54 protein-coding genes, 1 tRNA gene and 1 pseudogene (2 of these 56 running past the window's edge) are annotated in these 56,407 nt (G+C 69.5%); 27 read left to right on the forward strand and 29 right to left on the reverse strand.

The genetic code is table 11. From position 1 onward, the window contains the following. Positions 1–1,327 carry the 5' portion of a response regulator gene (locus IPK71_01455; GenBank protein MBK8212390.1) on the reverse strand. Its footprint begins 935 nt before the window's first position, so the window shows 1,327 of its 2,262 coding nt (coding positions 1–1,327); the start codon lies at positions 1,325–1,327; its stop codon lies off the left edge, out of view. A gap of 118 nt (positions 1,328–1,445) precedes the next feature. Between IPK71_01455 and IPK71_01460 the strand changes: the two genes are divergently transcribed. Then, on the forward strand, positions 1,446–2,381 hold the full coding sequence (locus tag IPK71_01460) for a hypothetical protein (GenBank protein ID MBK8212391.1): 936 nt from the start codon (positions 1,446–1,448) through the stop codon (positions 2,379–2,381). A gap of 40 nt (positions 2,382–2,421) precedes the next feature. Here IPK71_01460 and IPK71_01465 read toward each other — a convergent pair whose 3' ends face one another. Next, entirely contained in the window at positions 2,422–3,834 is a 1,413-nt protein-coding gene (locus IPK71_01465) for a M20/M25/M40 family metallo-hydrolase (GenBank protein MBK8212392.1), read from the reverse strand. A gap of 351 nt (positions 3,835–4,185) precedes the next feature. Between IPK71_01465 and IPK71_01470 the strand changes: the two genes are divergently transcribed. Next, complete coding sequence (locus IPK71_01470; GenBank protein MBK8212393.1) at positions 4,186–4,353, forward strand: hypothetical protein; 168 nt, start codon at positions 4,186–4,188, stop codon at positions 4,351–4,353. A gap of 84 nt (positions 4,354–4,437) precedes the next feature. Here the strand turns inward: IPK71_01470 and IPK71_01475 are convergent, their stop codons facing one another. The 4 genes from IPK71_01475 to pdxH form a co-directional block, all read right to left on the reverse strand. Then, positions 4,438–5,124, reverse strand: a complete 687-nt coding sequence (locus tag IPK71_01475) for an SDR family NAD(P)-dependent oxidoreductase (protein ID MBK8212394.1) — start codon at positions 5,122–5,124, stop codon at positions 4,438–4,440. Positions 5,125–5,230: 106 nt separating this feature from the next. Continuing rightward, positions 5,231–6,763: a Tim44 domain-containing protein gene (locus IPK71_01480; protein ID MBK8212395.1), complete on the reverse strand. Its 1,533-nt coding sequence runs from the start codon at positions 6,761–6,763 to the stop codon at positions 5,231–5,233. Continuing rightward, entirely contained in the window at positions 6,763–7,371 is a 609-nt protein-coding gene (locus IPK71_01485) for a hypothetical protein (GenBank protein MBK8212396.1), read from the reverse strand. Before IPK71_01485 ends, IPK71_01480 begins: the two co-directional genes overlap by 1 nt. A 24-nt stretch (positions 7,372–7,395) precedes the next feature. Then, complete coding sequence (pdxH, locus tag IPK71_01490; GenBank protein MBK8212397.1) at positions 7,396–8,037, reverse strand: pyridoxamine 5'-phosphate oxidase; 642 nt, start codon at positions 8,035–8,037, stop codon at positions 7,396–7,398. Between the two features lie 126 nt (positions 8,038–8,163). On the opposite strand from pdxH, the gene IPK71_01495 reads away from it, so the two are divergent. After that, complete coding sequence (locus IPK71_01495; GenBank protein ID MBK8212398.1) at positions 8,164–10,119, forward strand: GAF domain-containing protein; 1,956 nt, start codon at positions 8,164–8,166, stop codon at positions 10,117–10,119. Positions 10,120–10,144: 25 nt separating this feature from the next. Here IPK71_01495 and IPK71_01500 read toward each other — a convergent pair whose 3' ends face one another. Then, entirely contained in the window at positions 10,145–10,984 is an 840-nt protein-coding gene (locus IPK71_01500) for a hypothetical protein (protein ID MBK8212399.1), read from the reverse strand. A gap of 204 nt (positions 10,985–11,188) precedes the next feature. Between IPK71_01500 and IPK71_01505 the strand changes: the two genes are divergently transcribed. Beyond that, entirely contained in the window at positions 11,189–14,158 is a 2,970-nt protein-coding gene (locus IPK71_01505) for a protein kinase (GenBank protein ID MBK8212400.1), read from the forward strand. A 6-nt stretch (positions 14,159–14,164) separates the two neighbouring features. On the opposite strand, the gene IPK71_01510 is transcribed toward IPK71_01505, so the two are convergent. Further along, entirely contained in the window at positions 14,165–15,313 is a 1,149-nt protein-coding gene (locus IPK71_01510) for a hypothetical protein (GenBank protein ID MBK8212401.1), read from the reverse strand. Between IPK71_01510 and IPK71_01515 the strand changes: the two genes are divergently transcribed. Together IPK71_01515 and IPK71_01520 are read left to right on the forward strand one after the other, a co-directional pair. Then, positions 15,312–16,058 carry a sigma-70 family RNA polymerase sigma factor gene (locus IPK71_01515; protein ID MBK8212402.1) on the forward strand — a complete coding sequence of 249 codons (747 nt, stop codon included), beginning with the start codon at positions 15,312–15,314 and terminating at the stop codon, positions 16,056–16,058. The genes IPK71_01510 and IPK71_01515 overlap by 2 nt on opposite strands. Positions 16,059–16,243: 185 nt before the next feature. Beyond that, complete coding sequence (locus tag IPK71_01520; protein MBK8212403.1) at positions 16,244–17,743, forward strand: ABC-F family ATP-binding cassette domain-containing protein; 1,500 nt, start codon at positions 16,244–16,246, stop codon at positions 17,741–17,743. 11 nt (positions 17,744–17,754) lie between these two features. Here IPK71_01520 and IPK71_01525 read toward each other — a convergent pair whose 3' ends face one another. The 3 genes from IPK71_01525 to IPK71_01535 form a co-directional block, all read right to left on the reverse strand. After that, on the reverse strand, positions 17,755–18,495 hold the full coding sequence (locus IPK71_01525) for a hypothetical protein (protein ID MBK8212404.1): 741 nt from the start codon (positions 18,493–18,495) through the stop codon (positions 17,755–17,757). Between the two features lie 121 nt (positions 18,496–18,616). Further along, positions 18,617–18,913, reverse strand: a complete 297-nt coding sequence (locus IPK71_01530; GenBank protein ID MBK8212405.1) for a hypothetical protein — start codon at positions 18,911–18,913, stop codon at positions 18,617–18,619. Positions 18,914–18,990: 77 nt separating this feature from the next. Continuing rightward, on the reverse strand, positions 18,991–20,064 hold the full coding sequence (locus tag IPK71_01535) for a PHB depolymerase family esterase (protein ID MBK8212406.1): 1,074 nt from the start codon (positions 20,062–20,064) through the stop codon (positions 18,991–18,993). A gap of 147 nt (positions 20,065–20,211) precedes the next feature. Between IPK71_01535 and IPK71_01540 the strand changes: the two genes are divergently transcribed. Both IPK71_01540 and IPK71_01545 read left to right on the forward strand, forming a co-directional pair. After that, positions 20,212–20,937, forward strand: a complete 726-nt coding sequence (locus IPK71_01540) for a hypothetical protein (GenBank protein ID MBK8212407.1) — start codon at positions 20,212–20,214, stop codon at positions 20,935–20,937. A gap of 74 nt (positions 20,938–21,011) precedes the next feature. Further along, positions 21,012–21,887: a hypothetical protein gene (locus IPK71_01545; GenBank protein MBK8212408.1), complete on the forward strand. Its 876-nt coding sequence runs from the start codon at positions 21,012–21,014 to the stop codon at positions 21,885–21,887. 90 nt (positions 21,888–21,977) lie between these two features. Here the strand turns inward: IPK71_01545 and IPK71_01550 are convergent, their stop codons facing one another. The 3 genes from IPK71_01550 to IPK71_01560 form a co-directional block, all read right to left on the reverse strand. Then, the gene (locus IPK71_01550) at positions 21,978–22,478 is read right to left on the reverse strand and encodes a PE family protein (protein MBK8212409.1); all 501 of its coding nucleotides are present in this window, start codon (positions 22,476–22,478) and stop codon (positions 21,978–21,980) included. A 1,439-nt stretch (positions 22,479–23,917) separates the two neighbouring features. After that, positions 23,918–24,688: a hypothetical protein gene (locus tag IPK71_01555; GenBank protein MBK8212410.1), complete on the reverse strand. Its 771-nt coding sequence runs from the start codon at positions 24,686–24,688 to the stop codon at positions 23,918–23,920. A 45-nt stretch (positions 24,689–24,733) separates the two neighbouring features. After that, the gene (locus IPK71_01560; GenBank protein MBK8212411.1) at positions 24,734–25,258 is read right to left on the reverse strand and encodes a TlpA family protein disulfide reductase; all 525 of its coding nucleotides are present in this window, start codon (positions 25,256–25,258) and stop codon (positions 24,734–24,736) included. An 80-nt stretch (positions 25,259–25,338) separates the two neighbouring features. Between IPK71_01560 and IPK71_01565 the strand changes: the two genes are divergently transcribed. Further along, entirely contained in the window at positions 25,339–25,710 is a 372-nt protein-coding gene (locus IPK71_01565; protein MBK8212412.1) for a hypothetical protein, read from the forward strand. Between the two features lie 374 nt (positions 25,711–26,084). Here IPK71_01565 and IPK71_01570 read toward each other — a convergent pair whose 3' ends face one another. The 8 genes from IPK71_01570 to IPK71_01605 form a co-directional block, all read right to left on the reverse strand. Then, entirely contained in the window at positions 26,085–26,498 is a 414-nt protein-coding gene (locus IPK71_01570; protein ID MBK8212413.1) for a hypothetical protein, read from the reverse strand. Beyond that, positions 26,495–26,998 carry a hypothetical protein gene (locus tag IPK71_01575; protein ID MBK8212414.1) on the reverse strand — a complete coding sequence of 168 codons (504 nt, stop codon included), beginning with the start codon at positions 26,996–26,998 and terminating at the stop codon, positions 26,495–26,497. Before IPK71_01575 ends, IPK71_01570 begins: the two co-directional genes overlap by 4 nt. 109 nt (positions 26,999–27,107) lie before the next feature. After that, entirely contained in the window at positions 27,108–29,105 is a 1,998-nt protein-coding gene (locus tag IPK71_01580; protein MBK8212415.1) for a M4 family metallopeptidase, read from the reverse strand. 849 nt (positions 29,106–29,954) lie between these two features. Further along, on the reverse strand, positions 29,955–30,710 hold the full coding sequence (locus IPK71_01585; protein ID MBK8212416.1) for a hypothetical protein: 756 nt from the start codon (positions 30,708–30,710) through the stop codon (positions 29,955–29,957). Between the two features lie 90 nt (positions 30,711–30,800). Beyond that, positions 30,801–31,463, reverse strand: coding sequence for a hypothetical protein (locus IPK71_01590; protein MBK8212417.1), 663 nt, complete (start codon positions 31,461–31,463; stop codon positions 30,801–30,803). Positions 31,464–31,940: 477 nt separating this feature from the next. Further along, on the reverse strand, positions 31,941–32,342 hold the full coding sequence (locus tag IPK71_01595) for a hypothetical protein (protein MBK8212418.1): 402 nt from the start codon (positions 32,340–32,342) through the stop codon (positions 31,941–31,943). 418 nt (positions 32,343–32,760) lie between these two features. Continuing rightward, a complete protein-coding gene (locus IPK71_01600; protein ID MBK8212419.1) occupies positions 32,761–33,198 on the reverse strand; it encodes a hypothetical protein in 438 nt (145 codons plus the stop codon). Between the two features lie 220 nt (positions 33,199–33,418). Continuing rightward, positions 33,419–34,126: a hypothetical protein gene (locus tag IPK71_01605; protein MBK8212420.1), complete on the reverse strand. Its 708-nt coding sequence runs from the start codon at positions 34,124–34,126 to the stop codon at positions 33,419–33,421. A 579-nt stretch (positions 34,127–34,705) separates the two neighbouring features. Between IPK71_01605 and IPK71_01610 the strand changes: the two genes are divergently transcribed. From IPK71_01610 to IPK71_01680, 15 genes and pseudogenes are all read left to right on the forward strand, one after another. Further along, entirely contained in the window at positions 34,706–34,927 is a 222-nt protein-coding gene (locus tag IPK71_01610) for a hypothetical protein (protein MBK8212421.1), read from the forward strand. Positions 34,928–35,095: 168 nt separating this feature from the next. Then, positions 35,096–35,554: a hypothetical protein gene (locus IPK71_01615; GenBank protein ID MBK8212422.1), complete on the forward strand. Its 459-nt coding sequence runs from the start codon at positions 35,096–35,098 to the stop codon at positions 35,552–35,554. Further along, a complete protein-coding gene (locus IPK71_01620) occupies positions 35,551–35,736 on the forward strand; it encodes a hypothetical protein (protein MBK8212423.1) in 186 nt (61 codons plus the stop codon). Before IPK71_01615 ends, IPK71_01620 begins: the two co-directional genes overlap by 4 nt. Continuing rightward, positions 35,733–36,524 carry a hypothetical protein gene (locus IPK71_01625; GenBank protein MBK8212424.1) on the forward strand — a complete coding sequence of 264 codons (792 nt, stop codon included), beginning with the start codon at positions 35,733–35,735 and terminating at the stop codon, positions 36,522–36,524. Before IPK71_01620 ends, IPK71_01625 begins: the two co-directional genes overlap by 4 nt. Positions 36,525–36,535: 11 nt before the next feature. Next, on the forward strand, positions 36,536–37,690 hold the full coding sequence (locus IPK71_01630; GenBank protein ID MBK8212425.1) for a hypothetical protein: 1,155 nt from the start codon (positions 36,536–36,538) through the stop codon (positions 37,688–37,690). A 58-nt stretch (positions 37,691–37,748) separates the two neighbouring features. After that, positions 37,749–37,955 (forward strand): hypothetical protein, encoded by a 207-nt coding sequence (locus tag IPK71_01635; GenBank protein MBK8212426.1) that lies wholly within the window; start codon positions 37,749–37,751, stop codon positions 37,953–37,955. Between the two features lie 70 nt (positions 37,956–38,025). Next, complete coding sequence (locus IPK71_01640) at positions 38,026–38,427, forward strand: hypothetical protein (GenBank protein ID MBK8212427.1); 402 nt, start codon at positions 38,026–38,028, stop codon at positions 38,425–38,427. After that, a complete protein-coding gene (locus IPK71_01645; protein MBK8212428.1) occupies positions 38,424–38,750 on the forward strand; it encodes a hypothetical protein in 327 nt (108 codons plus the stop codon). The genes IPK71_01640 and IPK71_01645 overlap by 4 nt, the downstream gene beginning before the upstream one ends. Next, positions 38,747–39,673 (forward strand): hypothetical protein, encoded by a 927-nt coding sequence (locus IPK71_01650; protein ID MBK8212429.1) that lies wholly within the window; start codon positions 38,747–38,749, stop codon positions 39,671–39,673. Before IPK71_01645 ends, IPK71_01650 begins: the two co-directional genes overlap by 4 nt. Beyond that, a complete protein-coding gene (locus IPK71_01655; protein MBK8212430.1) occupies positions 39,670–41,400 on the forward strand; it encodes a hypothetical protein in 1,731 nt (576 codons plus the stop codon). Before IPK71_01650 ends, IPK71_01655 begins: the two co-directional genes overlap by 4 nt. 841 nt (positions 41,401–42,241) lie before the next feature. Then, entirely contained in the window at positions 42,242–42,733 is a 492-nt protein-coding gene (locus IPK71_01660; GenBank protein ID MBK8212431.1) for a hypothetical protein, read from the forward strand. An 883-nt stretch (positions 42,734–43,616) separates the two neighbouring features. Beyond that, positions 43,617–44,525 (forward strand): hypothetical protein, encoded by a 909-nt coding sequence (locus IPK71_01665; protein ID MBK8212432.1) that lies wholly within the window; start codon positions 43,617–43,619, stop codon positions 44,523–44,525. Further along, positions 44,522–44,836 carry a hypothetical protein gene (locus IPK71_01670; GenBank protein ID MBK8212433.1) on the forward strand — a complete coding sequence of 105 codons (315 nt, stop codon included), beginning with the start codon at positions 44,522–44,524 and terminating at the stop codon, positions 44,834–44,836. The genes IPK71_01665 and IPK71_01670 overlap by 4 nt, the downstream gene beginning before the upstream one ends. Next, complete coding sequence (locus IPK71_01675) at positions 44,833–45,282, forward strand: hypothetical protein (GenBank protein ID MBK8212434.1); 450 nt, start codon at positions 44,833–44,835, stop codon at positions 45,280–45,282. The genes IPK71_01670 and IPK71_01675 overlap by 4 nt, the downstream gene beginning before the upstream one ends. 634 nt (positions 45,283–45,916) lie before the next feature. Further along, a pseudogene (locus tag IPK71_01680) lies at positions 45,917–46,522 on the forward strand (tyrosine-type recombinase/integrase). Between the two features lie 156 nt (positions 46,523–46,678). On the opposite strand, the gene IPK71_01685 reads toward IPK71_01680, so the two are convergent. The 4 genes from IPK71_01685 to IPK71_01700 all read right to left on the reverse strand — a co-directional run bounded on the left by IPK71_01685 (position 46,679) and on the right by IPK71_01700 (position 50,506). Beyond that, positions 46,679–46,759: transfer RNA gene (locus IPK71_01685), tRNA-Leu, on the reverse strand. 56 nt (positions 46,760–46,815) lie between these two features. Further along, positions 46,816–47,358 carry a hypothetical protein gene (locus IPK71_01690; protein ID MBK8212435.1) on the reverse strand — a complete coding sequence of 181 codons (543 nt, stop codon included), beginning with the start codon at positions 47,356–47,358 and terminating at the stop codon, positions 46,816–46,818. Positions 47,359–47,421: 63 nt separating this feature from the next. Continuing rightward, the gene (locus IPK71_01695; protein ID MBK8212436.1) at positions 47,422–49,743 is read right to left on the reverse strand and encodes an RNA-binding transcriptional accessory protein; all 2,322 of its coding nucleotides are present in this window, start codon (positions 49,741–49,743) and stop codon (positions 47,422–47,424) included. A 202-nt stretch (positions 49,744–49,945) separates the two neighbouring features. Continuing rightward, positions 49,946–50,506 carry a TetR family transcriptional regulator gene (locus tag IPK71_01700; GenBank protein MBK8212437.1) on the reverse strand — a complete coding sequence of 187 codons (561 nt, stop codon included), beginning with the start codon at positions 50,504–50,506 and terminating at the stop codon, positions 49,946–49,948. Between the two features lie 262 nt (positions 50,507–50,768). Between IPK71_01700 and IPK71_01705 the strand changes: the two genes are divergently transcribed. Continuing rightward, positions 50,769–51,335: a hypothetical protein gene (locus IPK71_01705; GenBank protein ID MBK8212438.1), complete on the forward strand. Its 567-nt coding sequence runs from the start codon at positions 50,769–50,771 to the stop codon at positions 51,333–51,335. A gap of 315 nt (positions 51,336–51,650) precedes the next feature. On the opposite strand, the gene htpG is transcribed toward IPK71_01705, so the two are convergent. From htpG to IPK71_01720, 3 genes are all read right to left on the reverse strand, one after another. Further along, entirely contained in the window at positions 51,651–53,525 is a 1,875-nt protein-coding gene (htpG, locus tag IPK71_01710) for a molecular chaperone HtpG (GenBank protein ID MBK8212439.1), read from the reverse strand. 321 nt (positions 53,526–53,846) lie between these two features. Further along, on the reverse strand, positions 53,847–54,437 hold the full coding sequence (locus tag IPK71_01715; GenBank protein ID MBK8212440.1) for a sterol desaturase family protein: 591 nt from the start codon (positions 54,435–54,437) through the stop codon (positions 53,847–53,849). Beyond that, positions 54,434–55,225, reverse strand: coding sequence for a FadR family transcriptional regulator (locus IPK71_01720; protein MBK8212441.1), 792 nt, complete (start codon positions 55,223–55,225; stop codon positions 54,434–54,436). Before IPK71_01720 ends, IPK71_01715 begins: the two co-directional genes overlap by 4 nt. A 129-nt stretch (positions 55,226–55,354) precedes the next feature. Between IPK71_01720 and IPK71_01725 the strand changes: the two genes are divergently transcribed. Further along, positions 55,355–56,272 (forward strand): hypothetical protein, encoded by a 918-nt coding sequence (locus tag IPK71_01725; GenBank protein MBK8212442.1) that lies wholly within the window; start codon positions 55,355–55,357, stop codon positions 56,270–56,272. Between the two features lie 8 nt (positions 56,273–56,280). After that, positions 56,281–56,407: the beginning of a serine/threonine protein kinase gene (locus tag IPK71_01730; protein MBK8212443.1), read on the forward strand. 1,400 nt of this gene lie beyond the right edge of the window; only the first 127 of its 1,527 coding nucleotides appear in the window; the start codon lies at positions 56,281–56,283; its stop codon lies off the right edge, out of view.

Below are 56,407 nucleotides of genomic sequence, written 5' to 3' on the forward strand. Positions count from 1 at the left end.
TCGGCGCGGCGCTTTCGGCGTCGGCGAGCGCTTCGGCGCCCTGACGCTCGAGCTCGGCCGTCTTGGCGGCGTGGTCGGCGCGGGCCTTGGCGAGCGCCTCCTCGTGAGCCTTCTTCGCGGCCTCGGTCGCCTCCTCGTGGGCCTTCTTCGCGGCCTCGGCGGCCTCCCCCTTGGCGACGAGGGCGGCGTCGCGCTCGGCGATCGTGGCCGTCTTCGCGGCGATCGTCGCTTCGGCGGCGGCGACCGCGCCTTCGAGCCTCGTGCGCGTCGCGTCCCCGTCGGCCTTGGCCTTGTCGAGGTCGGCCGAGAGCGCGTCGATTTTGTCGCGCAGATCGGCGGCGTCGCGCTCACCCGCGATGATTTTGTCTTCGAGGTCGGCGCTCTGCCGTTCGAGCGAGAGCGCGCGATCCTTGCCCTCGACGATCTCGCGATCTTTCTTGGAGAGCTGCTCCTTGAGAGACAGGATCTCCTTGTCCTTTTTGTTGAGGGCCTCGCGAAGGTCGAGGAACTCACGGCTCGTGGCGCTGCCCGTAGGCTTCGCGGCCGGCGGCGGCGCAGAGAGCTTCTTCTTGAGCTCTTCGTTCTCGGCCTGGAGCCTCGACACCTCGGCCGCCAACCCGTCGTTCGCGCCACCCGCGGGAGGCATCGTGGCGGGAGTCGCCACCTTCGGCAGCTCCTTGGCGGGCGTCGGCGTGGCCTCGGGCGGGAGCTCCGCGGCCGCGGGTCGCGCCGTGACCGGAGGCACGGTGATCGGCTTCGGCATGTGCACCGGCGCCGGCGGCACGGAGGGAGCCTCGGGCTTGGCCGTGGTGGGCTCGGGCTGCTCCAGCGCGTCGAGCAGGGCGTCGGTCTCGTCGGCGGCGGGGGCGGGGATGCTGCTGAGCGAGTCGACCGCGATCTCGTCGTCGTCGATCTCGACGAGCACGCTCGCCGGAGGGGCCTCGGTCGCGTCCCCGAAGTTGACGAAAGGCCGAATCTTTTCGAGGAGATCCGCGAACGATACGGGTTTGTGCACGTACTCTTCGGCGCGCGTGCGGAGCTTCTTGTGCTGCTCGAAGGTCTCCTCGCTCGACTCGCTCGAGAGGATGACGAGCGGCACCTCGCGGAGCACCGGATCCTTCTTGAGCTTGTTGCAGACCGAGAAGCCGTTCATGCGCGGCAGCTCGATCGCCAAGAGCACGAGGTCGGGGCGATCCTCGGCGGCCTGCGCGAGCCCGGTGTTGCCGTCCTCCACGATCCGTACGTGGCAGCCGAGGGCTTCGAGACCCGACCGAACTTCACCGGCGAAGGCGGGGTCGCCCTCGAACACGAGCACGTTGAGCGGCATGGGACAGCTACGATACGGGGCCCTGCAAACGGGTGTCAAACCTCCACACGCATGACCATGCACGCGAAGTCGTCGCAATCGGTCGGGTTTTTCGGGTCGAGTGTGGCATGGTCTCCCCGTGCCCACCCCCACCCTGGCCTTCGCGACCCCCCGAAAGCTCCCCAAACCGAGCGAGCTCCACGGGCGCGTGGTCGTCCTCGACGTGGCCTTCGCGTCCGAGGCCTCGGGCGGGGGATTCCAGAAGCTCACGCTCCCGCTCATCACGGGGCTCGGGCCGCGCCTCGTGGCGTGGGTCGATCACCACGACCACGTGGAGCACGCGACGTACGCGTCCGACCCACGTTTCGTGCTCGCGCGAAAGGCGGAGCACGGCGCGTGCCCCGAGATGGTCACCGAGGAGCTCGTCGCGCGGGTGGGCCCCGTCGACACCATCGTCTGCCACACCGATTTCGACGGCCTCGCCAGCGCCGCGAAGTGGATCCTGGGCGGAAAAGAGCCCTACCCCGGCGCCGACGACGACGCCCGCGCGATCGACACGCGCATCGGAAAACCGAGCTCGACGGCCGAGCGCATCGACCGCGCCATCCGCGCACGTGGCCGCGACTACGGCCTCCTCGGCGCGATCGTGCGCCTGCTCGTGTCGAAGCTCGGGGACGTGGCGCTCTGGGAGCCCATCGATCGCGCCGCCGCCGAGCTCCGCGAGATCGAGCGCGCGACCCGCAAGCTCGCCGAGGGCTACGTGCGCTACGACCTCGGAAAATCAGCCTTCCCGGCCGCGAAGACGCTGGCGTACGTCGACGTGACGGGCAAAGACGTCCGCTACGACAAGACCCTCTTGCTGCTCGCGGGGCAGGAGCGCGCGAGCCTCGCCGTGCTCGTCGATCGCGACACGCTCACCCTCGCCGCTCCGTTCGACAGCGGCATCAACTTCCTCGAGCTGCTCGGCCTGTCGGGTGGCATGCCGACCCTCGTCTCCGTGCCGAAGGCGCGCCTCGCGGACGCCCTCCGTGGCCTCGGAGTCACCACCTGGGACCGCGACGGCATCGTCGGCTGAGACGCGCGCCCCGTTTTTTCCGGAGCGCGCGAGCCTTCGTTCAGCCTACGAGCGTCTCGCCGAGCGCACCGAGCTCGTCGTAAAGGTGCACGTTGGCGACCGCGGTCTTCACGTACACGCCGATGTCCATCGACTCGTTCGGTCCGTGCGCGCCCGTCTCCGGATCGATGACGCCGTTCAGCATGAGCGGGAGCCTGGAGAAGCGCTTGCCGAAGAGCGAGACGAACGGGATCGAGCCGCCGATGCCGACCCGAATCGGCGCTCGGCCCCAAGCCTTCGTGTAGGCGCGATCCGCAGCCTCGAACGCGGGCCCCTTGGCCTCGTAGTCCCACGACGACGACGCGGCCGACTGCTCCGTGATGGTGACGGTCAAACCGCCGGGGACGTCGCGACGGAGCTCGGCCGACACGAGCTCGAGCAGCTCTCCCTTGGTCTGCCCCGGCGCGATGCGCATGCTGAGCTTCGCCGAGGCCGCCTTTCGGATCGCGTTCTTCTCGGTGCCGGGCGCAGGGAAGGTCGTCGACAAGATCGTGACCGCCGGCTGGCGCCAAGCCCACGCGGCAGGGGTGAGCCCACGATCGGGGAGCGGCGCGACCTCGTCGCGGAGGCGCGCGCCAACACGAATGACCTCGGGGGTGAGCGGCACGTCGCGCGAGCTCGCGAGCCACACGGGATCGATCGGCCTCCGCCCGAGCTTCATGCGCCCATCGCCGTCGACCAGCCGAGAGATCAACGAAATCAACGTGATCGCCGGGTCGGGCACCACATTTCCCCACAGGCCCGAGTGCACGTCGCTCTTGGCGCTCGCGACCTCGACCTCGACCTCGAGGAGGCCGCGGAGGCTCACCGTGAGGCCCGGGATCTCGGTGCTCGGGTTCTCGCAATCCGTGAGCACCATCGCGTCGGCGGCGAACGCGTCGGGGTACGCGTCCATGAACGCCTCGAGGTTCGGGCTCCCGATCTCTTCCTCGCCTTCGAGGAGGAGCTTCACGTTGCACGGGAGAGAGCCGGCCTCCGAGAACCACGACTCGATCGCGATGAGGTGCGAGAGCCAGCCGCCCATGTCGTCGGCGGCGCCACGGCCGTAGAGCCTCCCGCCCTTCTCGACGATCTCGTGGGGCGGCGTATCCCACGCCTCTCCTGCGACGGGTTGCACGTCGAAGTGCCCGTAGATGAGCACCGTGGGCTTCGAGGGGCCTGCGCCCAGCCACTCCGCGGCGACACACGGGTGCGCCCCGGGGACGTTCGGCAGATCGAGCACACGCGCGCGGGAGAGCCCGGCCGACGTGAGATCCTTCGCGAGGGTCTCGGCGAGCTCACGCACGCTCGAAGCTCGGGACGGATCACTCGAGATCGGAGCGAACGCCAGATAACGACCGAGGCGGGCGAACGAGGCTCGCGCCGACGCTTCGGCTTTTTCGGCGACACGGGACGCAGGGGTCGAAGTCGACATAAGGGCTCCGCTAGCACGTCCGGGCTCCCCGAGGGAGCCGGCACGTGGCGAGCCGACGCATGCTCGAAAACCAGGTCCGGCCGATGAAAATTAGGGCGCCGCGTCGACCGAGTTGGGGGGGGGACGCTCGGCCAACGCGACGCTACGGCCCTCTATGCGAGCGCCGTACCAACGTCACGATCTCGGGGATCGGGCCGAAATCTCCACGCTCGCGCCGCCGCCCCCTTTCGAGCCTTTCATCTTTGCATGCTCGAGGTTTCGAGTTTGCGAGTCATCGAAGTTTTCACGCAACGTCCGCGGGACCCCAGCCGATGCCTCACACGCGAGCCACGAAGGCTCCGAGGAGGCCCCATGAACGCCTGCATGTTCGATCCTGCCGATCCGTACGAAGACACCGTCGCCGTCGCCGACGAGCCTTACCCGCACGACGCACCGACGGTCCCCAACCTGCTCGCCGCCGATCCGTCGACCGAGGATCTCGAGCCCGAGCTCGCCCACGAAGGAGGTGACGACGCGTGAGGCTCGCTCCCGCGCTCACGCACGACAGAGGCGCCCACGCGAGCACCGCGGGGCGCCTTCGCCGCTCCTCCCACGCGAAGTGCGTCAGCCGAAGTTGACCGAGAGCTCGTTGCGGGCGCCGTGCATCTCCCAGAATTTGGCGGCGATGTCGTTCGCGTCGAGCGTCGCGTGGCCGGAGTCGAACGCCGTGCCCTTGACCATCCCGAGCACCACCACTTCGCCCACGTAGACGCCGTCGGCGCCGAGCTTGGCCGCGAGCAGACCGACGGTCTTGTGCTGCGCGGCCTTCGACACCGCGAGCCCCATGGCGCCCCACTGCGTGGCCATCGCGTCGACCTTCGGGTCGTAGTAGGCGAAGCCGCCGCCCGTCACGAGCAGCGCGCCCTTCGCGGCGACGAGGTCGGCGTGGGCCGCCTGGACGGCCGCGACGAGCCCACCGACGCTGACGTCGAACGGCGCGTGCAGATCGGCGGCCGAAGCCTCGAGCAGGTTCCCCGCGCCACCCGCGTACGCGTTGTAGTGCACGACCCCGATGGGGCCGAGCGCCTCGCGCGCCTTGCCGATCATGGCCTTCACCGCGCCGAAATCGGCGAGGTCCGTGGGGAACGCGGCGGCCCGTACACCGGCGTCCCCGAGGGCCTTCGCGGCCTTCTCGAGCCTCTCCGCGTTCCTCGCGACGAGCGCGACCGCGTAGCCCTCTTTTCCGAACTTCCTCGCCACGGCATCCGAGATCCCCGGCCCATGACCGCACACGACGATGGTCTTCGACATGCGCACCAGGGAACGGCGCACATGCCGAAGTGTCAAGAGAGCCGGGGTAGGACGTAGACCTACCGCCCGATATTTTCCGCCTTTTCGTCCTGGATTCGGCCCTTCCCTACCCGGCGTAGACCTCGTCCTGCTCGATGCGCGAGAGCACCCAGTCGAAGCTGCCGCTCGTGACGTGGGCCTCGCAATGCGTGCACTTTCCAGCCATGTTGATGGCGAGGGGAGCGCCGCAGCGCGGGCAGGTGCGGTCGGTCCGTGCGGCGCCCTTCGCCTCACGCGCGCGGACGAACGTCCAGTACTCGGTGTAGAGCCGCGGGTTCGCCCGATCGCCGCCCACGACCTGGCCGGTGTCGTCGGACAGGGTGTAGTCGAGCGAGCTGCCGTAGACGCGCACGGTGATCGCGTCGAAGTAGGCGTCGCTCGTGACACGCGCGAGCTCCACGTGCCGAACCGCGGCGTTCTCGGTCACGTTGCGGAGGCGCTGGCGCTGGTACTCGGACACCCAGAACGTCTGCGTGGCGAAGAGCGCGTCGCTCAGGTAGGGCCGCATCGACGCGAGATCACGGGCCGACCATGCCGTCTGAAATGTGTAGAACACATGCGTCACGCGCGCGACGAACCCGGGGTACGAGAACGCCGGGTCCTTCCGTGAGAGCTCGTCCACGCGCGCGCGGGCACGAGGGTCGACGACGGTGGGCATCTCGTTGCCTTGCTCCACGGTGGTGCCCGTGAGCATGGGGCCTCGGGCCTCGTTCTCGAGCACCTCGATCGCCACGACGACCCAATCGAACGCGCCCGTGCTCACGTCGTTCTGGCAGTACCTGCAGCGGCCGGCGAGGACCTGCTCGAGCGGCGCCGAGCAGGAGGGGCACCCGAGCACGCGGGCCTTGTCGGGGGCGCGAGATTTCGCGTCTTTCTTGCGGCGGAGCGACCACCGCTCCACGGAGTAGAGGGCCTCTTCCCGGCCCGAACGTGGGTCGCGGCGCGAGAGGTTCGTGTCGAGCACGAGGTGCGCGGTGACGTGGGTCGAGCCGGGCTCGAGCCCCTCGACCTCGTCGATGCGCATGGCCCCGACGAGGGCCGTCGTGAGCCCTTGGAGGGGCCTCGCCGAGAGCGTGCGCTTCGCGGCGTCGCCGAGGTAGGGAGAGAAGACCTCGAGCCGACCGTTGCCCGCGGCGAGCATCACGTCGACGTAGAGCGCCTGCGCGAAGTCTTCGAACACGATCACCGAGAAGTGCGGATCGGTGGACTCGAGCCCGCGCAGCCGCGTGCGCGCGGGGACCCCCGCGGGCCGACGAGGTGGCGGGGGGGGAGGAGGCACCCAGGGGCCGCGGGCAAGGCCCGTGGAGTACCCGTTGCCCGTCGGGCCGGACATCGCGCGCACCAGCGCGACGATCCCGAACACGATGATGAGCACGACGAGGCCGCCGACGGACATGCCTCCACCGCCGCCACCGCCCGAGCTCCGAGACCCGCCGCCGCCGAAGCCGGAGCCCCCCGAGCTGCGAGAGCCTCCACCCGAGCTCTTCGAGCCTCCTCCGAAGCTCTGGCCACCGCCCGGGCGCGCGAAGGCCGACGCGGCCACGACGAGCACGAACGCGAGCACCACGAGAGCCACGAGACTACGAAGGTGTTTGCGCATCAGGACACCTCGTCCGGGAGCTCGTTCACGTCGTCGGCCTCGCGCGGCAGGGCTTTCGCCAGGCCCTCCCCGAGCTTCTCGAGCGCCGCGGTGAACGCGCCGACGTCGCCCGCGACGAACGCCGCCTCGCACGACGCGCGCGCCGAGTCGAGGTAGGGCCCGAGGGCCTCGCGCGAGATGCCGATGTCGCTCACGATCTCGACCATGCGCTCGGCCGCCGACGCGTACACGAGCACGCCGACGCGCCTTCGTGTCGCGGTGACATTTTGCGTGACGAGCTCCACCTTCGCACCTTTCTCTACCTCGGCGCGCCGACGCGCTCGCGACGCGAGCCGAGGGCCGACGAGCGCGCGCGACACGAACGCCCCCACCGCGAACGCGACGAGCACGTCGATGGGGAAGTGCCGCTCGTCGAGCTCGATGGGATCGAACAAGAGCGCGAGCAGCACCACGAACGCGAGCCCTGCGCCCACGAGGACGTCGACGTCGCGGTAGAGCGAGGAGCGCGCGCGAACGCACACGACGAGCTCGGCGGCGGTCTGGCTCTCGACCTTCTTGACGGCCTCGACGAGGCGCGATTTCGCCTCTTCGGCGAGGAACGGTGTCATGGTGCTATCCCCTTCCCAGTAGCCTCACGGGGAGAGGCGCTCGCGAGCCCACCCGTCGCCCATTCGTGTATAGCGCACGCGATCGTGGAGGCGGTTCCTGCGCCCCTGCCACAGCTCGAGCACGTCGGGGACGACACGGTAGCCGCCCCAGGCCGGCGGGAGCGGGACATCCTTTCCCTCGAAGCGGGCGGTCACCTCGGCCATGGCCGCCTCGAGCACGGCGCGCGACGCGAGCACCGAGCTCTGCTTCGACGCCCACGCCCCGAGCTGGCTCTCTCTCGGGCGCACGCGAAAATAAGCCTCGGACTCCTCCCGCGGGACCTTCTCGGATCGGCCGCGCACACGCACCTGGCGGTGGATCTCGACCCACGAGAAGACGAGCGCGCACACCGGGCTCGCCGCGAGCTCGTGCGCCTTGTCGCTCTCGTAGTTCGTATAAAACGAGAAGCCCCGCTCGTCGGCGCCCTTCAAGAGCACGACGCGCGCGGCCGGCCCGTCGGGCGTGGTCGTGGCGAGCGTCATCGCGTTCGGCTCGGGCAACCCCGAGGCGACGGCCGAGTCGAAGAAGAGACGAAAGGCGCTCATCGGATCGGCCGGGAGGTCTTCGGGGTCGAGGGGAGCGTCACCGTACTCTTGGCGCAGCCGCGCGATCTTCTCGTCGATCATGCGAAAGGAGCCTACCAGCCCGATCGGCGCTTTCGCGACCGAAAGGCCCGTCCGCGCCGAGCGCACGGATTGCGTGTACCGACGAGCCTCGCGAAGGGAGCCGGTTCGGGTAGGATCGGGGGGCTCATGAGCCTCCCCACCTCGGCGAACGGAAGCCTCTCCACCCACGGCCCTCTGGCGGAGCGCATGGACGCGCTCGCGGCACACCTCGCCCAGCTCGCGCCGAAGGTGCACGCGCGTGTCGGCAGGCCGCACCCGCTCCTCGCGTCGCTCCTCCGAGACGGCTGCATGGTGGTCTTCGTCCCGGCGCGCGTGTGGGACAAGGGGCGCACGATCCTCGCGCCGTTCGCGCCCCTCTGCGCCGAGGGCAAGGCCCTGCTCCTGCTCGTCGGCAGGCCCACTTCCCGCGATTTCACCCGTGCCGGAGGCCTCGGCGTCGCCACCGTGCTCGCCGACGACGCGACGGCCGAAGAGCTCGAGGTCGCCACCGATCGCGCGTTCGAGCTGCTCGAGGCCAAAGGCCACGCCGAGAGCCGCGCGGCCTCGCTCTCGCGCTACCGGTACGAGATCGGCGAGCTCGTCGACATCGCGCGCGCCATGACCACCGAGCGCGACGTCAGCAAGCTTCTCGGGCTCATCCTCGAGAAGAGCCGGTTCGTCACGGGCGCGGACGCCGGCAGCATCTACGTGGTCGAGAACGAGGGGAGCACCCTGAGGTTCAAGCTCTCGCAGAACGACAGCGTCTCGTTCGACTCGCGCGAGTTCACGATGCCGCTCTCGAACCGCTCGATCGCCGGCGCCGCCGCGGTAGACAAGCGCGCCATCAAGATCGACGACGTGTACGCCTTGCCGGTCGACTCCACCTTCGCCTTCGATCGCAGGTTCGACGAGAAGATCGGCTACCGCACGAAGAGCATGATCACGGTGCCGCTCATCTCGCAGCGGGACGAGGTCATCGGCGTCATCCAGCTCATCAACAAAAAGCGCGACCCCCGCGCGAAGCTCGCCGACGCCGACGACGTCGCGCTCCAGGTGGTCCCCTTCGACGACCGGAGCGAAGAGCTCTTGCGCATGGTCGCCGCGCAGGCCGGCATCTCGCTCGAGACGGCGATGCTCTATCAAGAGATCCAGGCGCTCTTCGAGGGCTTCGTGCGCGCGAGCGTCGAGGCGATCGAGTCGCGCGACCCGACCACGAGCGGTCACTCGCGCCGCGTGGCCGATCTGACCGTTTCCCTCGCCAAGGCCGTCGACACCATCTCGAGCGGCCCCTACCAGGGGGCGAGCTTCACGAAGGAGGACCTGAAGGAGCTCGAATACGCGAGTCTTCTCCATGACTTCGGAAAAATCGGGGTCCGCGAGAACGTGCTCGTGAAGGCCAAGAAGCTCTACGACGAGCGGCTCGTCCTCGTGAAGGCCCGGTTCGATTTCGTCTCGCGATCGATCGAGGCCGACATCTTGCGGCGCAAGCTCAAGGCGGTCGAAGCCCACGCGCCGCTCAGCGAGCTGCGGGCCCTCGACGAAGAGATGGCGCGCCGCTTGAAGGAGCTCGACGACGCCTTCCAGACGGTGCTCGCCGCCAACGAGCCCTCGGTGCTCGCGGCCGGTGATTTCGCCAAGATCGAGGCCCTCGCCAAGGAGTGGTACTTCGACGTCGGGGGCGAAACGAAGCTCCTGCTCGAGCCCGACGAGGTCGTCGCCCTGTCGGTCAAGAAGGGCTCGCTGACCCCCGCGGAGTACGAGGAGATCACCGGCCACGTCTCTCACACGTTCAAGTTCCTCTCGCAGATCCCCTGGGGAAAGGCGCTGCGCAGGGTGCCGCATATCGCGGGAGCCCACCACGAGCGCCTGAACGGCACGGGCTACCCGAACCGCCTCCGCGCCGAAGAGATCCCCGTCCAGTCGAAGATGATGAGCATCACCGACATCTTCGACGCGCTCACCGCGAGCGACCGCCCCTACAAAAAGGCCGTGCCGCTCGAGCGCGCGATCGACATCCTCGAGTACGCCGTGAAGGACGGCCACGTCGACGGGGACCTCGTGCGGATCTTCAAAGAGGCGCGTTGCTGGGAGCCCCCGCGCTGAACGGGGGCCCACGCGGCAGCGCTCGTCACTCGGAGATCCAGTTGTCGCACCCCCCGAACGCGCGCACGGTGGCGCCCGCGGGCGCGTGGGGGAAGCTCTTGCCCTGGAAGGGGATCTTCGTCCCTGCGGCGACCGACTTCTGGAAGTGATCGTCGAGCGCGTTCTTGTGCGGGCTCACGAGCGCGACGAGCCTCTCCCCCTCGTAGAAGCCGAAGAACGCCTTGGGCGAGCGGCACGGCGACGCGCCGACGACGAACGTCCCCTTCAGCGTGACCTCGTCGAAGCCGCCCTCGACCTTCTGCGTGGTAGGCCCGTCGATCCGCGCCGTAGGGGGCCGAGAGCCGCCGGGCAGCGCGCTCACCGTGAGCGTGTGCCGGGCGTATTTCCCCTTCATTTTCGCCGGATCGCGGATGTAGTGGTACGGCGTGCTCTCACCGGGCAAGAGGTAGTAGACCTCGCCGCGCGCGTGCTCCTTGTCGCCGGCGTGGGCCTCTTGCTGGGCGACCTTGTGCCACCCCGAGACGTCGATGGGTGCCCCGCTCGCGTCGAAGAGATCGAGCGTGACCTTGACCGACTCGACCGGCGATCCGGTCTCGTTCGTGACCGTCCCGAGGATGTGAAGGTAGCCGGTCTCCGGGTCGAGCCCCGCCTTCCCCTCGGCGACGCGGAGCTTGGACGCGTCGACCGAAGGAGCCTGTCCGCGGCCCGCCTTCGGAGCCGAGTGCGAAGGGGCCGACACCTCGGCGGAGGTGACCGTGGTCGACGACGCCGCGACCTCGGACCGAGAGTCTTCTTTCGTGATGCCACGCGCGCCCTGGCAACCAACGAGCGCGAGGACGACGAAGGGCACGAAGATCGTTTTCATGGTCTATCTCCTTCACGGAAGCGACGCGGGGCCGGGCGGGCCGTGTGCCCGTCGCGCCTCGCTCTCGATGGGGAAGACAGGCCGTCGCGCGGCGGGTCGCACGAAATCGAACGGGATCACCGAATTCCGAAACCCCCAATAAGGACGGGCAGATAGGGGTCGTGCTCGACCTCGACGCAGGGCGGTTCGTGATAGAGTCTTGCCATGGGTGGCGAACGCGGGTGCGTCGACGACGATGAGCTCGTGGCCCTCGCCGACGCGCGGCTCTCGCCCGAGGACCGCGCGTCGCTCGTGAGCCACGCCGAGCGATGTGCTTCATGCCAAGCGCTCGTGGGTGCCATCCTCACCGAGGCCGATAGAGCGTCCGATCCGAACGCCACGGTGGACGAGCGGGACCGACACGAGCCACGGAGCCCCGTCGAACGGGCACGCTACGAGCTGGGCCGCACGCTCGGCGAAGGGGCCATGGGGCGCGTGGTGCTCGCGCGGGACACCCGGCTCGATCGCCCCGTGGCGCTCAAGCTCTTGGTGGACGAGTCGTCCGGGAGCGTGGCCCTCGAAGCCAGGCTCACGCGCGAGGCTCGAGCGATGGCGAAGCTCCTCCATCCGAACGTGGTGGCGGTGTTCGACGCGGGTCGCCTCGGCGACGGGCGCCTCTTCGTGGCCATGGAGTACGTCGACGGAGAGACCTTGCGTCAGCACGTCGCGCGCGCGAAGCCCTCCCGCGAAGCCATCGTGCGCCTCTACCTCGCCGCGGCTCGAGGCCTCGTGGCCGCCCACGATCTCGGGCTCGTGCACCGCGATTTCAAGGCGGACAACGTGCTCGTCTCCGCTTCGGGGGAGGTCAAGGTCGGCGATTTCGGCCTCGTGAGGAACGCGCTCGGCGGCGCGGTGCGAGAAGAGGCACACGACGACGAGGGCCCGGCCTCTCACGGCCTCACGCGGGACGGCACCATCCTGGGCACCCCGGCGTACATGGCTCCGGAGCAGCACGAAGGTCGACCGGCGGACGCGCGAGCCGACGAGTTCGCGTTCATGGCGAGCCTCTACGAGAGCCTCTCGGGAAAGCGGCCGTACGCGGGCTCGAGCCTCGCGGGCCTCCATGACGCGAAGAAGACCCTGCCGCCACCACCGACCGGAGACGAAACGCTCGACACGATCGTGCTGCGGGGACTCTCACCACGGCCCGACGATCGGTATCCGGACATGCGGGAGGTGGCGCTCGCGCTCGAGTCCGCCCTCGCGCGCGCCGAAGCGCCGACCCCGCCGCGCGCTCGTTCCCCGCGCGCCGCGGTGATCGCGGTGCTCCTGGCGATCGCCAGCGTCTCGGCTTACGTGGTCTCACGCGTCGACCACGAGGCCCCCCGAGACGCCCCCCAAACACCCTCCGCAGCGGCCTCTCGGCCAAGACCGGCCCGGGGCCTCGTGGCGATGCTCGAGTCGGCCGAGACCCGCGCGCGGATCGAGGCCGCGTACGCCTCCGGGAAGGCCCCGAGAGGGTCGGCTGCGGCCACCCTCACGAACCTGCTCGCCGCCGCGAAGGACCTCGAGGCCGCCGACGCGGTGGGGCCGACACCGGGCGAATCCGAGTGCCTCGACCTGCTCGCCGGAGACGTTCATCAGCTCGCGGACGAGGCGCTCAAGGTGAGCGACCGTTCGACCGCGGAGGGCCTCGTGCGCGCGACCGTCGCCCTCGAGCGCGCGACCTTCTGCCGCGGGGCCTCGCCCGACCCCGGGGACGCCACCGCGCCGAGGGAGCCCGGCCCCACGTTCCTCCGCATGCGCCTCGGTGCGCCTATTGGAGTATCTCCCCCTACACCGGGGCGCTTCGACGTCCCCTCCAAGCGCGGCGTGCTCACCTCGCTCGCGGTGCTCGACGTGCTCCACGACGATCCCGACGCCTTCCCGGACGACGGAGATTTTCGCGCGTTCGACGACGTCCTCGGCGTCGTCATGGACAAGGTGGAGCAACAAGTGGAGCTGCAACGAAAGGGCGCGGACGACATCGCGCAGAGAGCGCTCTCCGACACCTTCATGCGGCTCGATGGGGGAGGAGCGAGGGCGCTGCCCGAGATCGATCGCGCGGTCGCCGCAGCCGAGACGGTCGCGCTCGACGTCGCGCGGGCGAGGCTCGAGATCCTCCGCGCCGAGAAGGCCACCCCGGACGAGCGCGCGCGCCGGCTCGGCGATCTGATGCCCCTCGTGAGGCGCATCGCCGACGCCCGGACGAGCGAAAAATACGCCACGGCGCGCCTCTGGCTCGACGCGCTCCGCGGGCTCTCGCCCGTGTCCGGCACTCTCTCGACCTGCGCCGAGACGAAGGTCGGCGAGCGGCAAGGCTGCGCTTCCCTCTTGCTCGTCTACGGCGATCTCGCCGTCGACAGGAGCGCGCGCGAGGTCGATCTCGAGACGGCCACGGCGCGCGAGCTCTTCGGCGAAGGGCACCCCGTGTACGCCGAGAGCGTCGTGCACGCCGCCGAGCACGCTCTCCACCACGGCGACACCGACGCGGCGCTCGCCCGGGCAAAAGAGGCCCGCGCCATCCTCGAGGCCTCCCTGCAGGACGACGCGCACGTCATCCACGCGCTCTCCAGCTGGAAGCGACCGAGCCAAGAGGCCCTCCCGAGCACCCGCGCGCCGTTCGAGCCGCCGCTCTGGACCGGAATCGAGGCCTTCCGCAAATACGTGCATCTTGCACGCGCCATCGCCGTAGAGGTCCGCGCGCTACCGAAGGCAGCGGCACAAGCGGCGCTCGTCGAAGGGAGGGACCTGCGAGGCAGAGGGCGCGACGACGCCGTGCTGCTCCCGATCGAGCTCGCGGCCGTGGCGCGCTTCGGCGGGCCGCGCCCTGGCTTCGATCTCGCAAAAGCCGAACGTGGCCTCGGTCACCCGGCGGCTTCGGCGCGCACCTTCGCGTGGCTCGCGAGGTCCGAGCCCGACGAGAAGAAGGCGCGGGGGCTCTTCGCGAAGGCCCTCGAGGGGGTCGCGCTGCTCCCGCCCCACGAGCGGGCACAGCTCAGGTTCGAGGCGGCCGCACACGTGCAAGACAAGACCGTCGCGCGCGCCCTCCTCGAGCGAGCGCTGGTCGACGCGAGCCCCACCGACAAGCCGCGCATCGAGGCCAAGCTCCGGACGGTGCCCGACACCCCGAGCGTGCACGGCTCGCGGCCGTGACGCCCTTCAGGGAGACACGACCGTCGGCGTGAGCGCCACGCGGAAGTGCTCGACGACGAGGCTCGCCAAGGGGTCCCGCGCGAGCTTCTCGAGCATGCGCTCGACCTGCCGATCCGAGGTGCCCATGACGAGGTATTGGCGCAGCCCGAGCGTCTGCACGCTGTAGAAGAGCCCCGCGATCGCGTACGGCCCGAACGGCGTCTCCGGCAGATCGAGCGCGCTCCCGCTGATGGCGAAGACGGTGTTCGGCTCGTAGGCGACGATGGGCTTCTGGTGGAGCTCGGCGTACTTCGCGAGGGCGCGCGCGCGGGAGCCGCGGATCTCGCTCATGGCGAAGAGCCCGACGAGCGGCATCTGCCCCTCGGACTGCCGCGCGCGATCGATGCTGTAGGGCGGCAGCTCGGCGAGGTAGGCGTTGATGCGGCGCTGGCCCTCGTCCCAGAGCTTGCCGTCGGGCTCGCCCCCGTCCACGCGCACGTAGGCGTTGCGGCGGTAGTCTTGGATCCCGGCCGTGACATGGAACCGGAGGCGGCGCAGGTTCGGGTCGGAGGAGAGCGCGCGCTCGGTCCGCGCCTTTTGTAGGCGCGTGTGCGTCCGCAGGTCGTCGACGCTTCGGACCCAGTCCCCCGCGAGGTGGCCATCGTACCCGTAGTGGCTCGCGAGCAGGGCCCGCACCGAGTCTTCGTCGTGCACGACCAGCTTCGAGCCGTCGTGCCGCGTCACCTCGGGGCGCACGCCCAACAAGAAGCGCTCGAGATCGACGGCGACCCGGGTGGCCGCGAGCATGCCGCAGTTGAAGAGCGACCCTTGCTCGACGGTCAAATCGTGCAGAGTACACCTGAATTTGTCGTCCCCCTCGATCGACAGCTCGCCGTGGGAGAGGATGTGCACGAAGTACTCGGCGTGCTCGCCCTCCGCGAGGTCGCGCTGGGTGGCCTCGACGATGCGGCGAATGTCCGTGAGCACGTCCTCGGTCACGAACGTGCCGGGTGTGCGGAGCACGTAGAGCTCCGAGCGAATGCCGCGCGCGAGGTGCTCCGCGCGCACCTTCTCGACGACCTCGAGGTGCACTTGCCCCACGTCGCGCGCATCCGAGCAGCCCACGAGCACGTGGATCTGCGAAGGTTCCCGGTCCTGACGGCTCGCCTCTCCCATGCCCACAGAGTGGCCCGACCTCGGTGCGTCATACAACCTCGGATCCCACGACGCGGCGCGAAAGAAGGCCTACGATGAGCTCATGAGCCCCGAGGACCAAACCCTCGTCGAAGGCTGCCTCCGCGGCGACGCCGAGGCCCAGCGTACGTTCGTCACGCGATTCGGCCCCGTGATCGACGCCGTCGCCCGGAGGTTCTCGCGCAAGATCTCCGCCGACGACGCGCGGCAGCTCGTGCTCGCGCGGCTGCTCGTCGGTGAGGCCGGGGCGACCTCGCGGCTCGCGGCGTTCCGCGGAGAGGGCTCGCTCGCGGGCTTCGTGCGGGTCGTGGCCGCACGGGTGCTCGTCAACGCCCTCGAGAAGAAGACGGAGGACGTGCTCGCCGAGTCGATGGTCGAGCTCGCGGCGAGCTCGGGCTCCCCCGAAGATGCGCTCCGCGACGCCGAAGGGCGCACGCGCATGAAGCGAGCGTTCGAAGACGCCGTGGCCGAGCTCGACGAGAGGGACCGCGCGCTCCTCCGGTACACGCTGATCGACGGCGCGAGCATCGACACCATCGGCTCCCTCTACGGAGTGCACCGCGCCACGGCCGCGCGGTGGCTCGAGGCCGCGAAAGAGAGCCTCGGGCGTGCGATGCGACGCGCGCTCGATCGGTCAGGCACCGTCCCTCGTGATCGCGCCGACGCGATCCATTCGTCGGTCGTGAGCCGCGTCGATCTCTCGCTCGCTCGCGTGCTCGAGGGCTGAACGACCATCTCTCTGGCGCGCGACGATCGACGTGCTAGACCCGGTAGCGCTCGCGGAGCCGCGAGCTCGCATGACCTCCCTCGCCTGACACAGAGCCCGTTCGCCGACCGGTGGACGCTTCGTGAAACCCGGCCCGCGCCGCCCTCGAGGGCGTGCGTGTCGGCCGCTAAAAGGCGAGTCATTTCATGCATATTCACCTCTCCAAGGTGGCGATCGAGCGCGCGCGTCCGCTGATCGCCGAAGTGACCCTCACGCTAGGCCGCGGCCTCTACGGCCTCGTCGGCGAGAACGGCGCGGGCAAGACCTCGTTGCTCCGTGTGCTCGGCGGTCTCGACTCCCCCACCTCGGGACACGTCGCGTTCGTGCCCGGAGATATGCGTGTCCACCTCGTCGACCAGACGACCCACGTGGACGAGGCGCGGACGACCGAGCTCGCCGCGAGCACCACACGCGACGCGGCCCGGCTTCGTGCCGCGCTTCGGCTCGAGCCTCGAGGGCTCGGAGCGCCTCTCTCCCCAGGAGAACGGCGACGCTGGCAGATCGGCGTCGCTCTCTACGACGCCCCCGACGTGCTCTTGCTCGACGAGCCGGGGAACCACCTCGACGCCGACGGCGCCCGGGAGCTCTGCGCGGCGCTCGCGTCGTTCCGCGGGATCGCCGTCATCGTGTCGCACGATCGTGCCCTGCTCGACGCAATCACGCACACGACCCTCCGCATCGACGGCACGACGCTCACGCGCTGGGACGCTCCGTTTTCGTCGGCGAAAACCGAGTGGGAACGCGAGCTTGCGAGCCTCCGTGAGAGACGCGATCGAGAGCGCACCGAGCGCGATCGTCGGCGCGCGGCCGAGACCGTGGCCAAGGCCGCTCACGCCGGCGCCGTGGCCGAGACCAGCCGACGCGCGAGGATGAAATCTCCACGCGACGCGGACGGGCGCTCGGTCGGTGCGCAGTTCCGAGCCGACCGCGCGGCGAGCTCTCTGGGGCGCGCCACCGCGCGGGCGAGGGTGAGCGTCGAGCGCGCCGAGGCCAGCGTCGCTGCCGTCCGCGTACGGGAGCCCCTCGGGCGATCGATCTTCGTGCCGCACACGAGGTTCGAGCGGCCCCGCGTGCTCGCCCGTGAGCCCTTCACGCTGCGGCTCGGCCCACGCGAGCTCCACGTGCCGGCCCTGATCATGGCGCGCGGCGACAAGGTGCGCCTCGCGGGCGCGAACGGCGCCGGGAAGACGTCGCTCCTGACCGCGCTCTTCGGGGAGGCCGTGCGCCGGCCGAGGCTCGTCGAGGCCGACGTCACCTGCGTCCCGCAAGATCTCGGACCGAACGACGGCACGGCGGCCCTCCGGCACCTCGCGGGAGCCACGCGCGACCTGCGAGGCCGCATCTCGTCGTTGCTCGCGGCGCTCGGGGTTGTGCCCGAGCACGTGACCGCCCACGCGACCGGTGCGACGCTCTCCCCGGGCGAGCTCCGCAAGCTATGGCTCGCGCTCGCCCTCGTACGAAGCTCCTCGGTGCTCGTGCTGGACGAGCCGCAGAACGACCTCGATCTGCCGTCGGTGGAGCGGCTCGAGGAGGCGCTCGTGGCCTACCCCGGCGCGCTCGTGCTGGTCACGCACGACGCGACGCTCGCCGCGCGCACGACCCACGCCCGTTGGACCATCGAGGGAAACCGTGTAGAGCTCACGTAATGCGGCTCACGTCAGAATGCGCCGCCGAAGCCGAACGTCGCGCCCTGGGTCGAGGGGGCGAAGCTCGGCGCGAGGACGGGTTTTCCGTCCCAGCGTTTGGCCGTGAGCTTCGGCTCGCGAGGCTCCTTCGAAAGCACGGCCGCGTCCACGGCGACGGCGGCGAGCATACCTCCCACGACGCCCACGAACGCGGTGACGAGCGGCGCTCCGCAGAAGGAATCGCCTCCCCCGCGACAACCGTCGGCCAGCGCGCCGAGGCCGAGCCCGGTGAAGCCCCCGAGCACGGGCCCCACGGTGCGCATGCCGAGGCTCGCGCCGAACGCCCCGTAGTTGCCATGCGCGAGGTGTACGATCGGCGCTCCCAGGAAGTACGTCGACACCGAGGCGACGCCACCGACGGGCCCGGTCGCCGCGGCCGAGAAGCCCAAGAGCACCGCCGCCGTATCGGTGAGCAAGGTCTGGTAGCCGTACCAACGGCTGCCCGACGACGCGCGCGCACCCTCGGCCCCACACCCCGAAGGAGACTCCGTGCATCCTGCACCGAGCGTGAGCGTGGGCTGCTGCGCGCGCGGCGCCTCTTGCGGGGCCACGGTGGGCGAGGGAGCGGGAGCGAGGACGGGCGCGGGCACCGCCGAGGGATCCGGCGAGGCCGGGGGCGCGACCTCGACCTCCTCATCGGCGTGGGCAGCGCTCGACACGAGGACCGCCGCGAGGACCATCGACCCAGAGAGGAACGTGGTGAGATTCTTCATGCCTCGACGTATTGCAACCGTCGATCCATCGAAAAGTCCCGAGAAAACTGCCGCATCCTACATTCTCGCCCCCGGGGTCTCTCCCCCACGGCGCGGCACAGACTGGCACACGAATCGGGGATCAGCCTAGGGCCAGGTCGAACGCGCGCCCCTCACGGGCCGAGTCCACCGGGACCTCGAGGGCCGCGCCGGCGCCGGCCGCACGAACCGTGAGGGATACACGCTCCGAGTCGGCGATCCACGGCAGGATGCAGAGCCCTTGGGCGTGTCTCGCGCGGTACGCCCGGCGGAGCCCCGAGGGGTGCCAGACGGCATCGACCTCGACGAGAGCGGGGAGCTCGGCGCCTTTGCGCGCTCGGACGACGACCGGAGGCACGGGCGCACGGCTGCGAAAGAGCTGTCGCAGAAATTCGAGCATGCCGGTTCCGATGCGTAGGCCACCGAACGCATTCACGATTTCGCGACGCTGCGCCGACGCTCAGGTGCGCGCGAGACTCAGAGCTTCGTGAGGCCGAAGAACCGGGCGGCGCCTCGCGCGGCGCAAGCGCCCACGTCGAGCGCGTAGGCGGCGGGGCTGCCGCACGGCGCGTCGGTGCCGCGCGTCGCCATCGGGGTGCCGTGGCCCATGCCGGCCACGACGTCGAGCTCGACCCGGGTCTTCCCCGCTCCGTCGTGGAAGGCCTTCGTGCTCACGGCGCCGTCGCGCGTCTCCGCGTCGGGGGTCGCGTCGATGCCGGCGACGTTGGTCCACTGGAGCACGAGCGAGTCGGCGTTCTGCGGCTTCACGACCGGGTCGACGTCACCTTGCCAGATTTGAACGCGCACGTTGGCGCCGGGCGTGGCCGCGGCTCGGACGAGATCTCCCCACGCTTGCGCCGAGAGTGTCTTCGGTGTGCTCGAGCACGAGTACCCTTCGAGCGCGCTCGTGGCGCATCCGTACGGGATGCCTGCCTGGAGGCTCGCGGCGTCGAACACCTCGGGGTACGCGGACAGGGCCGCGGCCGCCATCGCGCCACCGGCCGAGAGCCCCGCGACGAACACCTGCGTCGCTCCGAAGCGGGCCTTTGCGTCGTTCGCGAGCGCGGCGATCGAGGCGAGCTCACCCTTGCCGCGCGCGGCGTGGTCTCTCGTGTACCAGCGGAAGCAGGTCGTCGCGTCGTTCGTGGTCGATTGCTCGGGGTACACCGCCACGAACCCGTACGCCTTCGCGGCGTCCGAGAAGCCCGCGCGCGCCATGTCGGCGGCGCGCTGCGTGCACCCGTGCAGCACGACGACCACGGCCTTCGCGGGGTTGCCCGCCGGGGCCTCGACGAACGCCGAGAGGCCACCCGGGTTCTCGGAGGGCATCGGGTACGTGCGGTACGAGAAGGCCTCGAGCGCGCCCCCGTCGGTCGTGGGGAGCGGGCCCGCGTCGCCAGGCGGAGGGACCACCACGGCGCCATCGGGGAGCACGATCGCCCCGCCGTCCGCCGCAGGGGTGCTCGCGTCGTCTTCGACGCGCGGCGTGGACGTGCTGCCGCAGGCCACGAGGGTTGCCACCACGGCGAAGAAAGGAAGGGCACGCTTCATGGGCGCACACCATGCCACCCGCCCCACGATGGTGCAATGCACCACGCCAAAATGAGCGCGTTCTGGCTCGATTCACTGGGTTACAGGCACCCACATGGTGCAGCGCAAGATATCCCATGAGCCCCGGCCACGAGGTACGGTGACACCATGCCCCCGACCTTCGCCCGCGCTGTCGCGATCTCGGTCACCGTCGCTGCCCTGACCGCGGCTCCCTGCGCGCGTGCCGACGAGCCCGAGACGAAGTGGCGCGGCGCCGTGGCCGCGGGCACCGAGCTCCCGATGTCGGTCGGCGTCCGAGGGCAGGTCGAGGCGCCGTTCCGCGTGCGCCTCTCGACGACGCTCGGCGTGCTCCCGGGGCCGTACGTCTCGGCGATCAACGGGTTCCTCGTGGGCATCGGCGCGTATGGCGACGACACCGCGACGCTCGTGAAGTCGACCTTGTCGTCGTCCCTCATTTGGCGCACGCACGTCGGGTATCGGCCCTTCGCGAAGCACGGCTTCACCGTGGAGGGAGGCTACGGCCTCGTCACGCTCGGAGGCGGCGCCACGCAGGCGACGCTCGTCACGGCCCTGACCGGGAGAGAGGCGCCGAACGCGAACGACGAGAAGACCTACTCGGCGCGCTCGACGCTCCACATGCTCGACGTCGAGCTCGGGTGGGAGTGGGAGGTCGTGCGCCACCTCTTCGCGAGGGTCGCGCTCGGAGGCGCGTTCACCGTGGGCTCGTCGACCACGATCACCCCGGATTTCCAGCCTCGCGCGCCGCGCCTCACGACGGCGTTCGCGAGCTACGGCGAGGCCTACCTGGACGACGTCTACACGTCGTACGTCTTCACACCCGTCGCCTCCGTGTGGGCCGGGTACGCGTTCTAGATCTCCGTTGACGGGGCGTAGCCTTCGAGAAACGATGAGAGGTTCGTCGGTCGAGCCGACTCAGGGAGGACACCATGCGGGGTAGGTTCGTGTTCGTTGGGGCAACGTGCGCCATCGCGGTCGCGGCGGCGTGCACGGGTGACGACGCCATCTTCACCGGAGGGCCGGACGCGGGCACGGGCGACGTCCCGGTCGTACCCACGACCACGCCCACCACGCCGCCCCGGCCAGACGCCGCGCTCCCCATGGACGCGACCCCGCAGGAGGACGCCACGGCCGACGCGTGGTCGGACGCACAGAGCGACGCCGCGGGAGATGCCGCGCCTCCCCTCGGCCTCGGCCCCGACGGCGTCATCCGAGGCCTTATCACGCTCCGCCTGAGCTACGTGGGGCGTCTCCCCGAGGCGAGCACGCTGTGCCCCGCCTACGCGACGGTCGTCAATGGGTGCTGCGTCTGGTCGGGGAATATCCTCAGTCCCTCCGTCATCTACGCGGCCACACTCAGCCCTCCAAATGCAGCGGGGACATACAGGAGCGTCGCCATCAGCATCGACGGCATCCGAAGTGGAGCGTTCACCTCCATCGGCCTGACCGTGCTCGCTCCACCAGGGGTTTATGAAGCGCAGGTCTCGGGCGGTCCCGCGGTGCGGGCCTACCTCGAGCTCATGCACCAGATTGCCCAAAGGTACGCGACGGCGACAGAAGCCCAAGGGCTCCGTCACATCATCGACAATTCCATCTTTTCGATGCAGGTTGGAGGCAGCTTCCACCAGACCTCCCATCGTTTCAGGTCGATCGAACGCGACGGTGGCCCCAATTCCATCCAGCACTCCCTCTCTCTTTCGGGGCAGGGGCTTTTTGCGAACCCGACCCTTCACTCCCCGACCTGCCAATCGACCATTTCGCCCAACTTCAACACCGATAATTTCAACTACTCGATGTCCTATTGAGGGGCGTATCTCCGCGGCGCCGGGCCTGCTTTGCGCGCCGAGCCCGGCGACGCGCGGCAGGGCCCGGCTTCCAGCCGCCGGACACGCGCGTCACGGAGCTTGTGAGACGCGGAGATCCACCTTGCCCGGGGCGCCGTTCGCGCCGTTCGCGCCGCGCGCTCCGGGGCTGCCGTTCGAGCCTGACGATCCGGACATGCCACCCGAGAGGTACGTGGAGCGCTTGGTGACCGAGTCGTAACACGAGGTCCCCGAGCCGCCCGAGCCGCCCGCGCCCCCCGCGCCTCCGCGGCCTCCATCGCCACCCGCGCCGCCGTGCCCACCCTCGCTCCGCACGATGTTTCGCACGAGCTGCGCGACCGCGTCGCAGTTGCCCGTGACACACGCGAGCTGGGCGTACACGTCTCCCCCGGGCCCTCCGGGGCCTCCGGGGCCACCCGCGGTGCCATTTCCGCCGTTCCCGCCGCGACCGCCGTTCGTGCCGGGGCTCCCGGGGCACGACGCGTTGGAGCCCGCGCTCCCCGCCCCGCCGGCCGCGCCATCGGTGCCTCGTGTGCCGGGTTTTCCCGCTCCGCCGCGCGAGACGATAGCCATCTTCGAGAGATCGTCGTTCTCGATCACGCCGCGCCATTTGCCATTCGGGCCCTCGACGGCGAAGAGCAAACGAGGCGAATAGCGGCGCTCGATGGATACCCGAATATCGGGCCCCCGCGACGACATCGGCCCCTCGAGGACGATGGGCTCGGGGGCGTCGAAGTGGATGGGCCACTCGAGCGTGATCACCGGCTTTCCGGCCACGTCGACCGGGATCGGCAGGTTCTCTGTATTGTACACGAGCTTGAGGGCGTCGGCCGTGGCGATGCGCTCGACCACGTGCATGAGGCCCTGCTCGTCGACCGTGAGAATGGGCACACGCGGGCGCACCGTGTGAGCGTCGATGCAGGGGGTGACGTCGAGCGCCTCGGGGTGAGCGCACACGGTGAGCGGATCGGAGTAGCCCGGGACACGCACGAACAGCGCGCCGCGCAGCGTGACCGACGGAATGACCGTCTTGGTTTTGTCGAGCGGGAGCAGGTCCGACACTTGTTTCCACAAGTCTTGCCGGACGCGAATGCCACGAAAGCCGACCTTGGCGTCGTCGATCCAACCCGACGAGGGTGGGGTCTTCTCGAGATCGACCGTGTTGCGCCCCGTGGCCATAACACGCGCCTCGACCTCGCCGGCCTGCGCCGCCACCTCGGGAGACTTGGACGCCCGCACGTGCAGCTTCACGATCGCGAGGCGCGCGCCGCGCCGGAGCTCTTCGCTCTTGGCGTGGTTCGCGATGCGAAAGAGCATGGTCTCGTCGCCCTTGGCAAAGAGCGCGTCGACCACGGCGGCGGTCATGGGCTTCCCTTCGTACGTGCCGGCGACGAGGTCGACCTCGGAGAGCATGTCTTTGCCGAGCTGCGTGGCGGTGGGCCCGAGCTTCTGGCTCGCGAGCACCTTGCGGAGCGCGGCGATGTCTTCGGCGATGGCAGCGTCGCGCGGCTCGGCCCCGCGGGGGCGCAAGAGCAACGTGCGATGGAGGGCCTCGAGCCGGGCTTTTTCGGCGGCGTCGGTCTCGACGGCGCTCTTTCCGAGGTAGGCGCGGTACTCGTGCACGAGGGCCTCGAGGATGCGCGAGCGCGCCTCGGGGGACGACGACTCGAGCATGAGCGCGACGCACCTCTGGAACACGATCGGGCTCACCTCGCCGACGCCGTGCACCAGCGTGTCGACGTCGCGGAGCGTGTCGCCCGAGACGTGCGCCGAGCTCGCGCGAGCGTCGCACACGGCGGCCGTGGCGCCCGGCTGCTTCAGGTAGTGCACGAGGGCCGACGACGTGCCCACCTGCGCCATCGACTCGGCCGAGAACGGCGTAGGGTACCTCGGCCCGCAGGACGAGGCGGCAGACACGAGCCCCGCCACCGAGGCCACCACCGTCACCGCGCGCAGGACCCCGCGCGCACGTCGCGCCAGGGTGGGAGCTTTCGCCGCCGACATCGCGTGCATCAGCCCTTCTCTTCGGGCACGGGCGTGAGCGTGTTCAGCGGCACCGACCGGCGGATCGGCGTGAGGAAGATCTGGATGGGCGACTTGCATGCCTCGTCCGGAGACTCTTTCGTGGCGTGCTCGCAGCTCGTGGGATCCCCCGCCGAACGAAGCACCGATTTGCTCTGCGCGGCCGAGCCTTTGCCGCCCATGCCGGCCACCTCGACGCCTGCGTTGCCCGCGACGTTGCCGCCCGAGACGAGCTTGAACGCGCCCACGCTGAGCGCGGTGACGAGGTGGGTCGCCCTCGCACACTCGGCGCCCGTGGTGGCGTCTTGGGCCGCCTTTCCGACGAGCTGCATCTGGCCGGCGACGGTCGTCTCCACGTGGAGCGAGCCCGACATCTTGAGCTGCCCCGAGAGCGTCACCGCGCCGAGCGGGAGCTTCGTGTAGAGGTCGTCCTCGTCTTGGATGTCGGTCGTGTCGCGCGAGAGGGTGGTGCGCTTCCACGCGTACGCTCCGGGTACTTTGCACCTATCGACGATGCGCAGCTCGCAGCCCGAGTACTCGACGGCGACGGCGCCCTCGGCGAGCAGGGCCTCGAGGCGCGCCTTGTAGGGCGCGGGCCACTCGGTCACGAGGGGTTGCTCGCGGCTCGCGGCGACGCTGCATCGCGCGAGCTGCGTGGTGTCGTGACCTTGGTTCGGCATGACGGCCTCGGCCACGGGTGCGCCATGGCACGCGGCGAGCGCCAACGACGAGACGACCACGAGCCCCACGAGCTTCCTCATGGGGCCAGTCTTTGCACAGATTTCGAGCGAGCCAAAGGGGCGACGTCAGGGCCCCTTGGCCGAGGCCGCCACGGCGTTGTCGAACGCCTCTTCGGTGTGGAGCGGGCCGCCCACCCAGCGGATCTTGCCCTGCCCGTCGGCCACGAACACCATGGGCAGCTCGCCCACCCGAAAGCGGCCCGAGACCGCGTGGCCTCCGTCTTGAACGACCGGGAACGTGAGCCCGTACTGCGCGACGAGCTCTTTCACGTCGGCGTCGGACTCGTCCTCGGAGACGCCCACGACGGCCACCTCGGGGTGGGACTTGGCGAACGCCTCGACGAACGGGAGCGTCTTTTTGCAGGGCTCGCAGAACTTGGCGAAGAACTTCACCACGACGACCTTGCCGCGGAGCGTGTCGGTGTCGACCTCGCGCCCGTCGATGGCAGCGCGTTTCACGCGTGGGAGCGCCTTCGGGCCGCTCGCGTCGGGCGAGAGCGAGCTCCCCCGGTACGAGATGGGCATGGGAGGCGTGCAGGCAGCGAGGCCCGAGAGCGCAAAGACGACGGCCACGAGGCGAGAGGCGCGCATGGCGTTCGCGTAGCACGGGATCGCGGGTTCCCCGAGAAAAAGGGGCTCCTCGCGGGCTCGAGCGGCCTTATCGTCCGGGCATGAGCGTGGGTTTTTGGGTCGCCGTGATCCTCGCCGTGATGCACGGTGCGGCGATGTTCGCCGTGTGGCTCGTCACGCGGAAGAAGAAGGAGGCCGACGCCGCGACCCTCGAAACGGCGCGGATCACGGCGGTCGAGCGGCAGGTCCCGGACGTCGCTTCGGGCACGGTGAAGGTCGTGCTGCGCCTCGCGCTCCCGTCCGGCGCGGAAGAGGGCGTCGTGTGGGAGATCCGCGAGGGTCACCTCGGGGACGTCGCGGAGGGCTGCGAGATCCCCGTGCGGCGCGCGTCTCCGAGTGGCTTCGTCGCGCCGGCCGTGCCCTTCGCCGAGCTGTCGGAGATGCACACGAGGCTGTGGGTGCGGGGGACGTGACGGTTGGGGGGTGGCGCGGAATGGCACGGGGGTGAGCCATGGGGGTGAAGGGCAAACCCACCGCAGGACAGGCCCCGGGGGCCTCGGGGAAGGAGATCCGGAAGGAGATCCAGGAGATCCGACCGACGTTGACGCCAAACCCACGAGATCATTCGGTTCACGTGATGACGCTCGGTCCGTCGGCGCCAACGACGCGCGGTGGCATAATGTCGTACGCCCCGGCGACCATTTCGCCCCGGCAGACGCGGAAGAACCGACCGACGTTCGCGCCAACCACATGAAATCATTCACATATCGCGTTCAGTGGCCCAGAGCGCGTCAGCTCGGCCCGGTCCGGCCCACGTGGCACGTGGCGCTCCCAACCAAAGCGCCCTCTACCTCGCGTCCGAGCACGGCGCCACGAAGCAGCGCTTGATCTGGACGGAGGCGTAGCCGCGGAAGGGCTCGGGGGAACGAAGTTCGACCACCGTCGCGAGCGCGAGCGCGAGGCAGACGACGTCGGTCCCGAGCGACAGCGCCCGCCCCGATGGCGCGCTCACGGAGTCCACGGGTGGTGTCGGGGAGCGGTACGGGCTTCCGGCCGGGTCCTTCGCGGTGGGCTTTTTTCGTAGCGCGCGCACGCCACGCTCGAGCCACGGCAAGCACCCCAAGAGCACGATCGCACAAGCACCGACGACCCCCATGGCCCCCGGCTCCAGGTAGCGCCCGCTCGCCCGCATGAGGAGGAGAACGGCCGAAAGCACGAGCAGAACGAACGTGCGGAGGTAGCTCGGATCGTGATCCTTCATCGGCCCACCTCACACGCCGCGTCGACGGTCAGATTGAGCCCGATGGGCACGGGCCGGCACGGGCGGGAAGCGCACTCGAGCACGCGCACCGTGTAACCGTCCTCGCAGACGTACCCGGCCGTTCGCACGATACCGCTGCACACCACCATGTCTTCTCCGCGTTCGCATGGATCGTAGACGTGAGCGAGCACACCGAACGTGGCTCCTTCGGGCCGCGGTCCCGCGAACTTCTCCGGACGATAGGTGGTCATTAGCTTTCCCAGGATGGCGATCACGATCAGGGCACCGTCCACTCCGTAGGCGAGCCGATCGCCCGGAGCCCGCAATGTCGCGGGGCGGCCCGCCCGGAGAGCGATACGCACGGTCGCCACCGCGATGACCGCGAGCAGGACGAGAGGAACCGTGTCCACCTCGTCCCGGCCGAGAGCACGAGGCCACAGGAGCAGAGCCGAGAGAATCAGGGCGGCGAGCGCGACGTGTATACGAGAGGGGAGCTGCATGGGCGCTACCTCGAAAGAATAGGGATCGACGACCGCGACCACGAAGGCCGCGCCGAGAAGGGGGCGGAGCGCAGTACAAGAGAGTAGCGTGGATGGGTTCGAGAGCGCCTCACGGCTCGTCGCATACGAGCTCCCCGTTCGTGCCTACGGTTGCGCGAGGGTCCGAGGGCGAAAGAGGGCGGCAGCGCTGGCTCGTACTTCTGCAGTTGATTCCTCCGGCGATGGCTCCTTTGCGGCAGACATACGCCGCGTACGGAGCCGATTCGTGGCAAGCGTAGCCCTCTTCGATGCCCGCGCAGCCCCGGGGCGGAGTCGACTTACCGAGCTCGAGGGTCTCTTGGCAAACCTGCTTCCCACCAACGATACGGCCCTCGGGCAGCACGCCCACGGCGATCCATGCGCACGCGGTGGCGAGGAAGGCGTCCGTTCCGAACCTTCGCGCCTCGTTGACCTGAGCCTCGGCCGCCTGAAGGTAGGTGGCTTTCGGAGGAAGGTGCGAAACCGCGCGGTACCAAATCTTTCGCGCGGATTCCCATGAAGTCGCCTTCGGGATCCCGTAGCGCATATGTTTTCCGCCCTTGACCATGAGGGCGAATGCCTTGTTGCCGATTCCCGAGTTGACGTGGACCCAGCACATATCGTTCTTCTTCGAAGGCGCCTCTCCCGAATCACACCGGAACATGCGAGAGGCATGGTCGGGGTCCAAGAATTCGCCCGGCTCTTCCATGTTTCGCACGGCGCCCATTCCCCCGATCACGAGCTTCTCCCCGAGCCGCAGGCTCACGGGATGCCCCGGGAGGCGAGACCATTCGCGCGCCGACACGCCGACGACGTCTGCGAACGACTCGTCGATCGCCCCCGACTCTCCTTGGTAGAGGAGCTTCGACGAGTACGCGACGATCCCATGGCCGAGCTCGTGCGCGAGCAGGTCGTACCCTGCGGAGTACGGGAGCCTATCGGCGCTGCCGTCGCCAATGTGAACCTCGGGGAGCACGACCGACCCACCCAGAAAGCCAAGCGGGAGGAAGAGCCCTTTTCCGGTGTTTCGAAAACACGCGTTTCGCCCGAAGTCGTTGGCCGCGCTGTTGTCGTGAACGACGATTCGAACGCCGAGGCCGCGATCGTCAAGACCGTTTCGCCCGAGCCCCTCACGGAAGAATCGGAGCGACTCCATCGCGTAGAAGTAGCCGTCGACCGCCGCTCCCTTGCCGTCGTCCCACTGACCGGGAGAGCTCGACGTCAACGCCACTCCGAGACCTCCGTAGCTCGAGCAAGTCACGATGGGCACCGACGGGGATACCATCGTGTTCAGCCCGAGCGCGCCCGTCACGATGAGCTTCTTCTTGTCGTTCGGATCGAGACCACGGGCGAAACGCACCCCGCCAGCGACGTCCTCGGCGCCTCGCGTACCAGAGACCGCGAGCACCGAGCCCGTCGCGGCGTCGATGTCGAACTGAGCCGCGGCGCAGTCCGTTTCGAGGCCGCCGACCTGTAGGCGGTACGCGAGTCGGAGGCCTCCCTGGTTCGTTGCGGCGCCGAGCACCGGCTCGGAGGCGACGACCTCCTTCACGGGCCCTTCGCACGTCTTCGACCAAACCTGCTTGGCGACTTCTTGCGCGGCGGCCGCGGAGAGCGTCGGCGTGGTGCCGAGACCTTCCGTCCCTTCGCTGAAGCTCGGGAGGATCGCCTCGACCCGGCCCTCGGCATCGAACGACATCGTCGTCACTGCGTCGAAGACCACGATCTCCGTTCCTGGGAGGGTCTGCGCGAGGCGTACGTAGTCGACCCCGTCGGCCGTGGCTGCGCGGGGCTCGACCTTCACGCCCGCGCTCCCGAGGTGGAGGTCCTTCCCGTAGGCCCTGACGAACGCCTTGGCTTGCTCGTCTGCAGAGCCCGGCGAGAGGCGCACGGGCGCTCTGGGCACGAGCGCCTCGGCGCCCTTCGCACCCACGCCGACCTGCCACTGCACGCCGGTCGCAGCCTCCAGGCGAGCGGCGAGGTCTTGCGCTCCAACCTCGAGCGGGGGCGGGGCCTCCGTGCCGCCCGAACAGGCCACCCCCAACACCGAAAGCCCAACCATCCCGAGGCCAAGGACCGCTCTCTTCATCGTGCACCGAACCTTTCGACGGGCCTATCGGCCGCCGAGGAGGTTTCGTTGCGCAGAAAGTGTCAGGCTCCTCTCGGGGCGAACAGATCCGACCGACGTTCGCGCTAAGGCTTCGACAGATCCTCGACAGATCCCGACGCGACAGATCCCGACGCGATGGATACGACCGACGTTCGCGCTAAGGCTTCGAAACCATTCGCTTCGCGTGGTTGCTCCGAGGTCCGTGCCCACCAGCCCGGAGGTTGGCACAGGGTCGCACAATACGCGGCCCATTCGCGCCAACGAGCCCCCGAGAACCCGGCCTGGAGCCCCGAAAAACCGACCGACGTTCGCGCCAACACCACGAAATGATTCGGATCACGCGAACACTGGCCCAGCGCGCGTCAGCTCGGCCCGGTCCGGCTCACGTGGCACACGAGCCCGCCCAACCAACGCCACTCTCGAGGTGCACGGGAAGGGACTCGAACCCCCACGCCTTGCGGCGGCGGAACCTAAAGAATTCGGAGCCGCCGACGATCGCGGATTCTCGCGGGTTTTTGGGGTCTCCCGAGGACCTAGGCCGCCTCTCGGGCCCCTTGCCGCCGTTTGCCGCCGCCGTTTTGGAACCCGCCGAGGGCGCCCCTCTCGGGCCTCTCGGGCCCCTGGCGACCGACCCGCTCCCCCTCCCGGCCCCGCCGACTCACGCCTGGGCCGTCGAGATGGGGCTGTACGACGTCCTCGACCGGGAGGAGCTTGCGGGGATGGGTTGAAGATCAGGCGGCGATGCCCGCCCTCCCTCGTCGAGCGCAAGGGCGGGCGCTGGCCGGCGGCTTGAGGAGATTGAGGCGCACTGCGAGGAACAGGTGACCGCTAGCTCTTGGGCTGCTTTGGCTTTTTGGGAAGCCACCACTCGAGGGGCCGGGTCGAGCGACCTGGCTCCTTGTCGGCTTCGTCGGCTTTCCGCGCGATCGTCTTGGCGACGTCCACGAGCCACGGCATGTGAAAGTGGATACGCCTTACGACGTGGCGCGATCGAACATTTTTCTCGATGCCATCGGAGCCCGCGACGGGCTGCTCCGACTTCGCCAGCTCGTTCACGTAGCTGACGGTTGCGTCGTGCCGGGTTGTCATTGCCACGCCGGCCGCCCAGCCGCCAGAGGCGAAGCCGTACTCATGAACGAGCTGAGACCTCACGTACCTGTAGAAGACGTTGGGGTAGGTGTGGCTACGGATCTCGTACAGGGTCAAGCCCGGGCACGCCTTGATTGCCTCCTGCTCGTCGACGTCGATCTCGCCGGTGACCACGCGACAATCGTGGCCCGGACGGAAGAAGTCGGGACGCAGCGCTTCAAGGGCTTTCGCCTCCTCGAAGCGACGGCTCTCCACGAGCGTGCGCCTGAGTAGGGGCAGGCTCACCCATGATGCTTCCGGCGAGCCCGCGAAGCGAACCCACGCCTCCACGAAGCGCTGCTGATCGATGCCCGTACCAGGCCACTGGTCGGCTGCGATCGCACTAATCACGCCCGAGACGAGTATGCAGGCCTCGACGTAGGAACCTCCGCACTCTCCACGGTCGAGCGCGACAGCGACGCCGAGCGGGCGCGACGCCCAGTTCGAATACGTCATGATCAAAACCTGCTACGCAAAAAGGGAACCGCATCCCCGCTGCACGTTTGACAGCGGGGATGCTCGAGGAACGCAGAGACCCGATGCCTATTACCGACCCGCGGATCGCACCACGTCAGCCATTTCGCCCCGAAACGCCGGATCGACTATTCCGTCGTGAACGAACGACACGAGGTGCATAGCGATGCGAAAAGCGTCGTCCTTGGAAATACCGCCCTTCGGCAGACGGAACTCGAAAAGACGCGTTTCCTCGGCATCGAGCGGGAAAGAGCGGAGCGTGCTTGTCGCTGCGCTTGCGGAGGCGAGCACTTGGGCGCCCACAGCCGGGGCGGCCGCAGGCGCTGCGCAAGGAGGATCTGACGGCGAGCTCTCGTCGTTCTTTGGCCCCTTCTGAGCCTTCGCTGGGCGCTGCCCCAGGACTCGAGCGTCGTACTTCCATCCGGTCTTGTCCGCGTCCCATGCGAAGTAGTTTGTGAGCAGCGAACGGACGCGGGACTTGTAGCTCTTCGCCGTCTCCCCCTTCGCCAGCTTCTTGACGCAGTATCGGTCGGTCAGGCGGTCGAGTTGGTCGAGGAACAACTTCGGCTCCGTCGGGTCGTCGTCGTCGAGAATCTCGACAAACTGGTCGAGCGCGGTGAGCCATAGGCGCGCCGTAATTTGCGGGATGTCTCCCCGCTTCTCGCGGGCTTTCGCCCACTCGACGACAGGCGCAAGTCCGCCGTTGACACTGGTTGCACGATGAGTAGCTTCCATGAGGAAGATCCTTTGAAACGAGGGTTTTCACTTGGTGCCCGGGTTGCCCCCCGGGCATCGTCTTTTCGAACGACTCCGCTAACCTAATCCCCACGGGACGGATGGCAAGTGCTTCTGCCGATGGATTATTCCAATCCATTGGGGCACGCCGAAAACCAAAGCGATTCCAGAACTTTACACAGAGGGCCGATCAGGCGAATCGGGCGCCAGGCCGTTCAGGGATGAACCTTTGAAGGCTGTACCCGAGCCCGCAGGCGTCTTGAACGGCCGGGCCGCAGGCGTCGGCTCCCGAGCTCGCAGCGTGCTCGAAGAGGTGCGCCGAGCTTCGCCTACGCACGCGCTTTGCTGCGACGGGAGCCGCTCGCCGTCGTGCACGAACGGATCTTTCGGCCGGGGGTGCGGCTCTCACCACGGCGGGGGATGCCTCGAGCCCCAGCCCCCGAGCGAGTGAGTTACGTGCGGGAACGACGCCACCACCTACCAATCGTCGAGATCGATGGGGCTGGCATCCGACCATCGATAGTCCTGGTCCAGCTCGATTACCGTCAGTTCGGCCCCGGCTTGCTGGAGGATGGGGTGGTCGGCGAGGAAGCTGCGCGCCTGGCGACACGTCGTCAGGATCGTGAACTTCGAGCATGTCACTCTCGGCCAGACGAGCTCAGCGACATCAAGGCGCACGAGCCGCCCCTCCTCGACAGCTTCGTCGACCGCCTCTTTCCAAAGATCTTCCTGAAGTTGGCGATCGCGTGCCGCGGCCTCGGGCGACTGGCCGCGTACCAATGGGGGGGGCTTGCGCGGCTCGTCGTCGAACTCGAGCACCAGCGTCTTCGCGGCGATGCACACCTCGAGAGCCGATGGCTCCGCCAGCGGGTGGTGCACGTGAGCGAAGACTGGGGGCGCCTTCCGAGCTCGAACAAGCGCGGCAGCAAGGGACGACTTCCCGGCCCCGGTAGGGCCCGAAATGACGATCAGAGGCTGCGCGTTTGCTCGAATGGCCTCATCTACGGCGGTGGCCGGGTGCACACGCGAGCGCAGCTCTGGGCTATCTAACGTCGACCATGCGTAGCGGGCAGGTACTCCGGGGTGAACGCTGAAGGGCATCATCGTGAGGCGGACGCGTGGACGTTGAAGGGAGGAGGCCGACAGCGCGTTGTTCCCGGCTGGGCTTCCTTGAATCGTAGCGCTCAGAGTTCATCTTCATGAGCACCAGATAGAACTACCACCACAAGGCCTTCGTGTTGGGGTCGTTCCCCGGGCCTCCGAGCTAGCCCGCGGGGCGCCCCTCTGGCGTACCCCGTTACCCCTCCGGGGCAGAGGCATCTTGCCCGAGCTCCGCTTGCAAGTCGGCCACCTCGGCCTCGAGGTCTTCGACGCGGCGGGCGAGCCGGTAGAGCATGAAGAGCGCGACTCCGAGGCCGACCGACGACGCCCCCGGAAAGGCGAGGAACACGAGGACCGCCGCCGCCGCGACGACGGCCACGATCGCGAGCCACACGCCGCCGCCGCGACGAGCGGTCACCTTCCCGCGGCGCTTCTCGCCCCGCGACTTCTTCCCCAAGGCCTTCGGGTTCGCCGTGAAGTAGTGCCCGCACACGCATCGCGCACGGTCAGCCGCGACCGTCGCGCCGCACGCGGGACAGTCTTTGAAGCCGCCCGCCATGCCTAGCCCGGTCCCCGACACGCGCACGTGGGCGATACCGTCCCGTCGCAGCACGTCGACCGCCCTGACGAGCACCCGCACACGCCTTGGTGGTGAGAGCAGCACCCGCGCTTCTCGGGCCCGTCGCTCGCGGCCGCGGGCGACGACGGGGAAAGGGCCACCGCGACGAGCGCGAGGAGCACGACGGACGCGAGCTTGCGCATGGCGAAACCCTCCACGGTGAGCGTCGCATCGGCCTCACGGCAGCGCAAGGGGCTCGTGGCCTACGTTCCCCTCGCGAGCTGGCATCGGTCAACTACCGGAAAGGTTGCGAGAGCGGGATGTCGGCTAGCTTCAAGCCGACCGTCCCGCCATCCTGCAACAAGATCCCCGTCGCCGGAATCCCTTCGTCGTCGAGCTGCACCCACTTGATCCCCTTCGCGAGGTGCGCTGCTGGGGGGTACTGGTGGTGCGGGTTGAAGAGCGAGACGCGGGCAAAGTAGTGACCGGGGGTGTGTCTGGCGCCCCGCTCCAGAACTACCGTTCGCAGCCAGTGGCCGTCGAATGCCGCGTACTGCGAGTAGAGGTGCTGGAGAATCTCGCCGACCATTCCGTCGAGGTCCGCAGCCCTCTGCGGCTGGAGATTGAAGTGAAGGTGCGTCACCTCGCCCGCCATCCCTCCCGGCGCCGTCTCAATCGCCTCAACCACGCTACCGTCCTCAATCTGACGGGGCACGACCCGTCCGCGCAAGAGGATCCCGGTCGTCACACGGCACTGACCGCGCAGCGTCTCGAGGCAGTAGATACGTTCCTGAAGCTCGACGATGTCACGCTCGACGAGGGTGACCGGAGCCTCTGGGCCCAGGGGCTTTTGTTGCGCCCCGAGGATTCCCGGCGCGGATCGTGTCGCCTGGCCCGTATTGTCTGCTGCGTTGCCCGCATCTGCTGCGTCCGGCGCCCTGGAGCACGCCGTGGCGGCGGCCACCAAGAGGCCAATCGCCCGAACCCTCCCACGATGCTTCATGCTCAGAGCATAGCGCGGGTCACCGGTCACCCCGCTTCATCCCGGTCGGTACCTCGCATCCGCGCGCCGCCGCCGCACCGTGCCCCCGGGCTCGTACCGCTCCCGTCCACGGTCCCCGTGGCGCCGAACTCGAGGCCGCTCCGACGCGATGGGACCGGGCGCCCGTTCCCCGTCCAGCCCGGATGCGAGTACCCTTCCCGTTCGCCCGCCCCGCTCGGATCCATCGCCCCTTCGCCGGGCTCGGCCTCGGTTCGGCACGCTTCCTCGCGACGCCGAGGCCGTCGGCGCTCGCACCGGGCCCGGGTTCCAACCATCGCCCCACCGTGGGGCGCAGGCATTCGGCCCGACCTCGGCCCCTTGGTCACCGCCTCGCCGCGAGCTCCCACGCCGTGGCCTTCCGAGGCGCCCCGCTCGAAGGCTCGCGTCGATTTTGTTCGCGCCGAAATCCCCAACGATTCCGACGTGTGCGCCACCGTGGCGCGCACGGGTCGGGCCGTGACGTCGCCGGGCGCCCTTGCATGAGGGCCGATTGTGGGCACAATAGGCCACGTGCTCGATTGTGGGCACAACGGAGGCACGATGCGCGCTACCATCGCGGGCATGTCGAAGGACCAGGTCTTTCGTTTTCGGCTGGACGACGAGGACCGACTTCGCCTCGACGCGCTCGCGAAGCACTACTCCGCGCCGGCCGCGACGGTCGTGCGGATCCTCGTGAACGAGAAGGTACGGGAGCTCGGGCTCGACGTGGCGGGTGAGGCGAAGCCACCGCCCCGGAAGCGGCCCCCGAAGTCGAAGAAGTGAAGGAAGTGCGCTCCGCGACGGCTGGACCCCGTCCGGAGCGCTTGGCCAACCCCTGAAGGACAGGAGCTGACACATGAACGGTAGCAACGGAGCCGCGGACGCGGCAGGGATTCGTACGTCCATCGTGGACCGGGCCGAGGCCGCCCGGGGTGCAGTCGGGGGTGCGCGATGATCGCCCCGCACCCTTCTGCCGCGCCGATCTTCCTCGGCTTTGCCGTCCTGATCGTCGCGATTCAAGCGACCATCGACCGCGCATCGTGGCTTGCCTCATGGCGCCTTGCCCGGATGATCGTGCGGCGCGGCTCGGATGACGTGGCGGTGCCCGACTGGGCCGGCGAGACGGTCGCAACGGGCATCGCGATCCTTCGCGCCGTCCCGAAGGCGGACCGGCTCGAGCGCAGGCTTCGGGTGGGCCGATTCTTCGGCGTCGCCGCCTCGTCCCCGCCCCCCGAAGACCACGAAGCCGAGGACGCCCCGAGGCGCGATGCCGGTGCGTCGATCCCCTTCTGGCCGACGAGCATGGTGGACGCGTTGGACGAACCGATCCGGTTCGTGCCGACCGGGCGGGCGGAGCCGCGCGAGGGGGCCTTCGTGGCCGAGCTCACGGTGATCGGGGGTGCGCGATGAAGCCGCTCGACGCACTCCACGCGGCCGGGAAGGCCCTCGGCGCATCGCCGCAAGAGATCCTCGCCGCGATGGCGATCCTTCGACTCGACAAGCCCGAGACCATCTCGCCGGCGGCGGCGGAGCGGCTCCTTGTGGGCGTGCTTCAACTCCGTGCGACGCTCGCGAAGGACGGTGCGGCGTGACCCGCCCCCGCATGGACGTGTCGCCCAACGGCGCCGAGGCGGAGCGGAGTGACGAGAGGGTGGGCCAGGCGGGGGGGCCTTGTCGGGGGCCGGTTGAGGCCGGGGCGGAGATCGGCGCGGCGCTCTGGCGAGACCGGCCGCTGGTGGACGCCCGGCGCGCGGCCGAGGCACTGGCCTACTTCCGTGGCTCTCGCCGGACCGCTCGGGCGGCGATTTCCAGCACCGTGCCCCCCGAGGAGCTCCTCGGGTCGCTCTCGGCCGACCAGTCGGCTACGAGCCCGATCGCGGGCGTGCTTGAGCGAACGGGGAGGGAACTCCGGCTCGCGTTGGCCCACCTCTCGCGGTGCACCATCCAGCGGCCGAAAGAAGGGTACGAGCCCGAGGACGACGACGCGATCGCGGCGCTGGGCCATGTGGAGCGCACCCTTCGTTCGGTGACGAAGGCGGTCTACCTGGAGGACGACGCGCGCACGCTGGCGCTTCATGCCGCGGCGTGCGGGAGGCTCCCCGAGGCGCAAGGCGACCCTGGAGCCCTCGAACCGGGACCGGCGCCAGCGATGGTTGACGCGGCGCGGGCCGTTGGTGCGTCCGAACGCGAAATTGCGCTCGCGTGGACGGTGGTCCGCACGTGGGGGCTTGAGCTCGACGCGCGGCGGGTGCGGGTGCTCTTGGAGGGGCTCGACGCCTTGCGCGCGGAGCTGACGTCGCAAGAGGCTCCAAAGCCTTCGCCCGGCGGCGGGGGTGGCAACTCGTGGGGCCTGCGGCGTGCTGGGGCGGTGCAGTCGTGAGGGGCACTCGCATGGTTCCGACGGAGCCGCGACTCTGGCGGCGCGCGTGTGTGGTCCTCGTGACCGCCGTGACCGCCGTGGCCTTCGTGCTCCTCGTGGCGCCTCCGCTCGCGTACGCTGGCGCCTCGAAGACGTGCGCCCCCGGGACGGCAATCCCGGAGGCGCGAGACCAGCGCGAGGGACGCGACATGGCCGAGGACGACGATACCGCGAAGGCCGCGGGGGGCAAGAAGCGCGCACCCTCCAAGGAGCACGCCGAGGAGATCGAGCGATGGGCCGACGAGCTACGGGCGGCGGCTCGCGCTGGGGACCTCGAGACGATGCGGCGGACGTTCGGCGCGCTGGTGGGCACAGTGCGCGAGGCGTTCCCGCAACCGACCTGGGAGGAACGGCAGAAGGCCGACGCGGCGAGGTGGGCGGCGTTCTACGAGAGTGAGCCCGACCGAGACGAGCGGCGGAAGCTGGATCGGTACCTCGCGACCGTGACCGGCACGATCGATACGTACACGGAGCTCGAGACATACGAGCCCGAGGGCGCTGGCGTGCTCGCGGCGCGCATTCACGACGGACAAGCGCGCGTTCCGTGGGAGCCTCCGCACCCTGACATCGCCCCGGACGACTTCGACGCCGGGCGCGACCTCGTGCGTGCGGTCGTCGAAGCGTTCGGGACGGGCGATCGCGAGACTCTGGACCAGCTACGGCCCGCCCACGCACTCCTAGCGAACCTGCCCACGACAGAGGGTGCACGCCTCGCGCGCTACGTGGCGTCGGTGGAACGGGCCCTCCACGAGGCCCATGAGCTGGAGCTTGCTGCGCGCGCGACCTTTGCGCGTCACGACGCACTTCCCAACGACACCCACGCGGATCGCATGGCGTCGTGGAAGATCCGCGCCATGACCGACTTCCACAAGCTCATGGCGAAGTCGCTGCGGCATCACGATCCGGCCTTCGCGCGACTCGATGCGGAGCGCCTACGGGACGTGCTCTTGAGCGTGGCCGTGGACCCCAACCCGGAGCGCAACGTGCTTGGTAGGCGCAAGGGGGGGCGGGGGAAGAAGGGGGCCGTGGCCGTCGCGGCGGCTCTGGCGGTCGAAGTCGGGGCGTTCGGTGCAAAGGACGTGGCGACGTTCACCAAGGCGCTCACCGCAGCGCGCGCGAAGAAATAAACTACTTCAGCCCCGCAGTAGTTTTGAGACTGGCGCACGAGGCATCAGGGTGCGGTGCATGGCACACCGAACGCCCCCGCCCTCGCCCCTGACCGACGACGACGTGAACGCGATCGCGCTCGAAGCTGCGGCGGACCCGCGCACGGTGCTCCGCGTTCTCGTCGGGCTTCCCGTGCGAGGCCGACCCGGCGAGCGGATCGCCGGTGTCCTCGCGGACCGCGGCGTCACCGTGGCCCGCACCTTCTCGCGGCCCACGGCCGCCTAGCCAACAAAAGAGGCGCGCGGCCCGGGGGGAGGACCCGAGCCGCGCAAGCCCTCGACGGCACCGAGGACCCATGAAGACTACACGCACAAAAACGACCCCGCAACCCGAGCGCTGCAGCTGCGCCATGTCGGCGCCGCTCATCGTCGGTGGCGTGCTCGTCTGCGCAAACTGCCGGCGAACACCCGACCTAGGACATGGGGCGGCCGCGCCGATGGCTGCGCCATACACGCAAAGGGCGCTTCCGCCCGGTGCGGGGCGGACGAAGTTCCTTCGAGTCGCCCGCTTGCTCCGCGCCGAGGGGGACGTGGGCTCGTGGCGCGAGGGGAGGACGGTGCTCGTGTCGGCCGACGCGTGGCCGCGCGGCTTGGCCCTCCTCGGGCAGGGGCGCGAACCGCCGCCATCGGTGCCGGTGCCTCTCCCCGCGGCGGAAGACGACGTCCTCGACGCGCTCGGGCTGCGGAGGGTCTCTTGAACCCCATCGGCTCCCTCCCCCGCGCCGAGCGGCGGCGGCTCGTGCGGCAGGCTGACCAGCTCGTCTCGAGCTTCCGGGGCCGCGCAGTCGACCCCGGCGATCTTGTTTTTCTCGCACCAAACGCGCCCGGAGGGTTCGTGATCCCTGTCGCCAACCGGGCCGCGTTCTTGGCTCGGCTCGGGCTTGACGATCTTGAGCTGACGATCGTCTCGACATGTCCGCGGGCGGGCGGCTTCGTCGCGCCGGTGCTCGTCGTGATCCGGGACTGGGCGCGGCTGTCGTTCCTCGACGCTCACCCTCTCGTGAGAGGAGGCGCAGCATGATCCGTCCGCCGGTGAGGGTCGAACGCTGGATCAAGGCGACTTGGTTTCGCGGGCTGCGCGAACCCGCGGGGCTCCGCGTCGGGCTGGAGCTCGGGCACTTCGTGGGCGACGTCGATCGCTGGCCGTACCAGGGCGAAAAGCACGCGCTTCCGTTGGTCAGCGTCGCGACCTTTGCGGGTGAGCGGCGAGCGCTGGCCCACGTCGAGCACGTCACGGCGCTGGCCTTCGACGTCGACGAGCCCCTCTCGACGCGTACGGACATCGAGGCCCGGCTCGCGGCGTCGATGGACCTCGCGTGGAGCTTCCACACCTCCTACAGCTCGACCGCCGACGCGCTCCGGTTCCGAGTGCTCGCGCCCCTCTCTCGCCCGATGCGCTCCGACGAGCACCGAGCGACGTGGCCACTTCTCGCCGCGGCGCTCGCGCGAGGTGGCGTGCGGGTAGATGCGGTCTGCAAGGACCCGAGCCGCGCCTTCTTCGTGCCGGTGCGACCGCCGTCCAACATCTTCGAAGCGGGCTCTCTCGAAGGCCACGAACTGGACGTCGACGCGTGGCTTGAAGTTGCACGCGCGGTGCGCGAGGCCGACCACGCCGAGCGCGACGCCGAGGCCGCGCGAAGGGCGCCGAACCGCTCGATGACGGGCCCGGCACTCTCGCCGTTCGAGCGTGCTCGGCGCTATGTGGCTCGATTGCCGCACGCGATCGCGGGCTCCCGCGGGCACGATGCGACCTTTCGCGCCGCCCTCGTGGCCGCGGTTGGCTTCAAGCTCGACGACGCGGCGGCGCTCGAGGTGCTTCGCGACTGGAACCGCGGGTGCAAGCCGGCGTGGACCGAGGCCGAGCTCGCGCGAAAGGTCGCCCAAGCGCGCGCCAACGGTCGGGTACCCGAGGGCTTCTTGCTCGATGCGAGGCGGGCCTCATGACCGTTCGGCAGAGCGACGAGGTGGTGCTCCAGATTGGCGAGGCGCGCGCCCGGAAGGCGACGGCGAACCGGAAGGCAAACGCACGGCCGACGGCACAACCGGACAAGGGCGACGATCCGCGCCCTTGGGTTGTCTACTCCCCGCACGATCTTCACGTGGCGGTTGCGAACGCGATCGACGTGCTTTCCCGCACGCCCAACGTCTTCGCGCGCGTCGGTCAGCTCGTGCACGTCGCGGACGGTGGGGTATCCGAGCCCGTGCTCGAGCGACACGCGCAAGATGATCGTGCCGTCGCGACCCTCCGGCGAGAAGCGCGCATTGTTCCCTTCACGGTCGCCACTTTGCGTTCGTTTCTTACGTCGTGCCTGCGCGTGGGGAAGCTGGTGCAGGATCGCGAGACGGGCGAGTGGGGCAACGCTCCGATGAGCCCGCCAGGAAACCTTGTGAAGGCGATCGCCGAAGCGGGGGCCTGGCCCGCAATCCCTCCGCTCGTTGGGGTCTCCGGGACACCGTTCTTGCGTCCTGACGGCACGGTGGCGACGTCGGCAGGCTACGACCACGCGACCGGCTACGTGCTCGCCCCAAGCGCCCCATGCCTCCCCGTACCAAGTGCGCCGACGCAGGCTGCCGCGGCGGCCGCCCTGGCCGAGCTGGAAGAGCCCTTCCTCGACTTCCCCCACGTGAGCCGCGCCCATCGGCTCGTGGGTGTCGCGGCGATCCTTACCCTGTTGGCTCGCCCGGCGATCCGAGGGAGCGTTCCCGCGTTCCTCCTCGACGCGAGCACGCGTGGAAGCGGAAAGAGCCTTCAGGCCGACGTCATCGCGCTCATTGCTACGGGGCATACGTCGTCCAAGATGGGGTGGCCGCCGGACCCAGAGGAACTCGAGAAGGTGCTTGGCGCCTACGCGCTCCGCGGCGCAGCGCTGGTCAACTTCGACAATGTGGCGTCGAGCTTCGGTGGTGCGGCCCTGGACCGGTGCCTGACGGCCGGCGAGAGCGGCGTCGATCTTCGCGTGCTCGGAAAGAGCGAGATTCCGGCCCTCCCGTGGCCCGCCGTCGTGCTCGCGACCGGAAACAACATGGCCATCCATGGCGACACGACACGCCGAGTGCTCGTGTCACGCGTGGAGAGCCCACTGGAGAACCCCGAGGATCGAACGGAGTTTCGCCACCCCGACCTCTTGGCGTGGGTGCGGGATAATCGCGCACGTCTCGTCAGCGCCGCGCTGACGCTCTTGCGTGCCTTCGTTGTCGCTGGGCGTCCGTCGCAAGGGCTCCGCGCGTGGGGCAGCTTCGAGGCCTGGGCAGCCCTCATTCCCCAGGCGCTCGTTTGGGCCGGCGGCTCCGACATCATGACGTGTCGGCCCGAGGTCGAAGGCGTAGCCGACCCGGAGAAGGCCGCGCTTCTCGCCGTCATCGATCACTGGCCGCGGCTCGCGCCGCAGGGGGAGCTCACGGCGAAGCGCGCCGTGGATCTGCTCTACCCGCCGGACCGGTTTCGGGGCCCCACGCCGCCCGACGGGTTCGACGACTTGCGCGAAGCCCTCGAGTCGGGGACGAACGCTAAGCAGGGGATGGCACCGAGCGTGAAGGCAGTGGGCTGGTTCCTCAAGCGCATGAACGGCCGCGTGATGGGCGACTCGAAGCTCGTGGGACACCAGAACCGCAAGGGCGTTCTCACGTGGCGCGTCGTTCCTGCCAGGGCTGCGGCCCGGGAGGCGTCGTGAAAGTGGGTGCCGGCTTTGCCGGCTTCGCCGCCTTGTTTCCCACCCCTAAAAACGCGAGGGTACAGAGACATTCACATACGCATTTTGTAGGGGCTGGAAAGAACCGGGCGAAGCCGGCAAAGCCGGCGCGGCGCTCGGGTGTGTCCGTGTCGTATGCCAGCGACCCGACGCCGATTGCCGCCCCTGTGGCCCACCTGTCGGCCTCCGCCGGCCTCCCGTCGCTCGCCATTCGGTCGGAGCGGGGCGATCGCCGGACGCTCGACGTCTCGGGGCGTCCCGGTTCGTCGACGCGCCTGCGTGCCTCCCAGGGCCCCGGGCCGGGCGATGACGACGGGGCGGAGGACCTGGGCGAGCTCGACCCCAACGCCCCGTCCACGGTGAGCCTGTACGACGCACCGCTCAACCCGTACCGCGGGGGCCTTCTGGACCCACCAGAGACCGACGAGGCCGAGGCCTTGGCCCGCGGTCACGCCGGCCCCGAGCGAAGGCGCGACGTAACCGCGGCGGTGACACGGCAACCTCCGCTTCGTCGTGCGCGTAACCCGCGTTTTCGTCCGGGCGCAACGGGTCCCCCCCCAACAGTGGGGGAGGTTCCGTGGCGCGCGGGGTGCGTTTTTTCACGCAAACGACTGCGAAATCCGAATTCGTAACCCGAATTCGTAACCCAAGGAGCAACGACCATGAACGAAGAGAAGAAGACTCCCGATCCCATCGAGCGTAACGGCGCCGCGTTCCCGCCCTGTTACGGCGGCCGGCACGCACGGGAGGGGGAGGATCCCAAGGCGCGGCCCTCTCCGCTCGCGCCGCCAGCACCGTTTCCGGGGTCTGGGCGGGTGGTCAAATGAGCCCCCGCCGCATCGCGGAAGAGCGCGAGCGCGCGGAACTGCTCCGGAAGCTCGGGCCCAGCATGGCGAAGGCGCTCGAGCGCGCCCCCCTCCAGGTCCTTCGCGCCGCCGCCACGATGGCCCGCCCTCCGAAGCCGTCCCGTGACACCGTGATCGGGACGCCTCGCGAGCTCGCCGCGCCGAAGGTTGGACGCCCCGACGCGCGGGTCCGAGCGACGGCCGGCCCGTCGGCGCAAGCGGCCGAGTTCGACCGACGGATGGGGATCCGTACCCCGGGCCGAGCGATCGTCGACAACGGCTCGAGCCTGGTGTTCGGAACGATGCGCCCGGCCGAGGCGCGAGCCTCCATCGCGGCGCGCGCCGGTGCGGAGCGCTCCGCCCAGCGCGCGCCCCGCGTGCGTGACGAGGGAGACCGGCTGGTCTTCCCGACGATGAAACCCGCCGACGTCCGCGCGGCCGAGCGCGAGCGCGCCTCGGAGGAAGGCTGAGCCATGGGAACCTCGAGAACCGTGTTCGCGCATGCCCTCTTCACGCCGGACGAGGAGCAGATCGACCAGCGGCGGGTGGACGTCGTCAACGGCCGTCGAGCCCCCTCGGTGGCCAGCGCTCCGCGTCCGGCTCAGGTCCGTGCGGCAACCCTGCCCCGTCGGGGGGGCTCGTTGCCGCTGCCCCCGCCGCCGCCACCACCCCCGACCCTGGGGCAGGTCAGCGCCGCGCTGGCGGTCCTTGCGGCGCGTATCGAGCGCCTGAGCGGAACCCGAGGTGCAGCGTGAGCGGCTCACGTCGCCCCGTGGTCTTCGTTGCGGGCTGCCCGGGCGCGGGCAAATCTGCCGTCTGTCGAGCGCTCCTCGGCGTCCAGGGCAAACCCGTCGGCCGCTGGTCGGTTGGCTCGCGGTTCTGCGCGCTCGGGCCGTACTTGGGAGCGACGCACGACGGGGCGGACGCGTTGCCTGTCGCCAGTGCGGTCTTTGCCAAGGCCTTCGGTCAGCTCGACGATCCGACTCTCGCGCCCCTCGTCGCCCTGCTCGATGGTGTGAGGTTTGGGCGTTGGGTGCTCCCCTATCTCGAAAGGAGCGCACGGCCTCGGATCTCCGTGCTGCTCACGGCTCCGCCCGAAGTCCTCGCGGCGCGCCGTCAGGGGCGAGGAAGCAAGCCCGTCTCGCGGGCGTGGCTTGAGAGTGAGATAGCGAAGGCTCGCCGCGCGGCGAGCGAATTTGGCCGCGTGGTCCATGTGGACGCCAATCGCTCGCTTCAGGCTGTTGTGGAGTCCGTTCTCGGGGCGACCTCGTGAGAGGCGCCCCCTTCACGCTCCCGTCCATGACGGGGAACCAGACGCGCGACAACCTCGCGCAAAAGAAAGCAGGATGAATCATGGAAACCGATACCAATCTCGAGACCCGCCTCGCGCGCGCCACCGCCGACCACGACGCGGCCGCAGAAACGGCGAGGGCCGCCACCGTCGCCCACGAAGAGGCCCGCGCCGAGTACGTGGCGAACCCCAACGATGCCGCTGGCGCCGCGGTCCTCCGCGCGCGTGACGCTGCGCAACTCGCGAACGACCGTCTCGCGCACTTGCGGGACGTCCGCGACGCTGCGCAAGGCGAGCTGGATGCGTACCGCGCCGCCATGGAAGCAGAGGCCGCGCGCGTTGCTCGTGCTGCGCGCCTCGCCGAGCTGCGTGAGACGGCTTCCATCGAAGCGCACCGAGCGCGCATTGCCTCGTCCGTCGCGGCCATCGTCGAAGGCGAGAAGGCCATTCGCGAGGGCCTTGCGGTGATCGCGGCGAGCTACGCCGAAAGCAACGCTGCCGCCGCGGAGCTTCGCGCCGAGGGGGAGGACATGCCCAAGCTCGACGAGCTCCACGTGCTCGGGCCCGTGCTGGAGGCGCGGGGGAGCGTCCGGCTCGACCTGAACCCGCTTCGTTACATGGCGTTCGAGCCTTCTCGGGTGGTGCAGAGCCTCCTTGCGAGCTTCGACATTTTCGACCCGAAGGACGGCGGATCGTTGGCGGGGCACGAGGAGCGCCTTCGCAAGGAGCTCGCGCTACGCCTGTCTGCCCGCACCCTCGATGACGCGAACGCCTTGGTGCGCCGCGCCGAAGAGGAGCGCGTGGCCCAGGTCGAAGCCGATCGGGAGCGCGAAACGGAAGCCTCCCGCGTGGTCTACGTGGGCGAGGACGAGGACGACGCCCCCTCGTTGCTCGACCGAGCGCGCGAGTTCGGTACGGCTGCCGCGTCGCTCTTCACGAAGGGGAAGGCCTCGCCCGAGCTGGCATCGTGAACGCGCCGTCGGTCGCCCGTTGCGCCGAAGGGGACGTGGCCCGGATCGTCCGGGCTACGCTCCGCGCCTCGCCCTTCCCACCAAGGGCCTGGGCGCTCGTCGTCGTCGTTCTGCGCCTGAGCGAAGGCGAGCGGGGGGTCATCCTCCGCGACACCTTCGCCGAGCGCCTTCGCGCGAACGATCTCGAGGCCTCGGCGGTCGAATGCATGCGCCGCAAGGTGAAGCCGGGCGAGGTCTTGGTGTGGTGCGAACTGGACGTGGAAGGGCTCGCGTCGGCGGGGTTCTCGATCGTCCAGGTTGGGCACCGATGAACGCGCCCGCGGTGATGGCCCTCGTGATCGCCGAAGGGTCACGCGTCCGTCTCCGCGTTCTCAACGACGAATCCGACGCGATCGGCGACGCGGCCGAACCGATCGACGACCAACGCCCGCGGACCCGTGCCGACTGCGCGACGGTGCCGCGCCCATGCCCGTGGGTCGGGTGTCGGATGAACCTCTTCCTCGACGTGAGCGAGACCGGGACGATCCACCAAAACCACACGGGGGAGCCCGGCGACATGCCGGCCGAGCGCTCGTGCGCGCTCGACGTGGCGGACGGAAGCGAGCTGACCCTTGAGGAGATCGGGCAGCTGCTCGGCGGTCTCTCGAAGGAACGTCTTCGGCAGGTCTGGCGGTCCGCACTTCGGCGCTTCGCGCTCCGAGGAGGGGCCAACCTAGCGAGGCTGGCGAGCAGCGAGCCCTACGATCAGGGCGAATGACGTACCCGACGCGTCGGCGCCGTGGCCCTTCCGGGTCTCGACGTCGACGCGTGCATCGTGCACGGTAGGAGGAACCATGGCGAACCGAAGGGCGCGAGGAGGTGTGTACGAGCGGCGAGGGTCGCTCTTCATCCGCGTGACCATCGACACGAACAAGCGCGCGTCGATCGCCGCGCCGTGGGCAGCTACGGCCGAGGTCGCTCTCGAGCGCGCGCACTCGGTGCAAACGCTGATCGATCGGCTGCGAAGCGCGGGCCACGCGGACATCTTGCCAAAGGTGCTCGAGGCGGCCTCGGCTTCGGATCCGGCGAAGTTCCGCGCCGTCGAGCGTGCCGTCGACGGGCTCCTCGGGGGCTCGCTCGTCGTCGCGTCGCCTAAGGCCTCGGGCGCGGGCCCCTTGACCTTCCAGACGTTCGGCGAGCGGTGGACCTCGGGGGAGCTCGCGCGGCTCTACCCCGACCACGTGCGAGCGAAGAGGTCGGCCGACGACGACGCGGGGCGCCTCCGAAAGCACGTGTACCCCATCATCGGCGATCGCGCGCTCGCCTCGCTCACCCTCGACGATGCGCTCGAGGTGCTTCGGAGGCTCCCGCCCGAGCTCGAAGCGGCGAGCCGTCGCCACGTTGCCCAGGCCATGGCGCGGCTCTTCGCCCTCGCGGTGTACCCTTGCCGGCTCCTCGCCGCGTCTCCCCTCCCCCGCGGGTTTCTCCCGAAGATCGCGAAGAAGAAGGCGAAGGCCGCGCTCTACCCCGACGAAGAGGCCCGGCTTCTCGGCTGCGATGCCGTGCCCCTGGCCCATCGCATGCTCTACGGCTTCCTCGCCCGCGAGGGGATGCGCGCCGGTGAAGCGCTCGGCCTCGAGTGGTCGGATCTCGACCTCGGCCGCGGCGTGGTGCGGCTCGACGAAAACAAGACGGACGATCCCAGATCGTGGGCGCTCGACCCGGGCACCCTGGCCGCGCTCCGCGCGTGGGGCAAGGTCCGCGGCACCGTCGGCCGCGTGTTCGCCGTGGCCGACCCGGGGCACCTCGCGGACGACCTCCGGGCCCACCTTCGGCTCGCCGGCGTCGACCGCCCCGAGCTCTTCGAGCGCTCGGCCGCCAGGCGTCCGATCCGCGCGCACGACCTCCGGGCCACCTTCGTGACCGTCGCGCTCGCCTCGGGGCAGACAGAGGCCTTCGTGACGGCGAAGACGGGGCACCGCTCCTCGTCGGAGGTGGCGAACTACCGGCGCCTCGCGACCACGTTCGCGAAGGTCGGCGCGGGCGGATGGTTCGAGCCCATGGATCGCGTGCTCGGGCCGAGCCTTGCCGCCGTTGCCGCCGCGAAAACGGCGGCCAAAACGGCGGCACGACCTCGAAACGATCTCAGCTCACACCGCCTAACTGCTGAGAAGTGCACGGGAAGGGACTCGAACCCCCACGCCTTGCGGCGGCGGAACCTAAATCCGCTGCGTCTGCCATTTCGCCACCCGTGCGGCCGTCGCAGCATAGCGCATGTGGACCCGGGCGAAAGGGTTCGCGCGCTCGCTCGTCAGCGCACACACTCGGGGTAGGCGAGATCGTTCTCGGGCCCCGGCGCGACGCCGTCACAGAACGACGGTGCCCCGCGGCGAGGCGCCCCCGACGACGTCTCGAACGAGGCCGCCGAGGCACACTCGGGGTACGCCACGAGGTCGCCGCTCGACGTGAGCCCGCGGCAATACGCAGGCGCCGAAGACCTCTCGGCCAACGGCTCGGGCGCCTTCACGACCCCGCGGCACTCGGGGTAAGCGAGCCACACGTCGCGGGTCGCTTCGAGCCCCATGCACACGAGAGGCCTAGTTTTCTCGGCCTTCGAGGGAGACGTCTCGCGCGCGGCGCACTCGGGGTACACCGCCCAATCGTCCGGCGACGAGGCGACACGCTCGCAGTAGTACGGCCGCCCCTCCCCCGCGCCCTCGGGCGACGCGGCATGCGCCATCCTCCCGAGCCCGAGCCCGCACACCACGACGGCGCCGAGCCCCAGCCAGCGCGCAGCCCGTGGAGCACGCGAGGACAGCCCGCTCGATGCCTGGGAACGCCACCTCGACCTCACCCGCCAAGCGTACCTCGAAGCGTGCGAAGTGCACGCCCGAGGTGCCCCTTCGAGGCAAGCGGCCTACTTCTTCCCGAAGGCCGCGGCGAACGGGTTGTGGCCGAATTTCCCCGCATCCGGCGCCTTTTGTGCGCCCTTCTGAGGGGCTCGGTTCGGCTCCGGGCGCCCCTGGGGAGGCCTCTGCCCCTGCCCCCCCTGAGCCTTCGGTGCCACGCCCGACTTGGCCGTGAGGGCGATGCGCTTTCTCGCAAGATCGACCTCGAGCACCTTCACCTTGAGCTTGTCGCCCACCTTCGCCACCTCGTGAGGATCCTTCACGAAGCGGTCGGCGAGCTGCGACACGTGCACGAGCCCGTCCTGGTGCACGCCCACGTCCACGAAGGCGCCGAACGCCGTCACGTTCGTGACCACGCCCTCGAGCTCCATGCCCACCTTGAGATCCTCGAGGGTGCGCACATCGTCCCGGAATTTCGGCGGGGAGAACGCGTCGCGCGGGTCGCGGCCGGGCTTCGCGAGCTCCTTCTTGATGTCCTCCAGCGTCGGGAGGCCCACGTCGTTCGAGGCGTATTTTTCCCAAGGGACCTTGGCCACGAGCTCGGCGTTGCCCACGAGATCCGTGAGCTTTACACCTTGATCGTTCGCGATCTTCTCGACCAAGGCATACCGCTCCGGGTGCACGGCGCTCGCGTCGAGCGGGTGAGCCCCGCCTCGCACCCGCACGAACCCCGCGCACTGCTCGAACGCCTTCGGCCCGATCCCCGCGACCTTCAAGAGCTCCGCGCGCGAGCCGAACGCGCCCTTCTCTTCGCGGTATTTCACGATCTTTTTGGCCGTCGTCGGACCGAGGCCGGCCACGTGCTCGAGCAGCGGCGCGCTCGCCGTGTTGAGCTCCACGCCCACCGCGTTCACGCACGACTCGATCACCTCGGCGAGCTTTCGCTTCAAGAGCGGCTGGAACACGTCGTGCTGGTACTGCCCCACCCCGATCGCCTTCGGATCGATCTTCACGAGCTCGGCCAAGGGATCTTGCAGCCGCCGCGCGATCGACACCGCGCCGCGCACCGTGAGGTCCAAGTCCGGGAACTCCTCGCGCGCCACGTCGCTTGCAGAATACACAGATGCACCCGCCTCGCTCACGGGCACGACCATGACGTCCTTCTTCGCGCCCCCGAGCTCCTCGGCGAGCACCTTCCGAACGAAGTCCTCCGTCTCGCGGCCGTGCGTGCCGTTGCCCACGGCGACGGCGTACGGCCCGTACTTGGCCACGAGCCCCGCGATCGTCTTCTTCGCGTGCTCGAGCGCTTTGTCTCCCGCGACGAGGTTCACGAGCGTGTGCTCGAGCAGCTTGCCCGTGTCGTCCACCACGACGCACTTGCAGCCCGTGCGCTGCCCCGGGTCGATGCCGAGCACCACACGCCGGCCGAGCGGCGCCGAGAGCAGGAGCTTCTTCAGGTTCTCGGCGAACACGTCGACCGCGTCGCGATCGGCCAGCATTTTGTGGTCGATCCGCGCGTCGCTCTCGATGCTCGGGCACAAGAGGCGCGCGACCGAGTCGTCGACCGCGGCCTTGAGCTCGGCGCCGAACGGCGAGCTCGGCTTCACCCCGACCTGACCGTAGAGCCGCTCCGCCGTGCGCGCCTTGTCGACCTCCAGATCGACGCGCAAGACCCCCTCGGCCTCGCCCCGCCGAATCGCGAGGTACCTGTGTGAAGGCAGCCCCTCGAGCTTCTCGCGGAAGGTGTAATACATCTCGAATTTCGTGGGCACCTTCGTCTTCTCGGGGACGGGCGCGCACGCGACCACGGCCTCTTTGCGGTAGATCTCGCGCACCGTCTGCCTCACCTCGGCGCGCTCGGCGATCGCCTCGGCCACGATGTCCCGCGCGCCTTGGAGCGCGGCCTTCACGTCGGCGACGCCCTTCTCGGTGCTCACGTACGCCTCCGCGAGCCCCTTCGGATCGCCCGCGGCCTGCGCCAGGATCAGGTCCGCGAGCGGCTGGAGCCCCTTCTCTCGCGCCATCGTCGCGCGGGTGCGGCGCTTCGGTTTGTAGGGCAGGTAAATGTCCTCGAGCTCGGACTTCACCCACACGCCGCGGATCTTCTTCTCGAGCTCCGGCGTCAGCTTGCCCTGCGACGCGATCTCCGCGAGCACGGCCTTACGCCGCTCGAGGAGCTCCGTGTAGTACACACGCTTCTCGTCGATGTCGCGGATCTGCACCTCGTCGAGGCCGCCCGTCTGCTCCTTGCGGTACCTCGCCACGAACGGCACCGTCGCCCCACCGGCCAAGAGCTCGGCGGTGGCGCGCACCGACACCAAAGAGATGCCGAGGTCCTCGGCGATACGCGGGCAGGGATCGTCGGCCGGAGAGAGCTGCGCGTCGGTCATGCGCCGAGGCTTAGCACGGCACTATACACATGAACAGCCACACAGCTCTAAACACTGGATACCACTAATCATTTTCTCAAGTAGGGTGCCCCCCCTCGCAGGTGCTCGGCCTAACGTCCTGCGCGCCTGCGGTCCCCCCCAAATCGCGAGCTCCGCTCGCTCAGGGGGGGACCCACGTCACCCGCGGCTCAGACCCCGCGGCTCACGCGCGGGGCTCTTCCAGTGCGGCGATGAGCTTCTCGAGCGCGGGGCCCGCGAACCCCGCGGTCTTCCGTGGGGCGAACGCGCCGAGCACGAGCGCGCCGATGACGAACGCGAGGACCGCGCCTGCCGATTCGTGAGAGAGCCGCTCCGAGGAGCGACGACGAATCGCCTCGATCTCGGTGTCGACGAGGCGCCGAACCTGAGCGAAAAGAGTGGGGTTGCGCACGGCCTCCGCCAGGACACCGACCCAGCAGCGGGCGGCGATCGTATCGGCGGTCGCATCGAGGCGCACGGCGGCGTCGGCGTACGCGCCGAGAGGCCCCTTCGTAGGCTCGAGCGCGTGAGTGCGCTGCCGAAACCGCGCCGTGAGCTCATGGAGCAGGCACACGAGCAGCTCCTCCTTGCCCGTGAAGTAGTGATGCACGAGCCCTGGCGCCACGTTCGCCTCGGCGGCCACGGCCGCGATGGTCGTCCCTGCGAACCCGTGGGAGGCGAGCACGCGCGCGAAAGCTTCCACGATTTCGGCGCGCCGCTGCTCGCGCAAGCTTGGTCGTCCCATAGATTGGTAGGGTAACCAATTTATTCGCGTCAGCGTACCTGCATGACGTTCACGAGGTTCGACGACGGTGACTCCGGAGCGGTGCGCGGCGGCACGACACACGAACGGCCTCGGCGACCGCCGCACGGCCACGAGGCGACGTCCGCGCCAAGGGTGAGCGACCGCGCCAAACGCTTCATGGCCTTCGTCGCCCGTCCCGACGACCGCACGGAGCTCGCCGAGGACGTGCCTTCGGGGCGACCGTCCAACGCGGGAGCGCGCCATGCCTGAGCACGTGCCACGCGCGGTCGCTTGGTCCCTCACGTACCTCCTCGCGTACACGAGCGGCGGCGCCATCGTCCCGTTTCTCTTCGCGACGAGGAGCGTGCGGATCCACGCCACGGCGACGCGTGTTCGGCTCCGGGGAGCGGACCCCGCACCGATGGCCGCGCTCGGCTTCGTCGTGTGGACCCTTCCGGCGATCCTCTCGGTGTGGGGCGCGAACCTCGCCCTCCTCGGGATCGTCGCGTCGCTCGTCGCGTGGCTCGGGTGCCGCGTTCGCGTCGACGTGACCCCGGCCCGGACGCGGGTGATTCGCACCGTGCTCTTCTTCGTCCCGTGGAGCTGGCGCAGCTACCGGAAGCCACCGTCCGCGTTCACCGACGGGTGGGGTGACTTCTCCGATCCTCTGGCCCTCTACCTCGAGCTCGGCGACGGGGCCACGATCGAGCTCGGTTGGCAGGGTACGGGCTCTCCGTCGTGCGACCATCTCGCGAGGGAGCTCAACGAGGGAATCGCGGCGCTCGGTCCACCGCGCGGAGCCTCACCCAAGCCCCACACAACATCATAAAATCATTCGCCTATTTCGGCACTAACAGTTCCAGGGGTGCCCCCCCTCGCAGGTGCTCGGCCAAGCAGCCCGTTGATTTTCGGACCGAGGCCGTTCGACGTCCGCGCCCGACCCGCCGAGGCGCGATCCGAGGAGCGCCCGGAGCCTACTTTTGTAGGCGAGGACGCACCGCAGGATCGCAACGAAGGCGGTCGGGATGCGGCGGTGAGCGGCCGACGGGAGAAAATCAACGGGCTGCTAGTGTCCTGCGCGCCTGCGGTCCCCCCCAAATCGCGAGCTCCGCTCGCTCAGGGGGGGACCCACGTCACCCGCGGCTCACACCCCCAGCGACAACAGCTTCGCGACGCGCCTGCCGTAGAGGCCCGGGTCGTCCGGGACGCCGCCCTCGGCGAGCTTCGCCTGGTCGTAGAGCACCTCGATGTACTCTGCAATGACCTCGTCGTCCGCGTTCGATTGCGCGCGCTGCCCGAGCTTCTCGACGAGCGGGTGCGTGCCGTTCAGCTCGAAGATGCGCGGGCTCGGGGGCACGGGGCGGCCCGCGGCGCGCAGCATGGCTTCGATCGCGAGCGGAGTGCCTCCCGGGCCGAGCGCGAGGCACGAGGGAGAGTCGGTGAGGCGGTCGGAGAGCTTGACCTCCTTCACGCGGCCCTCGAGCACCTTCGTCGCGCGCTCGACGAGGGCCTTGAGCTTGTCCGAGCGCTCCTCGCGCGCCTTCTTCTCGTCGTCGCTCTCGCCGAGGTGGATGTCGGCCTTCTGCGCCGACGTGAGCGGCTTGTCCTTCCATTTCTGGATGCCCGCGACGCAGAACTCGTCGACCGCGTCCGTGAGGAGGAGCACCTCGTAGCCCTTCTTCGTGAGGGCCTCGAGGTACGGCGAGCCGAGGAGCGACGCGCGGCTCGTGCCGTGGAGGAAGTAGATGTCGCTCTGGCCCTCGGGCATGCGCGCCACGTACTCGTCGAGCGAGATCATCTTCGCCTCGTCCTCGCCGCCCGTCTTCGTGCTCTCGAAGCGGAGGAGCGAGACGAGCTTCTCGTCGGTCTCGCCCATGGCCGCGCCCTCCTTGAGCACCGCGCCGAACGTGCGCGAAAACTCGAGGAAGGCCTCGGCGTCGCTCTTCGAGAGGTCCTCGATCATGTCGAGCGCGCGCTTCGTCACCTGCTTCTTGATGGCGCGCAGCGTGCTCGAGTCCTGGAGGATCTCGCGCGACACGTTGAGCGGCAGATCGTCCGAGTCGACGAGGCCGCGCACGAACCTTAGGTGCGGCGGCAAGAGGTCCTGGCAATCGTCCATGATGAGGACGCGCTTCACGAAGAGCCTGAGCCCCTTCGCCTTGTTCGGATCGAAGAGGTCGTTCGGCGCGCGCCGCGGCAAATAGAGGAGCCCCGCGAACTCGAGGGTGCCCTCGATCTTGAAGTGCGAGCGCGCGAGGGGCTTCTCGAAGTCGTGGGCGATGTGCGCGTAGAGCTCGTCGTACTGCTCGTCGGTGATCTCGCTCTTCGGGCGCTGCCAGAGGGCCGTCGCGCGGTTCGCGACCTTCGCCTCTTCGTTCCCGTCCTTGTCCTTCGTGACGACCGAGACCGGGTGCGGCACGTAGTCCGAGTAGCGCTCGACGAGGGTGCGCAGGCGCCACGGCTCGAGGAACTCTTCGTGCTCGGGCTTCAGGTGGAGCACGATCGTCGTGCCGTGCGTCGCGCGGCCCTCTTCGACGGGCACCACGGTGAACTCGCTCTTCGCGTCGCTCGACCACTTGTAGGCCTTGTCTTGGCCGGCCGCTCGCGAGATCACGTCGACGCGCGACGCCACGAGGAACGAGCTGTAGAAGCCCACTCCGAACTGCCCGATGAGGGAGAGGTCCTTCGCCTCGCCGGCGGCCTTGAGCTTCTCGAAGAGCTCGCGCGTGCCCGAGTGGGCCACCGTGCCGAGCAGCTTCACGAGCTCCTCTTCGCTCATGCCGATGCCGGTGTCCTCGATCGCCAGCGTCTTCTTCTCGGCGTCGGGGCGGAGGGTGATGGAGAGCGGCACGTCGCCCATGAGGCCGGGCTCGGTCACGGCGCGGAAGCGGAGCTTGTCGAGGGCGTCGGCCGCGTTCGAGACGAGCTCGCGGAGGAAGATCTCTTTGTTCGAGTAGAGGGAGTGGACCACCAGCTCGAGGAGCCGGGTCACGTCGGCTTGAAACGCGTGGGTCGTCATGGCGCCCGCAATGTCATGCACACACGCGCCGCCCGCAAGCCCCCGCGGCGCTGTGCCATCGGGTGTGCCACGCACGGCCACCTGCCCTGTCTCCACGGTGCCCAAGCATGGATATCATTGCATTTTATGCCTGGCACGGATCCAGCATTACGTGACTGTGCCTCCTCCCAAGGGCCTCGGGTTCCTCCACCCCCGAGGCTCGGCTCTCCTCGTCACGTCCCTTCCTTCGCTTCACTCCCTTTTCTTGTTTTCTTGGCTTGATGCACGCGCCGCCCTTTCCACCAGAAGGGCGGCGTTCGTGTTTTCGAAAGGGGGCGCGCGCTACTTGCCCGTGCCCATCCAATCGTCGACCGAGGGCACGACGAACGCGAAGAACCGATCGGGCGATTTGTGGTGGTGGAGCATGTGGCGGCGCTTCACCTCCGCGAACCACGCCGTCGTGGGGCGGTAGGCCGAGTGGGTGAGAAAGTGGATCCACTCGTAGAGGAGCGCCGCTGCGCCGAGCGCGACGATCCCCGTGCACGCGGCCCCGCGGGTCGGCGCGAGCACGAGCCAGAGGGCGAGGTGAATCGGCACGAGCACCGCGACGGTGCTCGTGGGCAGGAGCGTGGAGGCCGCGCACGTCGGGTGCGCGTGGTGGTAGCCGTGCGTGCGCGCGGCGCCGAGCGCGATCGATCGACCGAAGAGCCGGACCGGCTTCGCGTGGAGCAGCACCTTGTGGAGCCACCACTCCTGGATGGGCCAATACACGGCGACGCCCGCGATCACGACGAGGTCCCAAACGGAAGGCTGACCCACGAACGGGCGCAACGCGACCGCGACGAGGAGCTGCGCCCCGAGCAGCCTAGGGCTCCCGAACGAGAAGAAGGCGCGGGCGACCTCGCGGAGCGACCGCATGTGCGAGAGGGTCATGGCGTTCCTTTTCGGCGTGGGCGTGGCTCGGGCGAGCGCGGCTCGTCCTCGTTGCGCACGAGGCGCTGCGCGGCGTCGACGACGTCCGTGATGCGACCGAGCGCTGTCTCACCTCGCGACGCGATCGCGCGGGCCACGCGGGCGGCCGTGTCGGCGTCGTGCGCGGCGATGGCGGACACGAGGGCTTCGTAGTCGGCAGTGGCGCGGAGCTCTTCGGCGAGGACGTGCCGCAGGTGCTCTTTGACCTGCCCGTAGGTGGCCACGAGCGAGTTCATGGCGAGCTCGAGCGCCACGTTCCCCGTCCCCTTGACGACGGCCGCCCAGAAGTCGAGCGCGAGCTCCGAGAGGATCTGCGTGTCGCCGTCGGCGGCGCGCATCTTCGCGACCACCTCGCGCATGGCGCGCACGTCGGCACGCGAGGCACGCTTCGCCGAGAGCCGGCCCACCACGGGAGACAGCTCGGTGCGCAGCTCGAGCACCCCTCGCACGACCCGTGTGTCGACGTTTCCCTCACCGTCGATCATGAGCGACGCGAGCAGCTCGAGCCCCGCGGTGCGCGTGAAGTCGAGGACGCGGGTCTGGCCCCCGTGCTGGATGGCCACGAGCCCCGCCTGCTGGAGGCGCTTCAGGCCTTCGCGCACGGCGTTGCGGTTCACCCCGAGGTGCTCGGCCAGCGCTCGCTCGGCCGGGAGCGCCTCCCCCGGGGCGACCTCGCCGCGCACGATGCGCCCGCGGATCTGCTCGAAGACCTCTTCCGGCAAGAGCCGTCGCGCCACCCGAGTCCACATGCCTCGAACGCTAGGATCAGGAGGTCACCTGGTCAACTGGTATTACCAGACGCACCCCGAAGGGGCGTGGGCGATCGTGACCGTCGCCGCTTGCTTGCCGCATGCCGTCATGGGTACCGTGGAACGCGCATGAGAGGGCCGAAACGCGCGCGAATCGCCGTCCTCGTCGCGGGCCTCGCCGGGCTCGTGGCCGCGCCTTCCCATGCCCTCGCCGGGCCCGCCGCCGAGGCGCAGCGGGCATGCCTCGAGGCCGCCGAGAAGGGCCAGCAGCTCCGCAACGCCGGCAAGCTCATCTCGGCCCGCGAGCGCTTCCTCGTGTGCCAGGCCCCCACGTGCCCCGCCATCGTCCGCGAGGACTGCACCAAGTGGATCGGCGAGGTGGCCGATGCCCTGCCCACGGTCGTCGTCTCCGTGCACGACGAGCGGGGGCTCGACGTCTTCGACGCCGACGTCACGGTCGACGGCGTGAAGATCGCCGGCGACACGCTCGGCCACGCCATGCCGGTCGACCCGGGCCGCCACACCTTCAAGGCCACGCGCGGCGAGGTCACCTTCGAGCAGCTCGTGCTCGTGACCCAAGGCACCAAGGGCCGCGCGATCGATCTGCGGCTCGAGCCACCGAAGCCGGCGGAGCCACCGAAAGACCCGCCGAAGGAGCCCGTGGTGCTCCCGCCGCCGAGGCTCGTCCCCATCACCCCCCGCGAGAAGACGCCGCTCTTCGGGACACAACGCTACGTCGCGGTCGGCCTCGCAGGCGCAGGAGCGGCGTCGCTGCTCGTCGGGGCGTTGGTCGGCGCGAGCTTCAACGCGAGCATCGCCGATCTGCGCGCGGGCTGCGGGGCGACGAGCTCGTGCACGCAGGATCAGGTCGACGAGCACACCGGAAAACGCACGACCGCGTACGTGCTCACCGGAGTGGGAGGCGCGCTGCTCGTCACGTCGGCCGTGCTCTTCGTCACGGGCAAGCCTCGCGCACGGGACGCGGCGACGCTCTCGTTCTCGCCCGTCGCGGGTGGCGCGCACCTCGGCCTCTCGGGCACGTTCTGAGCGGCGCGATGGGCGACGAGGCCAAAGCCCTTCCGCGCACCCCGAGCCGAACGGTCGGCCGGTACTCGCTCCATACGCCCATCGCGCGCGGCGGCATGGCGACGATCTACGTGGGCACGCTCATGGGGCCCGTCG

This window comes from Myxococcales bacterium, assembly GCA_016712525.1.
Taxonomy (GTDB): domain Bacteria; phylum Myxococcota_A; class Polyangia; order Polyangiales; family Polyangiaceae; genus JAAFHV01.

Coding starts and splice junctions, on each gene's coding strand:
- IPK71_01630 (MBK8212425.1), top strand. CDS start 36,536: ATGGTTCCGACGGAGCCGCGACTCTGGCGGCGCGCGTGTGTGGTCCTC.
- IPK71_01470 (MBK8212393.1), top strand. CDS start 4,186: ATGAACGCCTGCATGTTCGATCCTGCCGATCCGTACGAAGACACCGTC.
- IPK71_01580 (MBK8212415.1), bottom strand. CDS start 29,105: ATGAAGAGAGCGGTCCTTGGCCTCGGGATGGTTGGGCTTTCGGTGTTG.
- IPK71_01675 (MBK8212434.1), top strand. CDS start 44,833: ATGAACGCGCCCGCGGTGATGGCCCTCGTGATCGCCGAAGGGTCACGC.
- IPK71_01605 (MBK8212420.1), bottom strand. CDS start 34,126: ATGAAGCATCGTGGGAGGGTTCGGGCGATTGGCCTCTTGGTGGCCGCC.
- IPK71_01635 (MBK8212426.1), top strand. CDS start 37,749: ATGGCACACCGAACGCCCCCGCCCTCGCCCCTGACCGACGACGACGTG.
- IPK71_01715 (MBK8212440.1), bottom strand. CDS start 54,437: ATGACCCTCTCGCACATGCGGTCGCTCCGCGAGGTCGCCCGCGCCTTC.
- IPK71_01540 (MBK8212407.1), top strand. CDS start 20,212: ATGCCCCCGACCTTCGCCCGCGCTGTCGCGATCTCGGTCACCGTCGCT.
- IPK71_01725 (MBK8212442.1), top strand. CDS start 55,355: ATGAGAGGGCCGAAACGCGCGCGAATCGCCGTCCTCGTCGCGGGCCTC.
- htpG (MBK8212439.1), bottom strand. CDS start 53,525: ATGACGACCCACGCGTTTCAAGCCGACGTGACCCGGCTCCTCGAGCTG.
- IPK71_01655 (MBK8212430.1), top strand. CDS start 39,670: ATGACCGTTCGGCAGAGCGACGAGGTGGTGCTCCAGATTGGCGAGGCG.
- IPK71_01500 (MBK8212399.1), bottom strand. CDS start 10,984: ATGAAAACGATCTTCGTGCCCTTCGTCGTCCTCGCGCTCGTTGGTTGC.
- IPK71_01550 (MBK8212409.1), bottom strand. CDS start 22,478: ATGGCTATCGTCTCGCGCGGCGGAGCGGGAAAACCCGGCACACGAGGC.
- IPK71_01695 (MBK8212436.1), bottom strand. CDS start 49,743: ATGACCGACGCGCAGCTCTCTCCGGCCGACGATCCCTGCCCGCGTATC.
- IPK71_01700 (MBK8212437.1), bottom strand. CDS start 50,506: ATGGGACGACCAAGCTTGCGCGAGCAGCGGCGCGCCGAAATCGTGGAA.
- IPK71_01475 (MBK8212394.1), bottom strand. CDS start 5,124: ATGTCGAAGACCATCGTCGTGTGCGGTCATGGGCCGGGGATCTCGGAT.
- IPK71_01545 (MBK8212408.1), top strand. CDS start 21,012: ATGCGGGGTAGGTTCGTGTTCGTTGGGGCAACGTGCGCCATCGCGGTC.
- IPK71_01560 (MBK8212411.1), bottom strand. CDS start 25,258: ATGCGCGCCTCTCGCCTCGTGGCCGTCGTCTTTGCGCTCTCGGGCCTC.
- IPK71_01555 (MBK8212410.1), bottom strand. CDS start 24,688: ATGAGGAAGCTCGTGGGGCTCGTGGTCGTCTCGTCGTTGGCGCTCGCC.
- IPK71_01465 (MBK8212392.1), bottom strand. CDS start 3,834: ATGTCGACTTCGACCCCTGCGTCCCGTGTCGCCGAAAAAGCCGAAGCG.
- IPK71_01570 (MBK8212413.1), bottom strand. CDS start 26,498: ATGAAGGATCACGATCCGAGCTACCTCCGCACGTTCGTTCTGCTCGTG.
- IPK71_01590 (MBK8212417.1), bottom strand. CDS start 31,463: ATGGAAGCTACTCATCGTGCAACCAGTGTCAACGGCGGACTTGCGCCT.
- IPK71_01520 (MBK8212403.1), top strand. CDS start 16,244: ATGCATATTCACCTCTCCAAGGTGGCGATCGAGCGCGCGCGTCCGCTG.
- IPK71_01640 (MBK8212427.1), top strand. CDS start 38,026: ATGAAGACTACACGCACAAAAACGACCCCGCAACCCGAGCGCTGCAGC.
- IPK71_01615 (MBK8212422.1), top strand. CDS start 35,096: ATGATCGCCCCGCACCCTTCTGCCGCGCCGATCTTCCTCGGCTTTGCC.
- IPK71_01565 (MBK8212412.1), top strand. CDS start 25,339: ATGAGCGTGGGTTTTTGGGTCGCCGTGATCCTCGCCGTGATGCACGGT.
- IPK71_01510 (MBK8212401.1), bottom strand. CDS start 15,313: ATGGGAGAGGCGAGCCGTCAGGACCGGGAACCTTCGCAGATCCACGTG.
- IPK71_01495 (MBK8212398.1), top strand. CDS start 8,164: ATGAGCCTCCCCACCTCGGCGAACGGAAGCCTCTCCACCCACGGCCCT.
- IPK71_01665 (MBK8212432.1), top strand. CDS start 43,617: ATGGAAACCGATACCAATCTCGAGACCCGCCTCGCGCGCGCCACCGCC.
- IPK71_01505 (MBK8212400.1), top strand. CDS start 11,189: ATGGGTGGCGAACGCGGGTGCGTCGACGACGATGAGCTCGTGGCCCTC.
- IPK71_01515 (MBK8212402.1), top strand. CDS start 15,312: ATGCCCACAGAGTGGCCCGACCTCGGTGCGTCATACAACCTCGGATCC.
- IPK71_01620 (MBK8212423.1), top strand. CDS start 35,551: ATGAAGCCGCTCGACGCACTCCACGCGGCCGGGAAGGCCCTCGGCGCA.
- IPK71_01485 (MBK8212396.1), bottom strand. CDS start 7,371: ATGACACCGTTCCTCGCCGAAGAGGCGAAATCGCGCCTCGTCGAGGCC.
- IPK71_01705 (MBK8212438.1), top strand. CDS start 50,769: ATGCCTGAGCACGTGCCACGCGCGGTCGCTTGGTCCCTCACGTACCTC.
- IPK71_01650 (MBK8212429.1), top strand. CDS start 38,747: ATGATCCGTCCGCCGGTGAGGGTCGAACGCTGGATCAAGGCGACTTGG.
- IPK71_01530 (MBK8212405.1), bottom strand. CDS start 18,913: ATGCTCGAATTTCTGCGACAGCTCTTTCGCAGCCGTGCGCCCGTGCCT.
- IPK71_01525 (MBK8212404.1), bottom strand. CDS start 18,495: ATGAAGAATCTCACCACGTTCCTCTCTGGGTCGATGGTCCTCGCGGCG.
- IPK71_01660 (MBK8212431.1), top strand. CDS start 42,242: ATGAGCCCCCGCCGCATCGCGGAAGAGCGCGAGCGCGCGGAACTGCTC.
- IPK71_01610 (MBK8212421.1), top strand. CDS start 34,706: ATGCGCGCTACCATCGCGGGCATGTCGAAGGACCAGGTCTTTCGTTTT.
- IPK71_01720 (MBK8212441.1), bottom strand. CDS start 55,225: ATGTGGACTCGGGTGGCGCGACGGCTCTTGCCGGAAGAGGTCTTCGAG.
- IPK71_01480 (MBK8212395.1), bottom strand. CDS start 6,763: ATGCGCAAACACCTTCGTAGTCTCGTGGCTCTCGTGGTGCTCGCGTTC.
- pdxH (MBK8212397.1), bottom strand. CDS start 8,037: ATGATCGACGAGAAGATCGCGCGGCTGCGCCAAGAGTACGGTGACGCT.
- IPK71_01575 (MBK8212414.1), bottom strand. CDS start 26,998: ATGCAGCTCCCCTCTCGTATACACGTCGCGCTCGCCGCCCTGATTCTC.
- IPK71_01535 (MBK8212406.1), bottom strand. CDS start 20,064: ATGAAGCGTGCCCTTCCTTTCTTCGCCGTGGTGGCAACCCTCGTGGCC.
- IPK71_01585 (MBK8212416.1), bottom strand. CDS start 30,710: ATGACGTATTCGAACTGGGCGTCGCGCCCGCTCGGCGTCGCTGTCGCG.